General features: G+C 38.4%; 40 protein-coding genes, 3 pseudogenes and 1 riboswitch. Of the genes and pseudogenes, 27 read left to right on the top strand and 16 right to left on the bottom strand.

Going from position 1 to position 43,788, the window contains the following annotated elements; translation table 11 throughout:
- Positions 1 to 321: 321 nt before the first annotated feature.
- Positions 322 to 1,656 carry an NCS2 family permease gene (locus H7J92_RS05820; RefSeq protein ID WP_040759841.1) on the bottom strand — a complete coding sequence of 445 codons (1,335 nt, stop codon included), beginning with the start codon at positions 1,654 to 1,656 and terminating at the stop codon, positions 322 to 324.
- Positions 1,657 to 1,737: 81 nt separating this feature from the next.
- A riboswitch (purine riboswitch) is annotated at positions 1,738 to 1,839 on the bottom strand.
- A 241-nt stretch (positions 1,840 to 2,080) separates the two neighbouring features.
- Positions 2,081 to 2,674 carry a hypothetical protein gene (locus H7J92_RS05815; protein WP_221835918.1) on the bottom strand — a complete coding sequence of 198 codons (594 nt, stop codon included), beginning with the start codon at positions 2,672 to 2,674 and terminating at the stop codon, positions 2,081 to 2,083.
- A gap of 452 nt (positions 2,675 to 3,126) precedes the next feature.
- Here H7J92_RS05815 and H7J92_RS05810 point away from each other — a divergent pair, with 452 nt between their 5' ends.
- The 15 genes from H7J92_RS05810 to H7J92_RS05740 all read left to right on the top strand — a co-directional run bounded on the left by H7J92_RS05810 (position 3,127) and on the right by H7J92_RS05740 (position 18,808).
- Complete coding sequence (locus H7J92_RS05810) at positions 3,127 to 4,764, top strand: ATP-dependent nuclease (RefSeq protein WP_221835911.1); 1,638 nt, start codon at positions 3,127 to 3,129, stop codon at positions 4,762 to 4,764.
- The gene (locus tag H7J92_RS05805) at positions 4,764 to 5,870 is read left to right on the top strand and encodes a UvrD-helicase domain-containing protein (protein WP_221835909.1); all 1,107 of its coding nucleotides are present in this window, start codon (positions 4,764 to 4,766) and stop codon (positions 5,868 to 5,870) included. The genes H7J92_RS05810 and H7J92_RS05805 overlap by 1 nt, the downstream gene beginning before the upstream one ends.
- Positions 5,871 to 5,957: 87 nt before the next feature.
- Positions 5,958 to 7,037, top strand: a complete 1,080-nt coding sequence (locus H7J92_RS05800) for a DNA cytosine methyltransferase (RefSeq protein WP_221835906.1) — start codon at positions 5,958 to 5,960, stop codon at positions 7,035 to 7,037.
- 69 nt (positions 7,038 to 7,106) lie between these two features.
- Entirely contained in the window at positions 7,107 to 7,301 is a 195-nt protein-coding gene (locus tag H7J92_RS05795; RefSeq protein WP_221835904.1) for a hypothetical protein, read from the top strand.
- 101 nt (positions 7,302 to 7,402) lie between these two features.
- Entirely contained in the window at positions 7,403 to 7,717 is a 315-nt protein-coding gene (locus H7J92_RS05790; protein ID WP_018705633.1) for a YdcP family protein, read from the top strand.
- Between the two features lie 13 nt (positions 7,718 to 7,730).
- Positions 7,731 to 8,111: a YdcP family protein gene (locus H7J92_RS05785; protein WP_221835902.1), complete on the top strand. Its 381-nt coding sequence runs from the start codon at positions 7,731 to 7,733 to the stop codon at positions 8,109 to 8,111.
- Positions 8,111 to 9,448 (top strand): FtsK/SpoIIIE domain-containing protein, encoded by a 1,338-nt coding sequence (locus H7J92_RS05780; RefSeq protein ID WP_221835901.1) that lies wholly within the window; start codon positions 8,111 to 8,113, stop codon positions 9,446 to 9,448. The genes H7J92_RS05785 and H7J92_RS05780 overlap by 1 nt, the downstream gene beginning before the upstream one ends.
- A 228-nt stretch (positions 9,449 to 9,676) precedes the next feature.
- A complete protein-coding gene (gene mobT, locus H7J92_RS05775; protein WP_221835897.1) occupies positions 9,677 to 10,879 on the top strand; it encodes a MobT family relaxase in 1,203 nt (400 codons plus the stop codon).
- A 25-nt stretch (positions 10,880 to 10,904) separates the two neighbouring features.
- Positions 10,905 to 11,126: a hypothetical protein gene (locus H7J92_RS05770; protein ID WP_077702580.1), complete on the top strand. Its 222-nt coding sequence runs from the start codon at positions 10,905 to 10,907 to the stop codon at positions 11,124 to 11,126.
- 167 nt (positions 11,127 to 11,293) lie between these two features.
- Entirely contained in the window at positions 11,294 to 11,794 is a 501-nt protein-coding gene (locus H7J92_RS05765) for an antirestriction protein ArdA (protein WP_221835895.1), read from the top strand.
- Between the two features lie 59 nt (positions 11,795 to 11,853).
- Entirely contained in the window at positions 11,854 to 12,246 is a 393-nt protein-coding gene (locus tag H7J92_RS05760; protein WP_221835892.1) for a conjugal transfer protein, read from the top strand.
- The gene (tcpF, locus tag H7J92_RS05755) at positions 12,230 to 14,686 is read left to right on the top strand and encodes a conjugal transfer ATPase TcpF (RefSeq protein WP_221835889.1); all 2,457 of its coding nucleotides are present in this window, start codon (positions 12,230 to 12,232) and stop codon (positions 14,684 to 14,686) included. The genes H7J92_RS05760 and tcpF overlap by 17 nt, the downstream gene beginning before the upstream one ends.
- Positions 14,637 to 16,865: a CD3337/EF1877 family mobilome membrane protein gene (locus H7J92_RS05750; protein WP_246602590.1), complete on the top strand. Its 2,229-nt coding sequence runs from the start codon at positions 14,637 to 14,639 to the stop codon at positions 16,863 to 16,865. Before tcpF ends, H7J92_RS05750 begins: the two co-directional genes overlap by 50 nt.
- Before the next feature lie 5 nt (positions 16,866 to 16,870).
- Entirely contained in the window at positions 16,871 to 17,881 is a 1,011-nt protein-coding gene (locus H7J92_RS05745; RefSeq protein ID WP_343228074.1) for a bifunctional lytic transglycosylase/C40 family peptidase, read from the top strand.
- A 15-nt stretch (positions 17,882 to 17,896) separates the two neighbouring features.
- Positions 17,897 to 18,808 (top strand): conjugal transfer protein, encoded by a 912-nt coding sequence (locus H7J92_RS05740; RefSeq protein WP_221835881.1) that lies wholly within the window; start codon positions 17,897 to 17,899, stop codon positions 18,806 to 18,808.
- A 34-nt stretch (positions 18,809 to 18,842) separates the two neighbouring features.
- Here the strand turns inward: H7J92_RS05740 and H7J92_RS05735 are convergent.
- Positions 18,843 to 18,992, bottom strand: a pseudogene (locus H7J92_RS05735) (TetR family transcriptional regulator); the annotation flags it as partial.
- A 324-nt stretch (positions 18,993 to 19,316) separates the two neighbouring features.
- On the opposite strand from H7J92_RS05735, the gene H7J92_RS05730 reads away from it, so the two are divergent.
- Positions 19,317 to 20,069: an alpha/beta fold hydrolase gene (locus H7J92_RS05730; protein WP_221835878.1), complete on the top strand. Its 753-nt coding sequence runs from the start codon at positions 19,317 to 19,319 to the stop codon at positions 20,067 to 20,069.
- Here the strand turns inward: H7J92_RS05730 and H7J92_RS05725 are convergent.
- Complete coding sequence (locus tag H7J92_RS05725) at positions 20,038 to 20,250, bottom strand: hypothetical protein (RefSeq protein ID WP_221835873.1); 213 nt, start codon at positions 20,248 to 20,250, stop codon at positions 20,038 to 20,040. The two genes, H7J92_RS05730 and H7J92_RS05725, sit on opposite strands and share 32 nt — an antisense overlap.
- Positions 20,251 to 20,466: 216 nt before the next feature.
- Between H7J92_RS05725 and H7J92_RS17645 the strand changes: the two are divergent.
- A pseudogene (locus H7J92_RS17645) lies at positions 20,467 to 20,609 on the top strand (TetR/AcrR family transcriptional regulator); the annotation flags it as partial.
- A 335-nt stretch (positions 20,610 to 20,944) separates the two neighbouring features.
- Positions 20,945 to 21,547 carry a hypothetical protein gene (locus H7J92_RS05715; protein WP_018705617.1) on the top strand — a complete coding sequence of 201 codons (603 nt, stop codon included), beginning with the start codon at positions 20,945 to 20,947 and terminating at the stop codon, positions 21,545 to 21,547.
- A 351-nt stretch (positions 21,548 to 21,898) separates the two neighbouring features.
- Here the strand turns inward: H7J92_RS05715 and H7J92_RS05710 are convergent.
- Both H7J92_RS05710 and H7J92_RS05705 read right to left on the bottom strand, forming a co-directional pair.
- Positions 21,899 to 22,126: pseudogene (locus tag H7J92_RS05710) on the bottom strand (LOG family protein); the annotation flags it as partial.
- Between the two features lie 651 nt (positions 22,127 to 22,777).
- Positions 22,778 to 23,383, bottom strand: coding sequence for a TetR/AcrR family transcriptional regulator (locus H7J92_RS05705; RefSeq protein WP_221835865.1), 606 nt, complete (start codon positions 23,381 to 23,383; stop codon positions 22,778 to 22,780).
- 96 nt (positions 23,384 to 23,479) lie between these two features.
- On the opposite strand from H7J92_RS05705, the gene H7J92_RS05700 reads away from it, so the two are divergent.
- From H7J92_RS05700 to H7J92_RS05670, 7 genes are all read left to right on the top strand, one after another.
- Entirely contained in the window at positions 23,480 to 24,193 is a 714-nt protein-coding gene (locus tag H7J92_RS05700) for a GAP family protein (RefSeq protein ID WP_221835863.1), read from the top strand.
- Positions 24,194 to 24,218: 25 nt separating this feature from the next.
- Positions 24,219 to 24,440 carry a hypothetical protein gene (locus H7J92_RS05695; protein ID WP_018705612.1) on the top strand — a complete coding sequence of 74 codons (222 nt, stop codon included), beginning with the start codon at positions 24,219 to 24,221 and terminating at the stop codon, positions 24,438 to 24,440.
- Positions 24,441 to 24,543: 103 nt separating this feature from the next.
- Positions 24,544 to 25,695 carry an acyltransferase family protein gene (locus tag H7J92_RS05690; protein WP_221835861.1) on the top strand — a complete coding sequence of 384 codons (1,152 nt, stop codon included), beginning with the start codon at positions 24,544 to 24,546 and terminating at the stop codon, positions 25,693 to 25,695.
- A 467-nt stretch (positions 25,696 to 26,162) separates the two neighbouring features.
- Positions 26,163 to 26,600, top strand: a complete 438-nt coding sequence (locus tag H7J92_RS05685; RefSeq protein ID WP_077735385.1) for an RNA polymerase sigma factor — start codon at positions 26,163 to 26,165, stop codon at positions 26,598 to 26,600.
- Positions 26,584 to 26,838 (top strand): helix-turn-helix domain-containing protein, encoded by a 255-nt coding sequence (locus H7J92_RS05680; RefSeq protein WP_077735386.1) that lies wholly within the window; start codon positions 26,584 to 26,586, stop codon positions 26,836 to 26,838. The genes H7J92_RS05685 and H7J92_RS05680 overlap by 17 nt, the downstream gene beginning before the upstream one ends.
- Positions 26,839 to 27,356: 518 nt before the next feature.
- The gene (locus H7J92_RS05675; protein WP_018709270.1) at positions 27,357 to 27,542 is read left to right on the top strand and encodes a DUF3173 domain-containing protein; all 186 of its coding nucleotides are present in this window, start codon (positions 27,357 to 27,359) and stop codon (positions 27,540 to 27,542) included.
- A 38-nt stretch (positions 27,543 to 27,580) separates the two neighbouring features.
- Positions 27,581 to 28,792: a tyrosine-type recombinase/integrase gene (locus tag H7J92_RS05670; RefSeq protein ID WP_221835858.1), complete on the top strand. Its 1,212-nt coding sequence runs from the start codon at positions 27,581 to 27,583 to the stop codon at positions 28,790 to 28,792.
- Positions 28,793 to 28,848: 56 nt separating this feature from the next.
- On the opposite strand, the gene guaA is transcribed toward H7J92_RS05670, so the two are convergent.
- From guaA to H7J92_RS05640, 6 genes are all read right to left on the bottom strand, one after another.
- On the bottom strand, positions 28,849 to 30,402 hold the full coding sequence (guaA, locus tag H7J92_RS05665) for a glutamine-hydrolyzing GMP synthase (protein WP_040759842.1): 1,554 nt from the start codon (positions 30,400 to 30,402) through the stop codon (positions 28,849 to 28,851).
- A 203-nt stretch (positions 30,403 to 30,605) separates the two neighbouring features.
- Entirely contained in the window at positions 30,606 to 32,771 is a 2,166-nt protein-coding gene (locus H7J92_RS05660; protein ID WP_078818498.1) for a DUF4129 domain-containing transglutaminase family protein, read from the bottom strand.
- Positions 32,768 to 33,952, bottom strand: a complete 1,185-nt coding sequence (locus H7J92_RS05655) for a DUF58 domain-containing protein (protein WP_078818499.1) — start codon at positions 33,950 to 33,952, stop codon at positions 32,768 to 32,770. Before H7J92_RS05655 ends, H7J92_RS05660 begins: the two co-directional genes overlap by 4 nt.
- Positions 33,949 to 34,896 carry an AAA family ATPase gene (locus tag H7J92_RS05650; RefSeq protein ID WP_009498647.1) on the bottom strand — a complete coding sequence of 316 codons (948 nt, stop codon included), beginning with the start codon at positions 34,894 to 34,896 and terminating at the stop codon, positions 33,949 to 33,951. The genes H7J92_RS05655 and H7J92_RS05650 overlap by 4 nt, the downstream gene beginning before the upstream one ends.
- A 256-nt stretch (positions 34,897 to 35,152) precedes the next feature.
- Entirely contained in the window at positions 35,153 to 35,977 is an 825-nt protein-coding gene (nadE, locus tag H7J92_RS05645) for an ammonia-dependent NAD(+) synthetase (RefSeq protein WP_078818500.1), read from the bottom strand.
- An 18-nt stretch (positions 35,978 to 35,995) separates the two neighbouring features.
- Complete coding sequence (locus H7J92_RS05640; protein WP_078818619.1) at positions 35,996 to 37,459, bottom strand: nicotinate phosphoribosyltransferase; 1,464 nt, start codon at positions 37,457 to 37,459, stop codon at positions 35,996 to 35,998.
- Positions 37,460 to 37,601: 142 nt separating this feature from the next.
- Here H7J92_RS05640 and H7J92_RS05635 point away from each other — a divergent pair, with 142 nt between their 5' ends.
- On the top strand, positions 37,602 to 37,871 hold the full coding sequence (locus tag H7J92_RS05635) for a hypothetical protein (protein ID WP_040759845.1): 270 nt from the start codon (positions 37,602 to 37,604) through the stop codon (positions 37,869 to 37,871).
- 39 nt (positions 37,872 to 37,910) lie between these two features.
- Here the strand turns inward: H7J92_RS05635 and H7J92_RS05630 are convergent, their stop codons facing one another.
- From H7J92_RS05630 to H7J92_RS05615, 4 genes are all read right to left on the bottom strand, one after another.
- The gene (locus tag H7J92_RS05630; RefSeq protein ID WP_009498651.1) at positions 37,911 to 38,627 is read right to left on the bottom strand and encodes a LutC/YkgG family protein; all 717 of its coding nucleotides are present in this window, start codon (positions 38,625 to 38,627) and stop codon (positions 37,911 to 37,913) included.
- A 2-nt stretch (positions 38,628 to 38,629) separates the two neighbouring features.
- The gene (locus H7J92_RS05625) at positions 38,630 to 40,051 is read right to left on the bottom strand and encodes a LutB/LldF family L-lactate oxidation iron-sulfur protein (RefSeq protein WP_078818501.1); all 1,422 of its coding nucleotides are present in this window, start codon (positions 40,049 to 40,051) and stop codon (positions 38,630 to 38,632) included.
- Between the two features lie 22 nt (positions 40,052 to 40,073).
- Positions 40,074 to 40,793, bottom strand: coding sequence for a (Fe-S)-binding protein (locus H7J92_RS05620; protein ID WP_078818502.1), 720 nt, complete (start codon positions 40,791 to 40,793; stop codon positions 40,074 to 40,076).
- Between the two features lie 157 nt (positions 40,794 to 40,950).
- A complete protein-coding gene (locus H7J92_RS05615) occupies positions 40,951 to 41,673 on the bottom strand; it encodes a FadR/GntR family transcriptional regulator (RefSeq protein ID WP_009498656.1) in 723 nt (240 codons plus the stop codon).
- 233 nt (positions 41,674 to 41,906) lie between these two features.
- Between H7J92_RS05615 and H7J92_RS05610 the strand changes: the two genes are divergently transcribed.
- Positions 41,907 to 43,733 (top strand): L-lactate permease, encoded by a 1,827-nt coding sequence (locus H7J92_RS05610; RefSeq protein ID WP_221835855.1) that lies wholly within the window; start codon positions 41,907 to 41,909, stop codon positions 43,731 to 43,733.
- The last annotated feature ends 55 nt before the right edge of the window (positions 43,734 to 43,788 follow it).

Below are 43,788 nucleotides of genomic sequence, written 5' to 3'. Positions count from 1 at the left end.
ATTTCTTGCTGGCATCATTTAAGATACTCATTGTGTTTATGTCACCGGCAGAGCCGATGCACAAACGTATAATTCGTTAACGTTTTGCTGTTCAGTTTTCAAGGTTCATCGCAGTCGCTTTCTTGACTGTTCCACTACTATAACAAAGATTTTTAAACACGTCAACACTTTTGGACAACTTTCTTTTAAAAACATGTTTATTTTTAAGTCTCACTGAAAACCTCATACTAAAATAAAGCAAATCTCTACAAACAATCCTATAAAACATCAAAAAAACCGTTCCTCTGTTAATTGAAGGAACGGTTTCTTCATTTGTATTCTCTATTTAATGTATATGAAATACAAAATAAATATCACGAATAACCCATACATTATTGGATGTATCTCTTTTCTTCTGCCGCTAACCAGCATAGTGATCGGATAAAACACGAAACCGATTGCGATACCCGTTGCGATACTATACGTCAAAGGCATAGCGATGATCGTAAAGAATGCAGGAACGGCAATTTCAAAACGAGACCATTCGATGTTCCCTAACGTGGATACCATCAATACGCCTACAATGATTAAAGCTGGTGCAGTGACTGCTGGCGTAATAACTAGTAGCAACGGTGAGAAGAATAAAGCCAATAGAAATAACACCGCGGTAACAATAGAAGCAAAGCCCGTTTTTGCACCTGCTGCGACACCTGCTGTAGACTCAATAAAAGACGTCGTAGTAGATGTTCCCATTACAGCTCCTGTTACCGTCGCTAATGAATCCGAGATCAACGCTTTGCCCGCACGCGGCAAACGATCATTTTTCATTAAACCCGCCTGCGTAGCGACAGCGACTAATGTTCCCGCTGTGTCGAAGAAATCAACAAACAAGAACGTAATGACAATGACCAGGAACTGAGTCGTCATCAATGAAGAAGGTTCATTAATGATGGCATCAAACGCTGCACCAAATGTCGGTGCCACCGAAGGTATTTTATCCACCACTTTGTGAGGTACTTCTATCAAGCTGACAAACATACCTAAGACCGTGGTCATAATCATTCCATAGAAGATAGCACCTTTGATTTTACGTACCATCATAATGATAGTTACTACCAATCCAAAAATCGTCAGTAATGTGGGACCAGCTGATAAATCACCCAATCCAACCAGAGTATTCTCATCAGCTACAATGATTTGGGCGTTCTGCAATCCCAGGAACGTAATGAATAATCCAATCCCAGCACCCACTGCAAATTTCAGTTGGGCAGGAATTGCGTTGATAATCAATTCACGCAGACCTGTTAATGAAAGAACGATGAAAATCAAACCAGAAAACAGAACACCCGTTAAACCTGTTTGCCATGGAATTCCATAAGTTAAAACAACCGTGAAAGCAAAAAACGCATTTAACCCCATACCAGGTGCTAAGCCAATTGGATACTTGGCAATTAACCCCATGAATAATGTTCCGACTGCAGCTGAAAGTGCTGTTGCTACGAACACTGCCCCTTTATCCATTCGCATGGAATCAGGTAGATCGGGTATTACATCCAGCGACAACATAATCGGGTTGACCGCCAAAATATAAGCCATTGCTAAAAATGTAGTGACTCCCCCAATAATCTCCCGACGATAATTGGTACCTAGCTTATCAAACTCAAAATATTTTTTCATTGTGACCTTCCTTATGCTCATTATGTAAAAAAAGAGGCATACGAAATCAGTTCGTATACCTCCAGTCAATCCAATAGAAAAAACTCTTCTATTCAGGATCGTAGTCGAAACATTTACGGTGTTTCGGTAGAGACTTCCAGGCCATATTCCTAGCGTTATACGATCGTATTCAATTGTAATGCAATGCCGGATTTTATTTCAGCTGCACATTTAGTTATAGACAGTCGGCGACTGCATTTTTTTAATTACAATATAATAAATAGTAGCACGATATTGTTAAATATACAAAACAATTTTTGTTCATTTAACACTCCAATTATTTACACGTCAGGAGATATTTTCAGCCTTCCCTGTTATTCCTCAATCGCCGCCATTTTTATAAAACCATCAAGCGCCGGATTGCCCGTTTCATCAAAACAACGGTTTATTCATTAAACATCTTTTCAATCCTGGTGAGCTCTATTTTCTCTTCTTCTTTTCGATAATCGCGATACTCATTTTCTTCAACTATTTGTATCAAACCGTTTTGGAAAAAATGCAATAACCTCACCGCTTCTTTTATGATCTTTGATTTCACATTACTCAATATTTCTCTTTTACTCTTAAATTCGTTTTCATCCCATTCACCTTCATGCTTCAGCTTAGGAATTCCATCAATTCTCGTGATATAACTAAGCCCTAAATACCGCAAAAATGAGTATCCACTGCAATAATCATCATATAACTGTTCTAAGTTTTCTACGATACCTTCTTTTTCATATATGATGTTTTCCAAAAGCGCAATAATCCTCTTCTGTTCAAATTCATCAAAAGGAATTTTCGGCTCAAGCAGCCTGTCTAAATCATTTTTTATATGTTTCTTTCTATAATCCAGATCTAGTAAGTCGAAGTAAAAATCTTCGCCGTAAACAATTTCAATATCTTGTGCTCTATAGAGCCATTCTTCAAACTCTGAAATACTGATGAGTCCTTTATAAATTTTATAAAACTGTTTTTGTATATTCGTTTTACTGTTCACACTTTTAATTTCTCCTCAATTAATGATTACCTCTCACCTATAATGCCCCTGTGCCGATCTATATAAAAACTCCCACTACTTGATGTTATCAAATAGAAGGGAGTTCAACTTACCTATAAAAATTTGCATGTGAAGACAAAGATTACTCCCACTCTACTTTCACGGTGCTTGATATAGAGCAATATCATTGATTTTAAAGGGTTTTTAAGAAGTATCAACTCTTATAATATGATATTAAAAATTAAAATAATGCAATTTTAATGCAATAAATGCAAATCCTAATTTAGAGTTATCACTATAAATATTTGATATCTTAAACAATAGACGTTTCAATTGAGGCGTCTTTTTTCATTGGGAAATTTGAATAGATTCTTATTTATAGTGCATTAGATTGTCTTTTCCTAAAAAATACCTGATAATAAATTTATAGAATATTATATAGGAGAGAGACAATGATCAGAAGTGTAAAAATCGAGAATTTTAAATGTATCAAGGGTTCTTTCACTTTAGATTTTAAAAAGGGAATAAATATCTTAGTTGGAAATAATGAAGCTGGAAAATCTACCATTTTAGAGGCAATACATTTGGCTCTCAGCGGTATATTTAGGGGGAAGTTAGTCAAAGGAAATCTAACACAATATTTATTTAACTATGAAGTTGTAAAAGAGTATTTAGAAAATGTTAACGATGGAAAGACATCTGAACCACCTTATATTTTAATTGAATTATATTTAGATGAAGTTCTCCCCATTTTAGAAGGTGATAAGTTTTCTGAAAAGAAGACTACAGGAAAAACTAGTGGAATTGCACTAAAAATTGCCTTAGATGAAAAATATAATGAAGAATATGAATCTTTAATAAAATCGGGAAATATAGAAAGTCTACCAATTGAATACTATGATGTGGAATGGTACTCTTTCGCAAGAAAAGCATTGACTGCTAGAAGCATTCCAATTAAGTCATCGTTTATCGATGTAGGTTTTAGCAAGTTTCGAAATGGATCTGATATTTATATATCTAGAATTGTTCAAAATATTTTAGATACTGATGAAAAAACTAAAGTTGCACAAGCCTATAGAAAAGTAAAAGAAACTTTTTCAAAAGACCAATCGATTGCTGACATTAACTCGAAAATAACTGATATATCTAAATTAAGTAATAAAGAAATTGAATTGACCGTTGATTTAGGGTCACGTTCAACTTGGGACGGTAGTTTAATAACTCAACTTGATAAAATCCCCTTTGATTTTATCGGTAAAGGGGAGCAATCTATTATAAAAACTGATTTAGCTTTGTCAAACAAAAGGGCAGAAGCTTCATCTATAATCCTAATTGAAGAACCAGAATGTCATATTAGCCATTCGCGACTTAACCAACTGCTAAATAACATCAAAGACAATTATCATGATAAGCAGATTATACTATCTACTCATAGTAGTTTTGTTTCTAATAAATTGGGGTTAGATAATTTAATATTATTAAATAAACAAAAAACAGTTAAGTTTGATCATTTAAGTTCCAAAGATTTTTTTGAAAAAGTATCCGGATATGACACTCTGCGGTTAATATTATGCAAGAAAGCAATCCTAGTTGAAGGAGATTCTGACGAATTAGTACTTCAAAGGGCATATAGGGACAACAACAATGATAAATTACCTATTGAAGACGAAGTAGAAATCATTTCCGTAGGTACATCTTTCCTAAGGTTCTTAGAAATTGCTGAATGCTTAGAGATACCTGTAAAAGTTGTTACAGACAATGATGGAGATTTAGAGTCCTTAAAACGGAAATATAAGAATTACTTAGGAAAAAACAAAAAATCAAATATCGAGATTTGCTATGAAGAAAAAATACACACTGGACCACTAACTATAGGAAAAGATAATAAACCTTTTAATTATAATACTCTAGAACCAGCCTTATTACGTGCAAACAGTTTAGAAAAGTTGAATTCTATATTCGATACCAAATATGAAACTGAAGACTCTCTACTTAAGTACATGAAATCAAATAAGACTGATTGTGCATTAAAAATATTTTCATCTCAAGATAAGATTAATTATCCGGAATTTATTATGAGGGCCTTGTGATGAAAAATAATCTTTTAATAGCTGCGGCTGGCGCGGGAAAAACTACCCATTTTGTACAAGAATCATTAAAGCTTACGGAAAGTGTTCTAATTACTACTTTTACAGAAGAAAATAAAGAAGAAATAAGAAAGAAATTTTTCGAGTTAAATAATGGTGTCATTCCACACAACGTTACTATCAGAACATGGTTTTCGTTTTTAATTGAGCATGGTGCAAAACCATACCAAGGAAAACTAACAAATAAAAATATAAATGGTTTGTTATTGATGAATAAAAAATCAGGATTTAGATATAAAAACGGAAAGTTCCCAGTGTACTACAAAGAAACAGAAGTTGAAAAACATTATTTTTCAAATGATTTCCAAATATATTCAGACAAGCTCTCAAAATTTGTTGTTCGTTGTAATGACAAAAATAATGGATATGTAATTGAACGGATTGCTAGACTGTTTAAACATATCTTTATAGATGAAGTACAGGATATGGCAGGATATGATTTAGAGATAATAAAACTTTTGTTTCAATCCGATTCAATTATTAAAATTGCTGGTGATCCTAGACAAGTAACATATCAAACTCATTTTCCTGACAAATATAAAAAATACTCCGATGGAAAAATACAAGAATTTATATTAAATGAATGCAAATCTATAGATGTTAATATCGATACAGATACTCTTAAAGATAGTTGGCGTAATAACCAGATTATCTGTAATTTCGCCAACTATCTATTCCCTGAATATCCATCCTGTGATTCTCTCCATAATGAAATTACAGGACATGATGGGGTTTTTCTTGTAAGAGAAAAGGATATTGAACGTTATTTAATAGAGTATTCTCCAACACAATTAAGATATTCTCGCACTAAAAAAGTAAACCCCAATTATGAAGTAAAGAATTTTGGGGAATCCAAAGGAACAACACGAGATCGGGTATTAATATATCCAACTCAAAAGATATCAGACTGGTTATTGAATGATAAAAAGCTGGATGATTTTGATATTAAATGTAAATTTTATGTAGCGGTAACAAGAGCACGATATAGTGTTGCAATTGTATGTAAAAATAATATCGAAACGGATATACTCCCCATATACGAATATTAATTAACGTTTACTTGCAACGCCATTTGGACGGTATTTACTTACCGACAAATGGCGTTTTTTGTTGTTAAATTGGAGGTGAAATATGAAATGAATAAAAAGATTTATAACACAAATTTAAAAATTGGAAGCCTTTTTGACGGAATCGGTGTCTTCCCCCTCTCTGCTTCCCGTTTTGGAATTAGTCCAACATGGGCAAGTGAGATTGAAAAAGCACCTATATCTATTACAAAACGGCATTTTCCTAACATGCTTCATTTAGGAGATATTACTAAAGTAAATGGAGAAGAAATTCCACCTGTTCATATCATTACATTTGGTTCACCTTGTCAGAACTTATCCAATATCGGTAAACGAGAAGGTCTTACTGGGAGTCAATCCAGTTTGTTTTATCATGCAATACGAATTATTGAAGAAATGAGGTGTGCAACGAATGGAACATATCCAGTTATCGCTGTTTGGGAAAACGTCATGGGAGCTTTTTCATCAAATAACAGGTTGGATTTTAAGGCCGTGCTTGAATCGTTCACAAATACCGAAATTCCAATGCCTACTTCTGGAGTCTGGGCAAAAGCGGGAATGGTCCGAGGGAATGAGGTTGATGTGTGCTGGCGCGTGTTGGATGCCCGATATTGGGGAAAGCCCACGCTTCCTCAAAGAAGAAGACGTATCTTCCTCGTGGCAGATTTTGGAGGAAAACGTGCCAGAGAAATATTATTTAAAACCCGCGAATTGCAATCATTTCCTGCGTCTTGCGGAGAAGACAGGCTGCCCTCCACCGCGGCCAGTCGAAGATCTTCTGAAAAAACAAGGAGGAAAATACCCGTCGTCCGTCCCTTTCAAGAAAGACGTATGCGAAGTACCGCAAAAGATAAAAACAAATCAGGATTCATTGGGAGCTTTGGACGGACAAATGATCCTTTCCCCACTTTGCTAGCTGGTTCAGTTAATATATTTTCTTTTTGGTATGAAGGGAAAGAAGAAGAAGGTTATATCCGACAACTAACTCCGTTGGAATGTGAACGTTTGATGGGATTACCAGAAGACTGGACAGCATTTGGAAATAATGGTGAATCCATTAGTGATTATGCAAGATATAAAGCAATTGGAAATGCAATTGCCGTACCATGTGCTGAATATATCATGGCTGGTATTGCAGAAATTTTATAGATAAATCAACTAACGTGTGACAAATTCCATCTGTCATGCTTTTTTTATTGTCTAAATCAAGGAAGGAGTGTGGTTTCTTTGGAAGAAAATGAAGAAAAGGTGATGGAATGGATCGATGATCATTTTGTTATGAATGAAATTGAGATTGAAGACTTTCCGTTTTTCCCTTGTGGGAAATCGGTACGTGACCAACAAGGTGAAACGATGGTTGTCTTTTGGTGTGTGATTTATGGGCGTGTGGATTATCGTTTGCAAGAAACATAGGAGTGATTGACAAATGAAGATGTATTTTTCTCGTTCCCCTCCCTTCTGCCCTGGCTTTTCATAGATAACCAAAAATTAAAACAAGAAAAGAGGTTTATATGATGGAATTAAAATATGTTATTCCGAACATGGAAAAGACTTTTGGAAATTTAGAATATGCAGGAGAAGGAAAAGTTGAACAACGACGGATTAATGGACGCATGACCACTCTTTCTCGCAGCTATAATCTATATTCCGATATTCAACGTGCAGATGATATTGAGGTGGTTCTCCCACAAGAAGCAGGAGAAAAGTTCTTTGAACATGAGGAAAAAGTAAAATTAGTCAATGCCAGAATTACCGCAGAGGGGTATAAAATTGGAGAACGTGGTTTCACAAATTATATTTTACATGCAGATGACATGGTAAAAGCATAAGGAGGAAAAAAACATGAGATTAGCACAAGGTATTGTCATTGATAAAGAAAAGACATTTGGATTACTAAAGTTTTCCGCATTACGTCGTGAGGTATTTCTTCAAAATGAAGATGGCACGGTATCTTCTGAAGTCAAGGAACGCACCTATGACTTAAAGTCTCGTGAACAAGGACGTATGATTCAAGTGAGCATACCTGCTTCCGTACCTTTGAAAGAGTTTGATTACAATGCGGAAGTAGAAATCATTAACCCTGTCGCCGATACGGTCGCAAATGCAACCTTTCGTGGTGCAGATGTGGATTGGTACATCAAGGCAGATGATTTAGTCCTAAAGGGAAAAGCGACAACATCGACTAGTAATGTTTCAAAGTCTACTCCTGATAAGGAAAAATAATGAACACTTTTAAAAGACAAGGGAAACGCATTAAAGAAAAAGATGCTTCCCTTGTTTTTCAATTTATATTCTTTGGGCTGGTTGGTGTGTGGCTCGTTTCCTTTATCCCTTTTCATCTGTACTTTTTACTCTCTACCACATGGCAATTGGATGTGTTTCAAGCATACTTTATCAGCACCTATGGATTGGTAACATTGCTTATCAGTATTACTATAACAGCTGGCTATGCGTATCTCTATTATCGCTATCGGTATGACAAGATAAAGCAAGTCATTCACCGTCAAAAGCTTGCCAAAATGATATTAGAAAATGGCTGGTATGAAACTAAACAAATTACACAAGAAGGCTTTTTTAAGGATATTTCATCCAATAAAACGAAGGAAAAAATCAGCCATTTTCCAAAGATATATTATCGGTTTGAAAAAGGATTGCTTCATATTCAAGTGGAAATTACACTCGGTAAGTATCAAGAACCTCTTTTAAATTTAGAAACCAAATTAGAAAGTGGTTTGTATTGTGAGTTAGTGTCAAAAGAGTTACATGATTCCTATGTAGAATACATCTTGCTCTATGACACAATTAATAGTCGTATTTCTATTAATGAAGTCATTGTACAAAATGGTAGTTTAAGGCTTATGGACTCGATGTATTGGGAATACGATAAACTTCCGCATATGTTGATTGCCGGTGGAACTGGTGGTGGAAAGACATATTTTATTCTTACACTCATTGAAGCACTATTAAAAACAAATGCGAAATTGTATGTTTTAGATCCCAAAAATGCCGATTTATCGGACTTAGCCACGGTCATGCCCGATGTGTACTACAAAAAGGAAGATATGATGACTTGTATTGATCAATTTTATGAGGACATGATGAAACGGAATGAAGAAATGAAGCAAATGCCGAACTACAAGACAGGAGAAAACTATGCTTATTTAGGTTTGCCCGCCCACTTTTTGATTTTTGACGAGTACACCTCGTTTATGGAGATGATTGGTAAAGAAAGCGTGAAAGTCATGAGTAAACTGAAACAAATCGTCATGTTAGGTAGACAATCAGGTTTCTTCCTTATCCTCGCCTGTCAACGTCCAGATGCAAAATACCTTGGGGACGGAATAAGGGATCAATTTAACTTTCGATTAGGATTAGGTAGAATGAGTGAACTCGGATACGGCATGCTTTTCGGCTCAGATGTACAGAAACAATTTTTCTTGAAACCAATCAAAGGGCGTGGATACGTTGACAAAGGAGACAGTGTTATTTCTGAATTTTATACACCACTTGTCCCTAAAGAACATGATTTTCTAAAGGAAATTGCTAAACTAGCCCAATAAAGGCTGCCCAGTGCGGCGGCGTGCGAAGCGAAAGCCGCTGTGCTGGGCGAAGCCTGCGTGGCGATAGCCACGCCTTAACCCCCCATTTCTAACAGGGGGGTAGAAAAACAACAAGGAAACTGTTCCAAAAGCCACTAACACCTGATGGCACAACGGTTTGGAGCATATAAAGAGGATGTCAGCTTTTAACCTTTAGTTGACATCTTTTTTTAGTTTGGAGGAATGCACATGAACCAAGTACCTTGGTACCAACAATTAAAGGAAAAACGGCTAGAATACGGTGTATCGCAAAATAAACTGGCTGTTCATATTGGAATTTCAAGACAATATATTAGTGAAATCGAAACAGGAAAAGTAACTCCTTCAGATTCCCTACAAGTAGCTTTATTTGAAGTACTGGAACAATTTAATCCAGACGCTCCATTAGAAATCTTGTTTGACTATGTACGAATTCGATTTTTAACGACAAACCCGAAGCCTGTCATTGAAGAGATTTTGAAATTGAAAATGGAATACATGTTGCATGAAGATTATGCGTTTTATTCTTATATGGAGCAATATGTTTTTGGAGATATTGTCGTCATGGTTTCCCCCGATGAGGACAAAGGTTGTTTACTCGAACTCAAAGGAAAAGGATGCAGACAATTTGAAAACTTTTTATTAGCCCAGCAACGAACATGGTTTGATTTTTTTATGGAAGTGTTTCGTGTTGGTGGCGTATTTAAACGAATTGATCTTGCGATAAACGATAAGACAAGCGTATTGGATATTCCGTTTTTAACGAGCAAATGCCGTAATGAAGAATGTATCTCTGTTTTTCGTAGTTTTAAAAGTTATCGTTCTGGTGAACTTGTACAGAGTGAAGAAAAGCCTGACATGGGAAATACGTTATATATCGGCTCTTTAAAAAGTGACGTGTACTTTTGTGCATATGAAAAAGATTACGAACAATACGTGAAGCATGGAACATCGTTTGAAGATACAGACGTGAAAAATCGCTTTGAAATTCGATTAAAGAATGATCGTGCATACCATGCGGTTGTGGATTTAATGATGTATGAAGATGCTGGACGAACTGCCTTTTCGATTATTAATCGGTATATTCGTTTTGTCGATAAAGACGAGGAAAAACGTCGAAGCAGTTGGAAAATGAATAAAGAATGGCAACGGTTTTTGGATTTAGGTGTGAATAGAAAAATTTCTTTAACGACAAAACCTGAACCATATACGTTTGATAAGACACTTAGATGGCTAGCTCATCAAGTCGCCCCCACTTGGAAACTAGCGACAAAGATAGATGAACTCAATCAAACGAGTGTAATTAAGGATATGTTGGAACAGACAGAGTTATCCAAGCGCCATCAAAAAATACTCATGCAACAAACCATTCCTGTAGAGAAAGTGATTCAACCATCATCAGATAACGAATGATTAACTTATGAAGGGAGAAAATCAAATGAACTTTGGCCAGAATTTATATAATTGGTTTTTAAGTAATGCACAATCTTTAGTATTAATGGCGATTGTCGTAATTGGAATTTATTTAGGCTTTAAACGAGAGTTTTCCAAACTGATTGGCTTTTTAATTATTGCTTTGGTTGCAGTAGGATTAGTCTTTAATGCAGCTGGTGTGAAAGACGTGTTGTTAAACCTATTTAATCGAATCATAGGATCTTAAATTGTACCGTTTTTTTGTGGAAGATAAGTGGTCTTCTTATGTTCCACAAAAAAATGGTGGACCAAACGGTAGTGCGGTAGGGATTAACAAGCCTATTTTGTGTATCAGCAGATAACAAGCTGCTGCTTTTTTTATGGCTATTTTTAATGAAAAGGATGTGATAACCAATGGATATGCAAGTCTACATTGCTAACCTCGGCAAGTACAATGAAGGCGAACTTGTTGGTGCGTGGTTTACACCACCTATTGATATGGAAGACGTGAAAGAGCGTATTGGTTTAAATGGTGAGTATGAAGAATATGCGATACATGATTACGAGTTACCATTTGAGGTTGATGAATATACGCCAATATCCGAAATCAACCGGTTATGTGCAATGGTGCAAGAAATCGAAGGCTCTCCTTTATATGATGCACTATCAGAAGTACAAGGCTATTGGTTTGATAGTTTAGAAGAATTACTGGAGCATCAAGATGACATCATTTGTTATTCTGATTGTGAAGATATGGAAGATGTTGCGAGATATTTGATAGCAGAAACAGGCGTACTTGGGGAAGTCCCTGCTAACTTACAGAATTATATTGATTATAGAGCTTTTGGACGTGACCTTGAAATTGAAGGCAGCTTTCTTGTGACGTCACATGGTGTATTTGAATATGTTCAATAGATGGAGAAGCAGCTTGTTATCGTACAGGCTGCTTTTTCTTTTGGAAAGGAAGATGAATATTGAAAAAGTTAAAAAGCTATACCCGTATTTGGTCAGTCGAAAAAGTGATTTATGCCATCAATGATTTTCGTTTACCTTTTCCCGTAACATTCAATCAAATGTCATGGTTTGTACTTTCCCTCTTAGCTGTCATGTTGCTAGGTAATCTTCCCCCACTTTCCCTAATCGATGGGGCATTATTAAAATATGTCGGAATTCCAGTTGGTTTGACGTGGTTTATGAGCCAGAAAACATTTGATGGTAAGAAACCGTATAGCTTTCTCAAGTCTGTATTGACTTATTGGTTTCGGTCTAAAGTTACCTATGCCGGGAAACCCGTCAAACTACAACGTATGAAAGTGAATGAAAATATGACTGCTGTAAGGAGTGAAGTCCATGCGTTATCCGATTAAATATCTTGAAAATAATCTCGTTTTCAACCATGATGGTGAATGTTTTGCCTACTATGAACTGTTGCCATATAATTATTCCTTTTTATCGGAGGATGAAAAAATACAGGTGCATGATCACTTTCGTCAATTAATTGCACAGAATCAAGACGGAAAAATTCATGCCTTACAGATTAGCACCGCAAGCAGTATCCGGTCTGTGCATGAACGAAGTAAAGAGTTAGTATCTAGTCGTTTACAAGACGTCGCTTATGAGCGTATTGATGACCAAACGGAAGCCCTTGTTTCCATGATTGGCGAACATCAAGTGGATTACCGTTTCTTTATCGGTTTTAAGCTGTTGCTGAATGAAGAGGAAGTCAGTATGAAGTCGATGGGAAAGTCAGTAACTACTTCCCTATCTTCTTTTATCCGTGATGTAAACCATCACTTGATGGGAGATTTTGTTTCCATGCCTCATGATGAAATTAGACGATTCAGTAAAATGGAATCTTTATTACAAAACAAAATTTCGAGACGTTTTAAGGTACGCCCTTTAGATAAAAATGACTTTGGCTATCTAATTGAACATCTTCATGGACAAACTGGAATGGCTTATGACGAATATGACTATGCCCTACCTCTAAAGAAATTAAAAAAGGAAACTTTAGTGAAGCGTTATGACCTGATTAAACCGACTCGTTGTTTGATCGAGGAAAACCAACGTTATTTAAAAATCGAACAGGAAGAACAAACCACGTATGTGGCATACTTTACGATTAATTCCATTGTCGGTGATCTTGAGTTTCCATCAGATGAAATTTTTTATTATCAACAACAACAATTTGATTTTCCAATCGATACTTCCATGAACGTAGAAATTGTAACGAATAAAAAAGCATTGTCTACCGTTCGGAATAAGAAAAAGGAACTCAAAGACCTGGATAATCATGCCTGGGAATCCGATAATGAAACTGGCAGCAATGTCGTAGACGCGCTGGAACAGGTAAATGAATTAGAAGATGTGCTCGACCAAAGTAAAGAATCGATGTATAAATTAAGCTACGTGATTCGCGTGTCTGCTCCTAACTTGGACGAACTCAAACAGCGTTGTAATGAGGTAAAAGATTTTTATGATGATTTGAACGTAAAACTCGTTCGTCCATTTGGAGATATGATCGGTTTACACAGTGAATTTATCCCAGCCAGTAAACGGTATATGAATGATTATATCCAGTACGTGACTTCTGACTTTTTAGCAGGTCTCGGATTTGGAGCTACACAAATGCTGGGAGAAACGGAAGGGATTTATTTTGGTTACAACTTAGATACTGGAAGAAATGTATACCTAAATCCAAGCTTAGCCAGTCAAGGCGTAAAGGGTTCTGTCACCAACGCGTTAGCTTCTGCTTTTTTAGGTTCACTCGGTGGCGGAAAATCATTCTCTAATAATTTATTAGTCTACTATGCCGTACTATTTGGTGGTCAAGCTCTCATTGTTGATCCAAAGGCGGAACGAGGAAAATGGAAAGAAACGTTGCCCGAAATTGCTCACGAAATAAATATTGTTAATTTAACAAGTGACGATATCAACAAAGGATTACTTGATCCTTTTGTCATTATGAAAAAGAAAAAGGATTCGGAAAGTCTTGCCATTGATATTCTTACCTTCCTCACAGGCATATCAAGTCGGGATGGAGATAAATTCCCTGTATTACGACGAGCAATTCGAGCCGTCGGTCAACAAGAAGAACGTGGCTTGCTCCTTGTCATTCATGAACTAAGAAGTGACCCTAATCCATTAGCTGGTCCTATTGCTGACCATATCGAAAGTTTTACAGACTATGACTTTGCTCATCTATTGTTTTCAGATGGAACAGTGAAAAACTCGATTAGTTTAGAAAAACAGCTAAATATTATCCAAGTGGCGGATTTAGTGTTACCTGATGCAGAAACGAGTTTTGAAGAATACACTACCATGGAACTTTTGAGTGTCGCCATGTTGATTGTCATTTCTACTTTTGCACTAGACTTTATTCATTCAGATCGCAGCGTATTTAAAATCGTTGACTTAGATGAAGCATGGTCATTCCTACAAGTCGCACAAGGGAAAACACTCTCAAATAAACTGGTTCGTGCAGGGCGTGCCATGAATGCTGGTGTCTACTTTGTTACCCAGAACGCCGACGATTTAACCGATGAAAAATTAAAAAATAATATCGGTGTAAAGTTTGCCTTCCGCTCAAGAGATATGACAGAAATAAAGAAAACCCTTCAATTCTTTGGTGTGGATTCGGAAGATGAATCGAATCAAAGGCGCTTACGGGAATTAGAAAATGGACAATGTTTAATTCAAGACTTATATGGACGTGTCGGAATTATTCAAGTCCATCCTGTCTTTGAGGATTTATTTCATGCTTTCGATACGCGTCCACCGACACAGGAAAAGAAAGGTGGCGATTAATTTGAAAAAACAAAAATGGAAAAAGATTGTCTTAACGGTGGTACTTATTGGTACTGCCGTTTTTCTATGTCTTCTTTTACTTGGAACATTAGCTCAAGCAGCTGGCTTAGTTGATGATACGGTGTCAGAAGATAATCTCTATTCCTTGTACCCACTTGACCATTATCAATTAGATTTCTACGTGGATTCGGGTTGGGATTGGTTGCCGTGGAATTGGGATGATGGTATAGGTAAACAGGTCATGTATGGCTTATATACAATCACTAATTTCATTTGGATTATTAGCTTATATTTATCGAATGCGACAGGCTACTTAATCCAACAAGCTTATTCTCTCGATTTCATTTCCCAAACGGCAGACGCTATCGGGAAAAACATGCAAACATTAGCTGGAATTACGGCAAGTGGTTTCAGCAGTTCGGGATTTTATGTGGGTTTCTTACTCATTTTTATTTTAGTGATTGGGATTTACGTGGCATATACAGGATTAATGAAACGGGAAACGACGAAAGCATTTCGAGCGATCCTAAACTTTTTAGTCGTGTTTATTTTGTCGGCTTCTTTTATTGCCTATGCCCCAACGTATATTGCTAAAATTAATGACTTTTCGGCAGATATTAGTCAGGCAAGTTTAGACTTAGGAACAAAAATCTTAATGCCTAGCTCTACTAGTCAGGGAAAAGATAGTGTCGATTTGATACGGAATAACCTCTTTTCTATTCAAGTGGAACAGCCGTGGATGTTATTACAATTTGATGATTCGGATAAAGAAACGATTGGTGAAGAACGTGTTGAAAGCTTAGTCTCCATCAATCCTGATACGAATAACGGGAAAGATCGTGAAGATGCTGTAAAAGCAGAAATTGAAGATCACGACAATAAAAACTTAACAATTACGAAGACCACTACACGTTTAGGAATGGTCTTCTTTTTATTTCTGTTTAATATCGGTATCTCCTTTTTCGTGTTTCTACTATCGGGAATTATGATTTTCTCACAAATTCTGTTTATCATCTATGCCATGTTTTTACCCATCAGTTTTTTACTGTCGATGATACCCACCTTTGAAAACATGGGAAAACAGGCGATTATGAAATTGTTTAATGTGATTATGCTCCGGGCTGGTATTACGCTCATTATTACAGTTGCCTTTAGTATTTCATCCATGCTTTACAGTTTAACAACAAGCTATCCATTTTTCTTGATTGCCTTTTTGCAGATCGTGACGTTTGCAGGGATTTACATGAAACTCGGTGACATTATGAGCATGTTTAAACTGCAAAGTAGTGACTCGCAACAAGTTGGACGCCAAGTTATGCGTCGTCCTTATCGAATGTTTAATCGTGGCAGTCGTCGATTGCAGCGAACAATCGGGCGTACCCTAGCAGGGGCAACAGCTGGAGCAACAGTCGGGGCAATGGTTGGAAAATCAAAGCAAACAAAAGGTTCCTTCACCCCTATTCGACCGTTACAGCGGCTAACATCAACTGCAAAGAACAAGAAAGAGCGATCAAATGGCAATACAAAACCAACATCTTTAAGTCAGAAAGTAGGTCAAGTCACAGGAAAAGTGCTTGGTGCGAAAAGTCAGTTTCGTGCAAATATAGATCATCGTAAAGAACAACTGCATGATTTACCTACTACTGCTCAATATGCGGTGATGCAAGGAAAAGAACAGCTTACAAAGCCTGCCCGTGATTTTAAAGAAGGCTTGAAGCAAGCAAAGGAAAAGAGACAAAAAACAGATGCAGACCGTCAAGCAAAACATCGTCAAACAATTGCAGATAGGCGACAAGCATTGGATAAAAAACGTACTCCTTCTAGGGAATTTGCCAGTCATGAACGGCCAGTCACGCAAAATGTCAATAAATCTGTACATCAAGATAGATTAAAGAACCCAGCTATTCAACAAAAAGTAAAGACAAGACCCGTCACAAAAAGTGAGCATAAGAAGCAATTCAAATTACAACGATCGTTACCGAGTCCAGACAGAAAAGAACATTTTACTGATCATCCCAAACAACCTGTAAAAAAAGAAAACCGATTTCCCAATGAAGAACGTTCTCAAGTAAAAAATAGTCGGACAACTATCAAGCGACCTTCTAAACCATTAAAACGTACAAACCAAAAACAAATCACGAAGCGTCCAATCCATGCCGTTAGGAGGAAACGCCGATGAAAGTTATAAGATTAAAGATTATGTTAATTGCTGGAGGATTAGGCTTTCTTGCCTTTTTAGGGCTTCTAGCATTTGTAGCGATTTTTATATCAAATGAAGAACACTCATCAAATAGTGGTGATTCCATTCATGATATAGACAGCATATCAGTAACCGAAGATGTATTAAAACATCAGCCAATGGTAGAGAAATATGCAAAGGAATATGGAATTAGTGAGTATGTCTCTACCCTGCTTGCTATTATTCAAGTAGAGAGTGGTGGAAAACTTCCAGATGTGATGCAGAGTAGTGAATCGTTGGGGCTTCCGCCCAATTCTTTAGATACCGAAGCTTCTATTAAACAAGGAACAAAATACTTTTCAGATTTATTACACTCCGCAGAAAGAAATGGTGTTGATGGCAATACAGCTATTCAAGGCTACAACTATGGTGGTGCTTTTATTGATTATGTCGCAAAACGAGGAAGCTCTTACTCTTTTGAACTAGCTGAAAGCTTTGCAAAGGAACGGTCAGGCGGCAGTAAAATCACTTATTCCAATCCGATAGCCGTAAAGAAAAACGGTGGCTGGCGTTATCTTTACGGAAATATGTTTTATGTCGATTTAGTGAGTCAGTATTTTATTTCCCCTCAGTTTGATGATGAAATGGTTCAGATTGTTATGGATGAAGCCCTAAAGTATGAAGGTTTCCCCTATGTTTTTGGTGGTGCGAATCCGAATACATCTTTTGATTGTAGTGGATTAACACAATGGAGTTATCGGAAAGCTGGGATTAACTTACCACGTACAGCACAGCAGCAATATGACGCAACCGAGTCGATTCCTTTATCGGAAGCAAAACCTGGGGATTTAGTGTTTTTTCACTCAACGTATAATGCAGGAACTTATGTCACTCACGTTGGTATCTACACTGGAAACAACCAAATGTATAATGCTGGAGATCCAATCGGTTATGCAGATTTAACTACTGCCTACTGGCAAAAGCACTTAATTGGAGCTGGACGTATTAAACAATAGAAAGGTTTGAATTAGATGAGAAGATTTTTTAAAAGAAAAGAAAAACAAACGACCGAAACAAAAACCAGAAAAATGAAAGTACGGACTGTCGGTACACGTAAAAAAACAGTAACTTTTTTATGGATATTACTTATTGGTAGTCTAGCCTTTGGAATCTATAAAAACTTTACAGCAATTGATCAACATACCGTTCATGAAAAAGAAATCATTGAAAACGAGATCATCGATACGAATGCGATTGAGAGCTTTACGAAAAACTTTGTGAAAGATTACTACACATGGCAAAATGAAAAAGATTCCATTGAACAACGGGTGGAAAAGATCAGTCACTATTTGACAGAGGAATTACAAGCATTAAATACCGATACCGTAAGAGATGATATTCCTACTAGTTCCAGCGTAGGTAATATTGATATCTGGTCAGTGTCACCAGAAAATGATAATACCTATGCGGTTGTTTATTCGGTAGATCAAAAAATTATGGAAGATAAAAATAGCGAAATGGTCCGATCCACCTATCGAATCTTATTACATCAAGATAATGTAGGAAACTTAGTAATTATACAAAACCCTACCTTATGGAGCATGCCGAATAAATCAGACTATGAGCCACAACAACCTGAAAGTAATGGTACAGTTGACTCTGATACAGTGCAGGAAGTGACAGATTTTTTGGAGACGTTCTTTACATTTTATCCGACTGCAACAGAACAGGAACTTGATTATTATGTGAAAAATAATGCTTTACCACCGATTGGTAAGGATTATCTATTTTCAGAGCTAGTCAATCCAGTATTCCAGACAATAGATAATCAAATAAAAGTACGGGTTACTGTTAAATATATTGACGAAGCAACAAAAGCAGCACATTTTTCACAATATATACTCACGTTAGAAAAAGATACAAATTGGATGATTGTCGAGTAAAAATGATTTAGTTTATTTACTGTAGCTTTAGAATAAAGGTTTGATCAATTGCTCCAGTAGACATTCCAGCTTCAGATGCAATTCTTCGGATAGATGCTTTTTCAATGCCTTCCGTTTCAATAATTTTCCAAGCTGTTTCAGCGATCATTTTTCTTTTGTGATCATGATCAACTATTTTCGGCACTCAAATCACCTCTTGCTTTTATTTCGCACACTGTGTTATTATCATTTCATCACAGTGTGTGAAATAAATAAGGGGGGGATGTTTAAATTCTTGAAATCACTTATTAGAACATTAAAGCGGATGGGCATTATAAAAGTGGTGAAATAGGACCTTCTTGAGCAATTAAATCATTTGTAATGGTACATTAAACTTCCTTTTTAACCGAACAAGTTTATTAAATGGTTTTGTAAACAGTTTGGGAGATAAGAAAAGGAATCTTAGAAATGAAACGAAGATAGTCATGGGGCAATGCCTACTTTTTTCAGGGAAAGGAGATTGAAATAGATGGATCTTCATTACGAAATTAAAGGAAGAGGAAAGCCAGTTATACTACTTCATAGTGGAGCTATGGATTCACGTGACTGGGAATTCATCACACCACATCTTTCAAAGTCGTTCAAAGTAATCACTCTTGATGTCCGGGGTGCAGGGAAGTCACCTGTTCCGAATGAACCCATTGATTATGTTAAGGATCTTAGAAAACTCTTGGATCATCTTAAAATTAAGAAAGGTGTCCTCGTTGGACATTCCCTAGGTGGACAAATTGCAACTGATTTTACTCTGACCTATCCAAAAAGGGTGTCTCAACTGGTATTGGTCGCTCCAGGCCTGTCGGGGTTTAAATTTTCTTCCGAACATGCGGAATTAGAGAGCCGAGTTTCTAAAGTTGCACCAGATGTTGAGAAAATGACTAATATAATATTAAGCGAGCCTTCCTGGAGCGTTTCTTTTGGAAAAGCATACGATTTATTGCGCGAAATGATGATACACAATATTCAAAAAACTTTTGATTGGAAAACATTCGAAACTGTTTCCTCCAATTCAGCGATGGAAAGATTGGGAGAAATTAAAACGAAGACACTTTTTATCATAGGCGAGAAGGACTCAGGAGATCTCTTTAAAATCGCACAATTATATAAGGAAGTTCCCAATATTAACTTTGTGCGTATACCTGGTGCTAATCACATCATCACTTTGACCCACCCTAAGGAAGTTTCCGACCATATCAGTCTTTTTTTGAGGTTACCAGAATGGTAATCAGAAATGACATCTTATAACCATAGACAAATAATTCTAAACCACTTGCGCCAAAACTAGCAAAATCTAAGGTTTTCCATTCACCTGATTCTGTATTTTCATTTAGTATATCTATGATTTTTATATTTTCTTCATTAAAGTTTTTAAAATTTTTATCATACTCAATAAAATAGAGTGCCATGTTACCCCTGTTCCAGTCAATGAATCCATGGGGCTGTCTCCACCTAAAGAATATTGATAACTTATGACACCTTCACGTCTTTATATCAGTTGGTGAGAAATTAAATGACAAAAGTAATGGCTATTCTCTAACAGCATGACTAGAGCCAGTGGTACCACTGTTTCTTTTTTATACATTAAAAGAGATTAAAGGATTTCCTATTAATAAGGAGTGTTTATGATTGCCCGAAACTATCACGGTTTTCATGCTGTTGGAATAAAGAAAATTATTGAGGAAGCAAATGTAGCTACTATGACGTTATACAAAACCACTTTACATCAAAGGAACAACTAATCGAAGAGGTCCTTATGCAATGTGAAGACATTGCTTTCCAAATGATGCTTTTATTAGAAGGGCAACTTCGATGGCAGAAACCGTTGGATCCTAAAAAGCAGAAACATGCCATTCATATGTTGAAATCACTTTTAAAAACATGGGACAAGTAGATGCAGGTCTATGTAAATATCATATCTTACCAGAAGAGTCGGTCAATTATTAAGGAGGTGAAAATTAAGTCATATTATTACAAAAAGGAAGGTGAGGTTCAAGCGGAAAAAGTTAAAGAATATCGTGTTGTGGATTTAAAATAAAGTTTAACCGTTTTGAAAAAAGTTGCACTACAATAGATTGACTTTTAATTTAAGGAGGAACTTTGATGAAAAGAAAAATGATACGTAATCTGTCTTTAGCTTTAATAGCCCTAGTAGGAGTTTTCTCTTTAGTTTTTAGTTTTGAAGGTAGAACAAATGCAGCTAGTTTAACATCGAATCCAGATCAGGATCTAAAAGTTGACACAGTAGATGGAATAAAATATGCACCAGGTAAACATAAAAAAATTGTTGGAATGGTAGTTGAAGCAACTGATCAAGGAGAAAAGGTACATGGCTTCTCAACTCCAGAAAAATATGAAGCATATCATCAAAAAGTTACAGAGCGATTATCTAGTCAGTCAATAGGTATAATGGCAAGACCAACTTATTTATATGAACATACTTCGGGTCATGGATATGGAAGATCATTAATTGCGTATCCTGGAACTCAGGTCACTTCTCTGAGTACTGCATGGGATAACAGAATATCTGCTGTATCTGTAGCTCCTGGTTCTTGGATTAGGCTCTATCAAAATCGTTATTATGGTGGTCGTTATTTAACTCTTGTAGGTTATCCAAACAAATACTTTACCACCAATTTAACTTCTTGGGGAATGTCTGGTACTACTTCTTGGAACGACCAAGTCTCATCTTATCGAGTTAGATGAGAAAAACGGTAATGTCCAAGAAAAAAAGGGAATCTTAAAACAACCATTCAACATTTCTGTGTTTGGATGGTATCATAAACTCACAGTCCTAATTATTGATCTTAGTTCAACAAACAGGCTACTTTGTGAATAATCAGTCACCTAAAACTTCTAGAGTAAATTATTATTTGTTTATTTAACCAGAGCAAAGAGGAATATGAAGTTTAGAAAAACCTGGGACATTATGCATCATGATCGAAAGGTTTTAATGTCCTTCTATGAGCCTAATTTCTCAATTTTAATGTTGAGAAATTAGGCTTTTATATTTACTTAATGCAAAATAGCGTTTAAATAGTGTGCAATATATCTCCTAAAGTGACATTCTAATGTTCCTGGTCCACCTGGCAAAGCGACAAAGCCATCTACAAGCTCTTCCATTTTAGCCTTTCTCTCATGCATAGATTCGACAACTATCAGCTTGGATAATCTTTTATGCGATATTTCTCTCTGCTCTAAAAAACTAGGCATAATTCCAATAACTTGTCTACCTTCATCTAAGACAGCATCCGCAACTGCTCCCATAACACCAACACTTGCTCCACAGTGTTCGCATGATGTGGCTAGTGCAGGGTTACGAACTAAGCTATCGCACGATTAATCGCTTTCGTTCCGATCCCCTCAGTTGAGAATATTCTACAGGAAGTTTTGTAAGAATGATGAGAAAATTGACATTTACGCGGTATTAAAGAGAGTTTTATTTATACCGGAAAAACTTATCATAATCATCAATTTGATCCGGACTTATTCCAGTTTTATTAATCGCTTCTTGTTGAAATGAATTATTGAAACTTTTACATATATAATATTTATTTTCTCCTTTTTTGATTTTATAATATTGTGAATCAGAATGATTAATCGTAAATTTATTTTTGCAGAAAAAACATATAGTATCCAACATATTTTCACACTTCCTATCAGATTTTTATTGAAAAGTAACTATTTTTTAAACCTATGATTAAAAATGTGAATTTTTCATCTAATTTACTGCCATTCTAAAATAATTTATTTTTAACTTAGTTACAAGCTTATCCGTGAACTGTATTTTTACTAAAAATATGACGGCTATGCCTGTAATGGAAGGAAAAGCTGTAATATACTAAAGCCTACTTCATGCAACTGTTCAACAAAATGCCCCTTTGAAGTGCATCTCGTTATAACACAAATGGACTATAACTTCAGATACATGATCAATTAACTCAATTTACTTTCATCGCAGAGTGTTTCTAAATGATAACGGATTACTTCCTTCACCTTTTCTGGAGAGTAGACATCAGGTCTTAACAGAGCATGAATGGACAATCCATCAATTAATGCCGCTAGCCTACTTTTTTCTAATTTTACATTAGTTGAATCAGATAAAATCCCTTGTAGGACTAATATCTCGATCATTGAATTTGCTAATTCATACATACCGTTAGTCATTTCATCTTTTTTTTCTTTTAATGTATCACTTGTAAGTGACTGAAGTGCAAGGATCCACCAAACGCTCGTTTCGATTTTCTTTTCTTCATCAATTGGTACAAGCTCTAATAAAACTTCTGCGACTGCCTGCAATGGATTGTCTGACCAACTTTTACTTTGAGAACGTTTTTTCCCTTCTTCCAGGTAATAATCCATGATAAATAATAACATTTCATCCTTAGTTGAAAAATAATGTCTTAACGCTCCAGCAGACATGCCTGCTTCAATAGCAACTCTTCTTATAGATGCCTTTTCGATTCCCTCTTCCTTAATAATACTCCAAGCGGCCTCAGCAATTGACTTCCTCTTTTTTTCATGATTAACAATCCTCGGCATAAAAAATCACTTCCCTTTTTTAGCACAGTGTGTTATTATGTTTTCAACACACCGTGTTATTTAAATTATAACATATAAAAAGGAGGGACTCTATATTTGATCGAAAGTATTGAAGCATTAATGCCTTCTTCATCAATAGACACATCAATAGCTTTGCTAATTATTTCTATTTGCGCATTAGTTGATATATTAAGTCCTGGTGTACTTGCTGTAACAGCCTATTTATTATTGACACAGCCTAATCAATTATCTTCTCGCTTGCTTGTTTTTTTGTTTATTACGCAGTTTGGCTACTTCATCATGGGCTTATTACTATACTTTGGTGGAGATTCACTATTGAAAGGAATTGGAAAATTATCTGAATTTGACTTTATCAATTGGTTTTATATCCTTTTTGGAGCAGCTATTGTTCTAATTAGCTTCAGTAAACCAAATGATACTACAAAAAAACGTTTAATTTCATTTATACCCCAAAAAACAACGATGAAAGGGATGATCATATTAGGTATCATTGTTTTTCTAATTGAATTTGTAACTGCGTTGCCTTACTTTTATTCAATTTTGTTAATGAATCACCTAACAATTGAGCCGTCCTCTTCTATCTTTATTATAATTGGCTACAATCTTGTAATGGTGCTTCCTTCTCTTCTTTTGTTAGGGGTTAATATTATGTTTAAAGAGAGACTGCAACAATTTCTAAATAAAATTAGATCAAAATTAAATGAAGCACCGATTTCCTCACTCTTGGTAGCGATAGGAGTAGTAGGTGCGGTTTTTTTCAACATCGGTCTTAGAGGCATATTAAATTAAAAAAATTATTAATGAGGTGTTCATCATGAAAGAAATTATCAGTGGACTTGGTCTACTTTTCGTTATACAGGGAGTAGGCGGATTAATCAATCATTTGACTAATGGGGGAAAAAGTTGGTTTTTGGTAAATTATATTGATGCGTTTCAGGGATTTGAAATTGTTATGGACATTATATTTATTGTAGTTGGCGGGATCATAGGTTTAGCCTCTTGGAAAATAGGCGGATCAACTAAAAGTGAAAATTAAAATATAGAGCAAATAGGACGGCTTATACATAGCCGTCCAGCTTGGCGGATGCTCCGTTGAGATATATTTTTAAATATTAATAGAGGGGAACATAAGAATTATTATGAATTCAAGACATATAGGGAGCTCGTCTCTCCAAAAGGAAGGTCGGTTATACTTTATTGATAACCTAAGGGCAGCTCTTACAATGTTAGTAGTGCTACATCATTTAGTGTATTTTTCCATCTATAACGAGGTATTATCACAAGGGTCTATTGGGGTTGTTATGGGTCTTCTATTCCTTGCTTTTAATCAGACTTTTTTCATGGGGACGTTTTTTCTTATTTCTGGATATTTTGTTCCTTCATCTTTTGAACGTAATGGAGCAACCCGATTTATCAAAGATAGATTCATCCGGTTCCTAGTCCCGTTTATCTTCTACGTTCTCATTCTTAGTCAAGTTCAATCAATTGAAGTCTATATGCTTAACCAGGAGCCATTTACATGGCAAACCTATTTTTCACATTTAACCTATGGCCCGATGTGGTACGTCGAGCTACTTTTCGTATTCGTTTGTTTATACGCAGTTTGGGCGAAATTTATGAGTAAAAATAAGCTATCAGTAGTTCGTCAGAGTACGCCACCCACCTACAGGATGTTTACAGTCTTTGTCATGATATTAGCAGTAGGATACTTCATCATAAGACTGTGGGTCCCTGCTCTTGATTTACCCGGTGGATCTCCCGGGGTTCAATCATTTGTTGGACTTTTTACAGCAAGCGGCTATGATCTCCCACAATATGTCGGGCTATTCATTTTGGGCATCATCGCTTACCAACGCAATTGGTTTCGAAATACTCCTGATTCTATGGGTAGAGCGGGTTTTGGAATTGCAATTGGAGCATCGATTCTTCTCCTTCCCTTAGTCTTGATATTTGGGGTAGACGGATTACAGTTTTCTGGCGGCTGGAACTGGACATCTTTGGTTTATTCTCTTTGGGAAGCTCTATTTTGTGTTGGCATCATTCTCGGATTAATCATATTCTTTCGCAAAAGAGTTTTTCATCAAGGAAAAGGTTGGAGCTTCTTGTCAACCCATTCCTTCGTGATTTACATCATTCATATACCGATTATCGCTATTGTTATTGCTGGATTGAAGGTCATCCACTTTCCACCATCCTTCATGTTTCTAGCTATGATTCTGATCACGATACCACTTTGCTTCTTGTTAGGTTATATAATTAGGCAGATTCCCTTTGTGTCAAAGATTCTTTAGGGATGGTGAGTTTTAAAGAAAAAAGAGGATACGACGATAACCATATCTGCCCTTATGCTTCTCAAAAATAGAACTAATGAGCCTTTTCTACTTTGGATTTTTATCTGAGTGCTTAAAAGTATTAATTTTATAATAATAAGTGTTACGTGGAATACCGGCAATTTTGAGTAATGCCTTCACAGGATAATCGTGACTTAGCTCATATACTACTTTTACTTTTTGTTTTGTCGTATTTTGTTTTCTTCTTGAACTAAGGCTTTCAACTTTTTCAAATAGAATTTTCCATTTAATAATATGTATAAATTTTTACTCCCACCTGGCTTATGTTCAGTTGGGCTTTTTTGTATTTAATGAATATTTTTTAAAAATATTGCTTTTATTTTTGGCATTTCATAAAAAATCTTGTTGAAGGTTATGAAAGGGGAAATCATCACCCACCTTTGCAGTTGCGAAGGGAGAGGAAATGCATGATAGAACCAGATCGTACCGAGTGGCAAGTTCGCTGTGCATTTAATGCTTTTTGTAAACGTGTATTGAAGAATGAAGCAATTAATATTTTCAACGAAAGACAACAACGACAAGCAAAGGAGATGACATTTTCTGATCTCACACCACAAGAAGAAAATCAACTCTATACCTTAGATAAGCAATATGAAGGAGAAGAAGGACAAAGTTTTCAAGTGGCTGGAAAGAAAATAACTCCGAAATTACTCGCTGAAGCGTTGCGTACTTTGCCAAAAGAAAAGCGTAAGACTGTCCTTTTATACTACTTTTTTGACAAATCAGATGTAGAAATAGCTGAACTACTCGATATTCCACGTAGTACCGTTCAGTATAGGAGGACAAGCTCTTTCAAAAGGTTAAGACGATTTTTGGAGGAACATGCAGATGAATGGAGTGATTAATTCTAATGTTGGAAACAACGAGCGTGGTTTATTGCCGTACCCAATTATTTTAGCTGCAAATAAGGGTGAGCCAGAAGCAATGAAAGTAGTTGTTCTACATTATGGAAGCTATATGACAAGCCTATCCATGCGTAAGCTCCGTGATGAACAAGGAAACACTTATTGGGGCATCGATGAAGATACACGCGAACGCTTACGAGCGAAGCTTATGCAATCTGTTTTAGCTTTCAAAATTTGAATACAGAATGGTTAGGTTTTCCCTTTCATTAATCATATATTTGTTCTTTGACAAAGAAAGCACGGAAGATAACGCTGTGCAGTATAAACTAAAAAATCAGATACATTTTACTGATGACGAGCCACTTGATTCATACGCCATGACTTTCGTTAGAAACGAGCGATAATCTATGAATCTAATGCAATCGTGGTGGATTGCTGGCGATAACCCATCAGTTAGGATAATGATACTCCTTTATCGTCATGGTTCGAGCGTTCAAAGCGTCGCAAGCTATGAGTAGGGCTGGAAGAAATACTTGCAGGGGTGAAATTCCCGTGGAGCTGCACCGGCAGCCGTCTGATTTTTGATATTCAATTTAGCAAGATAGGTTAAAGTAACTACCAAGTTATGACATTGAATCCTTTTTATTTTAGTGCAAGAGCCAAATTCACGCAACGTATTAGAATTAGTTTTATAGACGCGATATAATAATAGACAGATATCAAATAGCATATCCTAGTCTATGGAAAGGAGTTCATATGGTCACAGTCACTAAAAAAGACTTGATAGCACTAGGTTATGGTCCCTCTTTTTCAGCTGATATCATTAGAGAGTGTAAAAAACTAATGATTTCAAAAGGGCATACGTATTATCAATCTAAAAAGTTAGATCGTGTTCCTAAAGAAGCTGTAGAGGAAGTATTAGGGATAACTTTAGATGTGTGATTTGTACTTCTTGCACTAATTGCGTAAGGAGTGAAATCATGACTAAAGATATCGTCAAAAAGGCAAAGAACGGAACTTATTATTTTAGGGCAAATTTAGGATATCACCCCATCACTGGCAAGCAAATTCAGAAGTATCGCAGTGGTTTTAAGACTAAAAAAGAAGCAAGGGAAGAATATTCGAGGTTACTTCTTACAAAGTCAGACGCATTAGAAGAAAAGCAAGATGACGTTTTATTCCAACATTTTATTGAAGATATTTTCTTACCTTGGTATAAAACACAAGTAAAAGGAAGAACGTACGATAATCGATTACCAACTGTAAGAAAACATTTCACTTTTTTTAATAACTTAATCACAACAGAAATTACCCCAATTCATGTTCAAAAATGGCAATTAGCGTTATCTAAAAAGAAGTATCGTTCTTCTTATATTAGAAATGTTCAAGGGTTGTTTTCTATGGCAATGGATCGAGCTGTTGTTTTAGGATTAGCTGAAAATAATCCATCAAAAATTGTAGGTAATGTGAAGAAAACAAAGACAAAAATAGACTTTTGGACAAAAGAGGAATTTGAAAAAGTCATCTCTCTCTTTTATAAGGAAGACTACTATCAACATTTTTTATTTATCTCGTTATGGTTTTTATTTATGACAGGTATGCGGATTGGAGAAGCCACTGCGATTCAATGGGAAGATATTGACTTTAACAAAGGTCTGTTATATATCGATAAAACACTTTACTATAAGAATTTGGATAATTATTCTTTTGTAGAACCAAAAACAAAGGCTAGTGTTCGTCATATTGCATTAGATGGAGATACATTAACGTTACTCCGCGAATGGAAGGACGTGCAGCAATCTGTCGTTCAAACCAATTTTGTAATGAGCTATAATGGTATCCCCACACAAAAGCATACGTTAGCGAATGCCATTACACGTTTTTCAAAAAAAGCTGGGGTTCATCGAATTAGATTACATGCTTTAAGACATTCTCACGCTTCTTTGCTTATTAGTATGGGCGAAAACCCATTAATCATTAAAGACCGCCTAGGGCATGAAGATATTGAAACGACACTTGGCACCTACGGACATTTGTATCCTAACAGTAACTTTGAAGTAGCCCATAAATTAGAAGGTATTATGTCGTACCAAACAGCAACAGAAAATGAAGATACTTCACCCAAGAATCAATTCACTGCTCGTTACCTGCGTAAAGGATTAAAAACAAATAATGCAATAACAATGCAATGAAAATAGAGTAAAGAGCCGAAACCCTTACAAACAAAGGGGTTTCAGCTCTCCTTCTACTACTCCCACTCAATCGTGCCAGGTGGTTTTGCCGTAATATCATATACAACACGATTCACTTGGTCAACTTCTGTTGTAATACGCGTACTGATTTTTTCCAATACATCCCAAGGTATACGTGCCCAGTCGGCCGTCATACCATCAACCGAATGAACTGCGCGAATACCAACTGCATAGTCGTAAGAACGCTTTTCGTTACGAACGCCGACACTTCGAATATTCGGAAGGACTGCGAAGTATTGCCAGATTGAACGGTCGAGTCCTGCTTTTGCAATTTCATCACGCAAAATCCAGTCTGCATCGCGAACAATCTCAAGCTTGTCCTCTGTAATTTCTCCAAGTACACGAACTCCTAGTCCAGGGCCCGGGAATGGTTGGCGATGAACGATTTCATCCGGCAAACCAAGCTCTGCACCAACCGCGCGAACTTCATCTTTAAATAGCGCACGGAGAGGTTCGATTAATTCAAAATCCATATCTTCCGGTAATCCACCGACATTATGATGTGATTTGATTGTAGCGGAAGTTGCTGTACCGCTTTCGATGATATCTGCATAAATTGTTCCTTGTGCCAGGAACTTAATGCCGTCCAATTTTGCGGATTCTTCATCGAAGACATAAATGAATTCATTGCCGATAATTTTACGCTTTTGCTCAGGGTCCGTAATGCCCTCAAGTTTGTCCAAGAATCGTTTGCGTGCATCCACTTTAATGAAATGCATGCTGAATTGTTCACTAAATGTCTTTACAACACTTTCAACTTCGCCTTTACGGAGTAGTCCATGGTCGACGAAAATACAAGTTAGCTGATCCCCAATTGCACGGTCGATCAAAGCCGCTACTACTGATGAATCAACTCCGCCGCTTAATGCGCAAAGCACTTTACGATCTCCAACAGTCGAGCGGATTTTTTCCACTTCAATTTCAATGAACCGTTCCATTGTCCAATCGCCTTTTGCTTTACAAATATCAAATACAAAATGACGCAACACTTCTTTGCCTTGTTCTGAGTGGTGAACCTCAGGATGGAATTGAACTCCATAGACCTGTTGCTCGTCGTTTGAAATCGCTGCAATATTACCAGCAGAATCTTTTGCGGACGCAGTGAATCCTTCGGGTAATTGCGCAACATGAGCGCTTTGCCCCATCCAGACGCTTTGCTTCTCTGTTTGCCCAGCAAACAATGTAGATGTGGTATCTGCCGTAATGGACTCTTGTCGGTAAGTGCGATCTGCCAGCTTTTCCAATGTACCGCCAAAATGATTCACGATTAGCTGAGTCCCATAATTGACGCCTAAGACAGGAATACCTAATGTGAAGATTTCTGGATTGATATCATAAGCAGCAGAATCCCCAACGGAAGATGTTCCACCAGAAAGGACAATACCAACCGGATTCATTTTCTTCAATTCATCAACAGTCGTTGTATGTGCATGAAGCTCACTATACACACCGAATTCACGGATCGTACGCGTGAGAAGCTGATTATACTGACTGCCGTAATCGAGTACCACAATTTTTTCTTGTTCGACTAACAAAGGAGCGTTTGACAACTGATCCACCTCTTCCAATTTAATAGTGCCGATTCATGCCTCAATCACAAAAGACGCGTAAGAAAGTAACTTTCCACGCGCCTTTTCCGCCAAAGAATACATATAACGTAATACAATGGCAGTCAACGTTCGTTATAGCAAGATATATGAGGTCATATCAAGCATTCATTCGCTACATATTTTACGCATGTTTTTTAAAAAAATCAACAAGTTGAACTAATGATTAAATCTTCCCACACTTCATTTAATTTAATCCAATCCTGCGACGTCCGATCATTTCCGTAAATTGCCTTTTCATACGCATCTGTCAGCATATGCATACGTTCGCCACCGTATTGTTCATCAACTAGTATGGCGTATTGAGAGAGTGTCATTCCTGGCTCTTTCGGCAAGCCAGCGCGTGATAATTGTTTTACTAGTTGGATGTACTGCTGTTCGAATTTCTGCCAGCCATCCGGTCGCTTTCGAAGTTGCTTCACTCGCCATTTCGGCAGCCAGCTTCTTCGCTTTTGATAAGCAAATACTATACCGCCAACTAATAAAAGTACAAGTACTGCATACAACCACCATTGAGTGAAGAACCATATGAATTGTCCTTTCAACTTGCTGAACATCGATGGTGTTGTGTTCTTCTTTTTCTGTTGCTGTTCTTTTTCTACTTGTTCTTTTTCTGGTTTCTTCTTAATTTGCTCTTCTTCATCTTTAGTTACGACGTCAAATTTTATTTCAGTCGGATGGGTAAATCCTATTGTCGGCTCAAAGGGCATCCATCCGACATCTGGAATATACGCCTCTACCCACGAATGAGCCTCATCATTCGTCACGCGATAGACAGTTTTTCCCGACGCTTTATACGAAAGCTCACCTGGTGCAAAGCCTTTCACCCAACGTGTCGGAATCCCTGCTGAACGCAACATTACAGCCATAGATGTTGAAAAATTATCACAGTACCCTTTTTTCGTATCGAATAAAAATTGGTCTACATAATCCTGATTGGGACTTGGATATGCTACATTCTGTGTCTCATAAGTAAAGCCATTCCTTTTAAAATACTGTTCCACCGCTTTGGCTTTATCATACACACTCGTTTCCTTCTCCGTAATAGACAAAGCCAAATCTTTTACACGTTTTGGCAATTCGTCAGGAAGTTGCATATAGCTATTCAAATTTTCCGGCGCAGCTTCATACGCGATCATTTCAGTTTTCTTTAAAGTAGACATGGAATACTTAGGTGTTACGTACTCCACTTCATAATTATCCAATTCTTCTTGGACACCCATCAGCATATACAAACGGTTTGCATCTATTTCGTGCATGATGGAAAGCGACTCTGGATAGAAAAACTTTTGCGTACCGTAAGGCGAAACCAAGAACGGCAAATGCTCTGAGAATTGTAATTTCGCGTAGGACGGCTCTGCATCTTCTGATTCCCATAAATCTTCATTTGTATGCAAGATTTCAGAATCGGACTCTTGATTTTGTACCCAACCTTTAGACGTGTACGTATCCTTGGTCTCAATTCGCCAATACTGTCGTTTTTGCACATCCGCCTCAAATACCAACTGATGGTCTTGGACGAAAGCTCCGCCCAATTGTGAATCGTCCGGGTCATAGCCGGCCTTTGAAACACCTTCGCCATCCTTATTCCCTGACATATCACTCATCGATAATAAAAAGGGCACGGGATCAGGCCAAGCGGGCGGGTGAACAGGGGCATTCTTCGATAGCAAACCAACAGAAGCAACGAGTAGTAACAACGGTAATGACAACAGCAACAATCGTTTCGGACGAATCGGAATTCGTTCTTTTCCTGTCAATTTAATGAGTGTTAAATAGCCAACAATCAACAGTCCCACCATCATAATCCGAACGATGGAAGCGGATGCATCATATGAACTGAACGTATCGAGCAGCGCGATAAACACAACCGTGATCGCAAAAAACATCATCATGCTATTGCGCACTTCTATCCAATGTCGTATTAAATACGAAATCATCCAAATTAATGTATATAGTAAAACAGTGCGAAATAGATTCGACAGCTCGCCTATATCGCCTTGGAATAAAAACATCAAATTCTGTTTAAGATCTATGAAAATAAGGCCGATCGACTCCATAGAGTAAAACAGTTGATCAAAATATATGTAGTGGAGTGTCCACAGTATATAAAGGAGTTGTAATGGAGCATTTAGCCACCAAGGCACGTCGAATAAAGCTAAGACAAAGAATAATAGTAAATAAATAAGGAAAAGAGAAGGATAACCGAAGTCGGTCAACTCCATGATCGGTATAAACCATTCCCAAAGCATTACAATGCTCAACGCGTATAAAAATACGAGTACCTTCCAGTTCAAATTGTTTTTTTTCAAGATGTCACCGCCTCTTTCAGCGCAGATGAAACATTCGTTTTACTGATAATCTGAACCGTAATTCCCAGTCGTCTGACCTGCTCAATTATCACTTGAAGATTTTCCGATTCATCGTTCTGGGTTACAAAGCACACAACGGAAGCAGGATTCGGGCAGAACTGAAGAACACTATGGATAAACTCCATTCGCAAATTCCCTGTAATGACCAGCAACTTACTACTCGCATCCATTTTCTGTAATGGCATTGAAACGCTCCCCGTCCCATCTGATTGGATCTTCGCCAAATGAACGAGTGCTTGCTGCATTTGATCGCCCGATTGAATCGCCGGAAATACCGCAGGCCGATCCCCGCTAATCATCAAAGTAAGCATAGCTTGATGATTTCTGGCTGCGGTTAGGATGGAAGCTGCGAGTTCCACTGTGTCCTCAAACGTTTCCGAAGAAGAACTGTCCAGTAACACTGTATACTGTTCAGAGTGCTGTTCGTCGAATTCTTTCGTCATAAGTTTATTCGTACGCGCAAATGATTTCCAATGAATCCAAGACATCCGATCACCTGCAGCATATTCTCGGACGCTTGACGGTATAGTCGCATCTTTTGCCAGCATGTAGGCAGACATCTTCTGTCCTTCACTTGTTCGTGAATTCGCTGATTCATACAGCACATCGGTCATTTTCGGGTACACCAGAAATGAATCTTGGAGCGCATAGACGCGTCGCTTTCGAATCCAATTAAAAAAGTCCACCACTTCAATTTCCACAGCTTTCAACCGATATTCGCCACGCTGAATATTCGTCAGAGTATATGAATATTCGTACCGTCTTCGAAAGCCCCACAACACGATTTGCTGTACTGTCCGTTCCTTGTTGGCATGCTCTCTTTTATCTATAATTACTGTATACAACAAAGGCATCGGCAACTTTCGTTCAATAATCAAACGAACGATTACCCGTCCCCCGCGTGTCAATTGTTCAGCTGAAATCTTCCGTTTCACAGTGAAATCTCGTAACGGATAAAAATAAAGCAGGATAGAATACAATACAAATGGCAACAGCATATAGAAGATAAACCAACTGACGAATCCACCTTGAAATTTCGCAAAAATATAGGACGCTACACCAATCCCAACAACTCCGACAATACTACCAATCGATTTTAAGCGCTTAATCAGTTGCTTCATACAGAAGTTGGCCGCTGAACTGGCACTTCCAAACGAGATAAAACCTGTCGGATGAGCTCACTTGGGTCCATTCCTTTATATTTAGCTTCTGGCTTTAAAATCAAGCGGTGTGAAAATGCGTAGGGAGCTAGAAACTGCACATCATCCGGTAAGACAAATGAACGACCTTTAATAAATGCATATGCTTGACAGGCTTTCATGAGTGCGAGAGACCCCCGTGGACTTACGCCTAACGACACAGATTCATGATGACGCGTCGCTTCAGCACAATCTACTATGTAGGAAACAACCGTATTGTCTACAACGACTTCTTGGACTTTCTGCTGCAATTCCAATAACTCTTCTATCGTCACAATAGGTCCTATCTGCTCAATCGGTGTTTGCTGCTCTGCCCGCTTTAAAATATCCATTTCTTGTTGCTTTGATGGATAGCCCATTTTCAATTTGAAAATAAAACGGTCCAGTTGAGCTTCCGGTAACGGATACGTCCCTTCATATTCAATTGGATTTTGCGTAGCCATTACGAAAAATGGTTTAGGAAGTTGAATCGTCGTGCCATCTACAGTAATCGATGCCTCTTCCATGCCTTCCAATAAAGCTGCTTGTGTTTTCGGTGATGTCCGATTAATCTCATCCGCCAACACAATATTGCCAATCAGTGGGCCAGGTCGAAATTCGAACTGCATCGTTTGCGGATTATAAATCGAAACCCCCGAAACATCGGACGGCAATAAATCGGGCGTAAATTGTATTCGTTTAAATTGTGCACCAATCGATGTTGCAAGCGCTCTCACTAACATGGTTTTTCCAACGCCCGGCACATCCTCAAGCAGCACATGGCCACCCGCCAGCAATGCCGTAATACTTAACTCCGCAACTTCTCGTTTGCCGACAATGACTTTCTCTATATTCCCCAGTACTTGTTCGATCCACTGTGAATGCATATCGTTTCCCCCTCAATTCACTAACTCATCCCATTTATCTTTATTCAGCAGGTGTTCAAACACCCGCTGAATGAGGATAATACCTTCGGCGGATGTCACAGATTCTGAAAGGAGTGAATCGGACATGCTCGATTCAAAATCTGGACGCAATTACGCCGAGGCGTAATTGATCTGTATTAAACTATCATACCTGAAACTATTAGGTCCGACAAACAGAAAAACTGCCGCCTTCTGTTAAACAAAAGGCAGGCAGTTCTTATTTCCAAAAGTCATCGAATACTGTAATCGGTAAGTGTCGTTTGTGAGCAGACCGCAAATAATGCCCTTCTATTCGCTCGCGTGCCTCATCAGAGACTTCTTTACCTTCCAAATAGTCGTCAATTTCATCATACGTCACACCCAGTGCAATTTCATCGGGTATAGCCGGTTTATTCCCCTCGAGGTCAGCAGTCGGGATTTTATTGTACAAGTGCGGCGGACAATCCAGCGCCTGCAACAGCTGTCTTCCCTGACGTTTATTCAGGCGATAGATCGGCATAAGATCCGCCGCACCATCCCCGAACTTCGTGTAAAAACCTGTAATTGCTTCTGCGGCGTGATCCGTTCCAAGAACAACGGCATGATGAACTGCTGCCACTGAAAATTGGACTTTCATTCGTTCACGGGCCTTTTCATTCCCTTTATCGAAGTCCGTAAGATGCAGGCCCGCATTGGCAAGGGCGCGCTCACTGGCATCTACCGCTTCTTTTATATTCACGGAATAGACGATCGATGGCTGGATGAAATTTAACGCATCCTGACAGTCATCTTCGTCAAACTGGACACCATATGGCAAGCGAACCGCATAGAAGCGATAGTCTTCTTTACCCGCTTCTTCATTCAACTCGTTTATTGCCATTTGTGCAAGCATGCCGACTAACGTTGAATCTTGACCGCCCGAAATCCCTAAAGTAAAGCCTTGCAAAAATGTATTCTTCTTCAAATAAGCTTTTAAAAATTCAATGGAAGTCCGGATCTCTTGCTGCGGATCGATTTCCGGCTTCACTTTTAGTGCTTGGATAATTTCTTGCTGCAATGTCAACGCTCCCACTCCTTTGCTTCATTTAAAGTTATTTACCATCTCATGAACTTCTTCAATGTTACGTCTTTTATTGTCCCAACATTTCTGACTGAGATCGACAGGATACTCCTCTGGATTTAATGAACGTTTATATTCTTCCCATAACAGTTCGAGGTTCTGTTGTGCGTATGCACGGATGTCATAAACGGCCGGATTCTCATAAATCACTTCACCTTTACGGATCACTTGTTCATGTAAATTGACCGCCTTGAAATTCGTAACAAATTTCGAGATGAATGTGTGTACCGGATGGAACATTTTAATCCGTTCCTCTTGTGTCGGATCCTCGTCATGCATCGTAATGTAATCACCCTCCGCTTTGCCGTTTTCCAGATCGATAATCCGGTACAGTTTTTTGCGTCCTGGTGTTGTCACTTTTTCCACATTGGCCGAGATTTTAATTGTATCTTCCATCTCACCATCACTGTTTTCAATAGAGACAATTTTATAGACCGCTCCAAGCGCAGGCTGATCATAAGCAGTAATCAATTTGGTGCCGATCCCCCAAATATCAACTTGCGCGCCTTGTGCTTTTAAGTTCAAAATCGTGTATTCATCCAAATCATTGGAGACGACAACTTTCGCGTCCGGGAAGCCCGCTTCATCAAGCATACGGCGAGTTTCTTTTGACAAGAACGCAATATCTCCGCTGTCGAGCCGAACACCGATAAAATTGATGCTGTCGCCAAGTTCTTTGGCAACTCTAATCGCAGTAGGTACACCGATTTTCAAAGTATTGTAAGTGTCCACTAAAAATACGCAGTCCTTATGACGTTGTGCGTAGACTTTAAAAGCAGTGTATTCGTCTTTATACGCTTGAACGAATGAATGCGCATGGGTACCGGAAACTGTCAGGCCAAAGCGTTTTCCAGCCCGCACATTACTCGTTGATTCGACACCGCCGATTACAGCAGCCCGTGCTCCCCAGATCGCCGCATCCATTTCGTGCGCACGTCGACTGCCGAATTCCATAACGATATCATCCTTTACAACCTGCTTAATCCGACTAGCTTTCGTGCTGATCAACGTCTGATAATTGATGATATTGAGCAATGCCGTTTCAATCAGTTGTGCTTCAAGCAATGGTGCTTCAATACGAATCATTGGTTCATTCGCGAAGACCAGCTCGCCTTCTTTCATGGAATAAACATCCCCAGTAAAGCGAACATCTTTCAGATACTCCAAAAAGTCATCAGCAAATCCAAGTTCTTCACGCAAATATGCTAAGTCGCTTTCAGTAAATGAAAACTCCTGCAAATATTTCAATACATGTTCAAGTCCTGCAAAAATAGCATAGCCATTTCCAAACGGGATCTTTCTGAAATACAATTCAAAAATAGCTTTCCGTTCGTGTATGCCATCCGCCCAGTAGGATTCCGCCATGTTTAATTGATAAAGATCTGTGTGTAACGCTAGGCTATCGTCTGAATATGATGAGGTCATAGTCGTCTCCTTCTTCCGCTGCAATGATGGTACCATTATACACTATTTCCCCTTTTTCTTCGTAAAGTAACCATCTTCGTCATAATTCATTCTTGAAACTTTTTGACTTTCACTTCGTACAGAAGTATAAGGAGTGATAATATTGAATATAATCTTGCTTGTGTCCGTTATCGTTGTTTTCGGCTTTTTAATTTTAACTAAGTTAGATGCCATTGAAAGACGCCTGGCTCGGCAGCAGTCAATGCTGAATCAATTGACACAAAATTTCCCCGAGCCGCCTGCAAATGATGAAATCCTTTCATTGATCCATGCCGGTGAGAGTATAAAAGCAGTGAAACTATCAAGAGAAATGTATGGTTTCTCTTTATTGGAAGCAAAAGAATATGTAGATCGATTAAAAGAAGATATATGAGAAAAAACCTTCCTAAGTTGGAAGGTTTTTCAATGACGATCAACAGTCATTTACTATTATATAAGCAGCTTTCACAGGACCATGTACTCCGATTACCAAATTCATTTCAATGTCTGCAGAGTTACTGGGACCCGTAATGAAGTTGATGCAGGAAGGCACTTGTTCGCCGTTATCTATTTTCTCTCGTATCAAGTCTGCCGCCTGGGTGATTCTTGGAACGAGCGTACTTTTCGGAATAATCGCGATATAATTCGTAGGCAACAAGCTAACGGAACGTCCTTTATCAGAACTGCTTAACAGCACGACAGTACCCGATTCCGCAAGAGTCATATCACTGAATGTAATTCCAATATTCGCTTGTTCCGCCAATTCGATATTCTTCTCACCGAGTGTAGTGTCCCAGCTATTCACTTCTATATTTTCCGCCGGCCATTCATTTTCAATTAAATTGGTCAACCCGTATTTGTCAAAACGCTCATCTTTCCATAACGACAACGGTCCACCGCCGTATAATTTGACGGCTTCAGCCAAGGTTTTTGGAAGATCTGCCAACTTTGTCTCAATTAAATCCGTATGAATTTGCAGACATTGATTGCGCAGCACTTCTAACAGTTCATCTGCTGAAGCGTCCTTTAATACCGCGCGTTGCGGCTGATGTTTCCACACGGGTTTCTGCACGTTCAATTTAGGTTCCCGACCTAAACGGGTGGCAATTTCAGTAAGGAAGGTGTCTCGGTTTCGAATCGTTCCTGTCATGATTATTTGCCTCCTTTCTGATCATAGAACCAATCGCGGAAACGTTGATTGCCTACAGCAGGAAACTCACGCAAGTCCGTCCACTCTTTAAGCGGACCCGGTCCTTTTGAGATGCGATCGTTTTTCGTCAATGGTCTCATCGCAGTGGAAGCAACTTTCGCTCCCATGGAATACAACGGATTGGATGAGGCTCCAATTCCAAACGCTTTCATTGCAAGTCTTTCGGAAATCGGTGCTCTGCCTTCTTCTTCCACGATGACTTGACGATGCTGATGAAGCAACTCATGAAGCGGAATCTTTACCGGACACGCATCCGTACATGCTCCGCATAACGTAGAGGCATACGGCAGTTCCTTGAAATCATCATAACCGCCAAGCAAAGGTGACAATACTGCACCAATCGGCCCCGAGTAAATCGAGCCGTAAGAATGCCCGCCAATATGACGATAGACAGGACAGACGTTGACGCAAGCAGCACAACGGATGCATTGCAAAACTGATTGGAATTCAGTACCTAGAATTTCCGAACGTCCATTGTCTACGATCACTAAATGAAATTCCTCAGGACCATCCACATCCCCTTCGCCTCTTGGGCCTGTCAACGCGGTCACATAGCTTGTCAATTTTTGACCAACCGCACTGCGTGTCAAAAGGCTGACCAGTACTTCGAATTCTTCAAAGGAAGGAACGACACGCTCCATACCCATCACTGTAATCTGTGTTTTCGGCAATGCGGAAACAAGCCGTGCATTCCCTTCATTGGTCACGAGACTGATCGATCCCGTTTCTGCAATTGCGAAATTACAGCCAGTAATGCCGATATCCGCTGCCAAAAACTCTTTGCGAAGCTTTTCACGTGCATGTAATGCCAGTTCCTCCGGCTTGGATGTTTTATTATAATCCAATTTCTCCGCAAAAACATCACGGATTTGATCTCTATTTTTATGTAGCGCCGGCGCTACGATATGAGATGGCGGATCGTGATCATCCACCTGCAAAATGTATTCACCTAAATCCGTCTCGATGACTTCACATCCAGCTTCTTCGAGAACTGAATTCAAATTAATCTCTTCCGTCACCATAGATTTAGATTTAACGACTTTCTTACCTTCTTTTTTCTCTACAACGTCCCGGATATATACGCTTGCTTCTTCCGCCGTTTTGGCAAAGAATACACGGCCGCCACGTTCGGCTACATTTTCACTGAGCTGATGCAAATAGAAGTCAAGATTTTCTAGGACATGCTGACGGATTTCTTCTCCATGAGAACGCCATTCCTCCCAGTTTCCGAGCTCTTCAGCAGCATCCAATCGACGACCGTGCAACCTTTCTTGTGCCCCTGCCACTGCCTTGCGCATAAAATCATCTGAAATATTATCTTTCGTTCGATCCGTAAAGTTTTTCGTACTGAATTTCATTGCCATAAAGCTTCACCTCATTTCTGAATTACTCGTGACTATTCAATACTTGCGCTATATGCATAACACGGATTGGCTTTCCTGTCCGTTCCGCACGTCCTCCAATATTCATCAAGCAGCCGCAATCCGCCCCGATTAAATAATCAGCCTCTGTTTCAATCGCACTGTTTACTTTTTCATCTACCATCTGTTCAGAAATGTCACCCATCTTGACCGAAAACGTGCCGCCAAAACCACAGCAATTATGAGCGTTTGGTAACGGAACCATTTCAAGACCTTCGACTTGCTCAAGTAATTTTTTTGGTGCTTCCTTGACGCCTAGCAATCTAGTCATATGGCAGGATGGATGATAAGTTGCTTTCCCAGATAGTTTTGCTCCGACATTCTCTACTTTGAGTACATCTACAAGAAACTCTGTGAATTCATACGTTTTATCTGCAAGCTCTTGAGCTTTCGTTCTCCATTGTGGATCATCTTTGAAAACTTCAGGATACATCTTGAACATCGTTGCGCATGATCCAGATGGCGTAACAACAAATTCCGCGCCATCAAACGTTTTGATCATATTTTTCATCGCCGATTTAGAATTTTCCACGTAGCCACTATTGTAGGCAGGCTGCCCGCAACATACCTGGCCTTTGGGGAAGGATAATTCACAGCCTTGCCTTTCCAATACTTCTACCATGTCTTTTCCTGCATCTGCATAAAACATGTCTACGAGACATGTAATAAATAAGCTGACTTTCATTTTCATTCACCTCTCTGGGATAGACTTTTCAGAGTCAACAGGTCATCAGATGACTTATAGTTATTTCATAGCATACTACAAAACTTTCAGGTTTAATAGATGTTCTCTATATTTTCTGTTAAAAAATTTCACCCGATTGCAAATCGGGTGAAATTGGTTACTCGCTTAGCGAGCGCATATAATTAGATAAAACCGATTCTACGTTAAACAAATGTTCTTTCATACTTGTAGCGGCTAGATCGGGTGATTCATTTTTAATTGCCAAGAAAATTGCTTCATGCTCTTCATGCAAACGGTCTACAGTCGTCGTTTCAGTGTACAGACAAATTCGGCGGGTTTCCCTCATCGATTCCCCCATCAGGTCAGATACTTGATTCATTAAACTGACCAAAATAGGATTTCCGCTGGCCCTGGCAATAGCAAAATGAAAGTCTAAATCTGCTTTTTCTCCGAGAAGAATATCTCCTGCGTGTTCCTTCATTTCGTTCAAGGCTTTTTCCATCTTAATTAAATCTGCTTCCGTACGTTTTTCAGCAGCAGCATATGCAGCACCGGCTTCTAATATCTTTCTGACCTCCAGTAAATGAAAGACATCTTCCTCGCCCATTAACATCGCACTATGCAGAGGGAACACCAAATCATCTGATGAAAATTCCATAACATATGTCCCTTCACCTTGACGCATTTCAATCAATCCCATTGCACGTAAAGAAGTCAATGCTTCGCGAATAGCTGAACGTCCCACATTAAAGCTTTCCGCCAATTGCTGAACAGATTCTAGTTTATCTCCTGGCTTCAACTCCCCCGAGCGGATCGAATTCAATAACGCTTCAGCTACTTCTTCATATATTTTCTTCGGCTTGATTTGCTTATATTTCAAGAATCTTCACTCCTGTCTTCTACTCTCATTATAATCCATAATGCATTATTATGACTTAAAACGTGTAAACAAAGCATGTAATCTAAAAATATAAAAAATTGCTTGTCTTTTAATATGGTAGTCTATATAATCGTGAAAAGAGTTATCAGTCATTAGGTCATCAGATGACCTAATGATCTAACACTATTTGAAAACGCTTTCCAATCTAACCTATCAAAAAGGAGGCTATTTATTTGAACTTATTGATTTTATCGCTGATTGCTTTATTGCCTATTGTCACGATTTTAGTTTTTCTTGTCTTATTGAACTGGCCTGCTAGCCGGGCTATGCCTATTGCTCTCGTTGTCACTGCTCTCATCGCTATATTCATCTGGGGAACAAAAGGTAATATCGTTGCAGGAGCTGCATTTAACGGTTTAATTACTGCCTTGGAAGTTATATTTATCGTCTTCGGTGCAGTATTACTGTTAAATACCATTAAAGAAAGCGGTGCCATACATACAATTCGGAACGGTTTCACTTCGATTTCACCTGACCGGCGAATTCAAGCGATTATCATTGCGTTCTTATTTGGTTCCTTTATCGAAGGTGCATCAGGTTTTGGCACGCCCGCTGCTGTTGCTGCCCCACTGTTAGTTGCCGTAGGTTTCCCTGCACTAGCTGCTGTCATGGTATCACTCGTTATTCAAAGTACTGCCGTTTCTTTTGGAGCCATTGGTACTCCAATACAAATCGGCGTAAATACTGGTCTTGCGGATCAACCAGCCGTTATGACGGCATTGGATAAAATGGGTATGAGCTTCCCGGAGTACTTACTCCAAATCACTACCAACACGGTTTTGATCCATGGCGTAGTCGGCTCATTGATCCCATTATTTTTGGCAGCTTTACTGACTCGCTTCTTTAGTCCCAGCAAGTCATTCCGTGAAGGTTTAAAAGTCTGGAAATTCGCTCTATTCGCAGGGTTGGCCTTCACTATTCCGTATTTCCTGATCGGCCTTACATTAGGTCCTGAATTTCCTTCTTTACTTGGCGCACTCGTGTCATTGATCATCGTCGTTCCTGCTGCTCGTAAGGGATTGTTCATGCCTAAAACAGAAGATTCGTTTGAATTTCCACCTCGTGCCCAGTGGGAGGAGGATTGGTTCGGCAAGCTGAACCATGAAGCTGCCAAGCCTTTGGATGAAAGCCGTAAGATTTCTATGTTAAATGCATGGATGCCATATGTCGTACTTGCAGTATTACTCGTCCTATCGAGAACGGCAGAGCCTTTCGAAAGTTTATTGAAACACTCAGCTATTACGTTGAAGTTTGAAGACATGTTCGGTTCAGGTATCACCACGGTCTCGACACCTTTATTCTTGCCTGGCTTTTTCTTTATTGTAGCTTCACTGTTTGGTTACTTCTTTCATCGAATGAAACCTAGGGAGTATTTATCAGCATGGAAAAGCTCATTTATCACGGCGGTAACCGCGGGGGTGGCACTGATCTTTGCTGTACCGATGATCAAAATATTCTTGAATACTTCGCTTGCAGCAGGTAAAGCAGCGGCTGATAGTACATCATTAATAGGCGAAAACATGCCGTTAGTTTTAGCTGAAAGTGTCTCTGTCGTCGCTGGAGATTTCTGGCCGCTCGTTGCTCCAATTGTTGGTGCGCTCGGCGCTTTCATAGCAGGAAGCAATACGTTCAGTAATATGATGTTTTCTCTATTCCAATTCGGCGCCGCAGGCAATATCGGTTTGGATACGACACAAGCCGGAATTGTCGTTGCAATGCAGGCCGTAGGAGGCGCTGCCGGTAACATGATCTGTGTGCACAATGTTGTGGCAGCTTCGGCGACAGTTGGGTTGATCGGTAAAGAAGGTCTGTTGATCCGCCGTGTACTGTTCCCGCTCAGTTACTATTTATTGGCGGCTGGATTCTTCGGCATGGCATTTATCCACGGATTCCTAAATATCTGGTTGATCCTCGCTATCGGAATTATGGCGGCATATATCATAAAAATGGCGACAGATAAACGGATGTTGTCAGTAGAATCATTGCGTCAACCATCGTAATTATAGAATGCAAAAAGAGCCATTGTGTAGTGACCCCTAAAAGTTAGAGTTTTAT

Origin of the sequence: Sporosarcina aquimarina, from assembly GCF_019748715.1 — a bacterium.
Classification (GTDB): Bacteria; Bacillota; Bacilli; order Bacillales_A; family Planococcaceae; genus Sporosarcina; species Sporosarcina newyorkensis.
The sequence above is the reverse complement of the archived record's forward strand: the minus strand, read 5'-3'. Positions and strand labels throughout refer to the sequence as shown.

Bases quoted from the DNA above. Each gene is read 5' to 3' on its own strand.
- H7J92_RS05640 (WP_078818619.1), bottom strand. From the start codon at position 37,459: ATGACCTCATCATATTCAGACGATAGCCTAGCGTTACACACAGATCTT.
- H7J92_RS05695 (WP_018705612.1), top strand. From the start codon at position 24,219: ATGAAAGAAATTATCAGTGGACTTGGTCTACTTTTCGTTATACAGGGA.
- H7J92_RS05630 (WP_009498651.1), bottom strand. From the start codon at position 38,627: ATGACAGGAACGATTCGAAACCGAGACACCTTCCTTACTGAAATTGCC.
- H7J92_RS05715 (WP_018705617.1), top strand. From the start codon at position 20,945: ATGAAAAGAAAAATGATACGTAATCTGTCTTTAGCTTTAATAGCCCTA.
- H7J92_RS05655 (WP_078818499.1), bottom strand. From the start codon at position 33,952: ATGAAGCAACTGATTAAGCGCTTAAAATCGATTGGTAGTATTGTCGGA.
- tcpF (WP_221835889.1), top strand. From the start codon at position 12,230: ATGCGTTATCCGATTAAATATCTTGAAAATAATCTCGTTTTCAACCAT.
- H7J92_RS05765 (WP_221835895.1), top strand. From the start codon at position 11,294: ATGGATATGCAAGTCTACATTGCTAACCTCGGCAAGTACAATGAAGGC.
- H7J92_RS05820 (WP_040759841.1), bottom strand. From the start codon at position 1,656: ATGAAAAAATATTTTGAGTTTGATAAGCTAGGTACCAATTATCGTCGG.
- H7J92_RS05730 (WP_221835878.1), top strand. From the start codon at position 19,317: ATGGATCTTCATTACGAAATTAAAGGAAGAGGAAAGCCAGTTATACTA.
- H7J92_RS05750 (WP_246602590.1), top strand. From the start codon at position 14,637: ATGCTTTCGATACGCGTCCACCGACACAGGAAAAGAAAGGTGGCGATT.
- H7J92_RS05780 (WP_221835901.1), top strand. From the start codon at position 8,111: ATGAACACTTTTAAAAGACAAGGGAAACGCATTAAAGAAAAAGATGCT.
- H7J92_RS05625 (WP_078818501.1), bottom strand. From the start codon at position 40,051: ATGGCAATGAAATTCAGTACGAAAAACTTTACGGATCGAACGAAAGAT.
- H7J92_RS05650 (WP_009498647.1), bottom strand. From the start codon at position 34,896: ATGCATTCACAGTGGATCGAACAAGTACTGGGGAATATAGAGAAAGTC.
- H7J92_RS05810 (WP_221835911.1), top strand. From the start codon at position 3,127: ATGATCAGAAGTGTAAAAATCGAGAATTTTAAATGTATCAAGGGTTCT.
- H7J92_RS05675 (WP_018709270.1), top strand. From the start codon at position 27,357: ATGGTCACAGTCACTAAAAAAGACTTGATAGCACTAGGTTATGGTCCC.
- H7J92_RS05770 (WP_077702580.1), top strand. From the start codon at position 10,905: ATGAACTTTGGCCAGAATTTATATAATTGGTTTTTAAGTAATGCACAA.
- H7J92_RS05800 (WP_221835906.1), top strand. From the start codon at position 5,958: ATGAATAAAAAGATTTATAACACAAATTTAAAAATTGGAAGCCTTTTT.
- H7J92_RS05725 (WP_221835873.1), bottom strand. From the start codon at position 20,250: ATGGCACTCTATTTTATTGAGTATGATAAAAATTTTAAAAACTTTAAT.
- H7J92_RS05685 (WP_077735385.1), top strand. From the start codon at position 26,163: ATGATAGAACCAGATCGTACCGAGTGGCAAGTTCGCTGTGCATTTAAT.
- H7J92_RS05680 (WP_077735386.1), top strand. From the start codon at position 26,584: ATGAATGGAGTGATTAATTCTAATGTTGGAAACAACGAGCGTGGTTTA.
- H7J92_RS05705 (WP_221835865.1), bottom strand. From the start codon at position 23,383: ATGCCGAGGATTGTTAATCATGAAAAAAAGAGGAAGTCAATTGCTGAG.
- H7J92_RS05620 (WP_078818502.1), bottom strand. From the start codon at position 40,793: ATGAAAGTCAGCTTATTTATTACATGTCTCGTAGACATGTTTTATGCA.
- H7J92_RS05740 (WP_221835881.1), top strand. From the start codon at position 17,897: ATGAGAAGATTTTTTAAAAGAAAAGAAAAACAAACGACCGAAACAAAA.
- H7J92_RS05690 (WP_221835861.1), top strand. From the start codon at position 24,544: ATGAATTCAAGACATATAGGGAGCTCGTCTCTCCAAAAGGAAGGTCGG.
- H7J92_RS05670 (WP_221835858.1), top strand. From the start codon at position 27,581: ATGACTAAAGATATCGTCAAAAAGGCAAAGAACGGAACTTATTATTTT.
- H7J92_RS05790 (WP_018705633.1), top strand. From the start codon at position 7,403: ATGGAATTAAAATATGTTATTCCGAACATGGAAAAGACTTTTGGAAAT.
- mobT (WP_221835897.1), top strand. From the start codon at position 9,677: ATGAACCAAGTACCTTGGTACCAACAATTAAAGGAAAAACGGCTAGAA.
- H7J92_RS05805 (WP_221835909.1), top strand. From the start codon at position 4,764: ATGAAAAATAATCTTTTAATAGCTGCGGCTGGCGCGGGAAAAACTACC.
- H7J92_RS05785 (WP_221835902.1), top strand. From the start codon at position 7,731: ATGAGATTAGCACAAGGTATTGTCATTGATAAAGAAAAGACATTTGGA.